Source organism: Pontibacter brevis, from assembly GCF_054779655.1.
Genome location: NZ_BAAGXV010000080.1, coordinates 1 through 57,671 on the forward strand (window position 1 = coordinate 1; position 57,671 = coordinate 57,671).

Sequence of the window (57,671 nt, forward strand, 5' to 3'; positions counted from 1 at the left end):
AAGAACCTTGGTCAGACAGGAAAAGAAGGCTGATAATTACCTGGCATTCCTGCTGCTCGCGTGCATGAAGATAATGCTTAGGTATTTTTGAGATAGCTTCTAGTCGGGCATGTGGCTTCAGTACGCGGTACATCTCAGACAAGGCCACCTCCAGCTCCTCTTCCTTGAATATATTGAAGAGGCAGTTCTGTGCGGCCACATCAACCGACTCATCTTCCAGGGGCAGGTGCAGGGCATCACCGTGGCGAAGTTCGATAAAGTCGCGCTGAAACCAGCTGTTTTCATGTGCCGCCTGGTTCAGGTTTTCGTCACAAACATCCAGCATTCTGTTTACGGGGTCTACTCCAATAACGGCTCCCGGCCTGCGGTTAAAGTAAGAGAACTGCAGCAGCTCCATACCACCACCGACGCCCACATATAGCACCGTAGGGTTGTGGCTCAGGTCCCGTGGGTTTACAGTGGAGCCGCAACCGTAATTCATCTCCAGCATTTTAGAAGGGACAGAAAGTTCCGGTAGCTGCCATACAGGTGTCGTGGTGCAGCAGAGTCCTTTTTGCGGGTTATTGGCTGCATCTTCATAGACCAGCTTTGCGGCCTCTAAATAATCACTCATAAAATATTAATCTAATATAGTCTCAAAGGGTAAGTACTTTGGCTTCAACAAGACTTAAATATGTAATATAATTCGTTAACAGCCAATACAGGGTACCGGAAATGATTGCTGCCAATGCCAAAGAAAGAACCAACTGAATCCTGGGTGGTAGATCCTGGCTGACTGCGCACAATTGCGGTAGTAACCAATAGACCCGTCACAAGGTTTACAGTAATGCCGTGGTTCATGCGGGGTGCACAGCTTACATGGAGCGGTGAGTTTTAGCCATCTCTTTCATACCATCAAAGTTGGCAATGGCGTACTCGTCCATTTTCTTCGGCTCAAGGAAATTCATTTTGATTGCATCTTCTCTTTCCCTGCCTCCTAAAATGACATTTATTTCTTCGTTCAGCAGGCCTTCTACAGAGACTCTCGCTACTTCCTCAGGCGTGTCCATTTCTCCTGTGTTTGCAGTCTTCATCATATCTGTGTCGGTAGAGGAAGGATAGACGGTCATGACGTGCAGCGGGTACTGGTGCAACTCCCTACGCATGGCATCGGAAAACTGCCCGACAGCTGCTTTTGTTGCAGCATACACGCTGTAAAAAGGCATGGCGATGTATCCAAAGCCCGAGGATATGTTCATGATGGCGCCACCCTGGCTTTTTTGAAGCAGCGGCAGTGCCTTTTTCGTTAACAGTACCAAGCCTGTAAAATTAATGTTGATTTGGTTGATGATATCTTCATCACTCTGATCGGTAAGCAATCCGGCGCTCACTACTCCCGCATTGTTGATGAGTATATCCAGTTCACCCCACGCTTCCGAGATGGTAGAAACAGCTTTGTTTAAATCCTCCAACTGAGCCACATTTCCCTGAATGGGGAGGAAATTGACAGATGCGAACTCCTCTGTCTGCGCCTCCAGCGGCTCTTTTCTTCTTCCCATTACCGCAATGTTCTGCACGCCACGGTCTGCGAGCTCTTTTATGATAGCTTTTCCTATACCGGCGCTTCCACCGGTTATAAACACTTTCTTATTTTTTAAGTCCATAACTTTCGTTTATCATTTGTTAGGATGAACGGCAACCTGAGGTAAGAGTTTTGCCTGCCTGGTGAGGAACAAGATTACTTTCCTTTGTACAGAGGCGGCATCTTGGAGCCTTAGCCTTACGGTTCTGCCACACTAAAACGGGAAGAAGAGGCCTGTTCAGGCCCATCAAGCATGGCCTTGATAAGTGCCGCGTCGAGCAGCATTTCCGGAATAAATTTGAGCCGGAAAGCAGCCAGGATTGCACGTACATCTACCATTTGCTTTTCATCCAGCCCTGCTTCTTTTAGCTGTTGAAGGGGCATGTGGCGGACAACGTTCTCTGATTGACGAATCAGGGTGTTCTTACGCTCCTCGTAATCAGAGGAGCCAACATTTGGCTGGAGACGGTTCCAGCTTTGCTCCAGGAAATCCGGCCAGTTGCCGAGGCCCCGGAAGTAAGAGGACACCAGTGGATGCCCATGGCGCTCCTTAATGGATTTGAAGAGGGCCTGTACCCGATCTGAGGCCTTATCCGGATCAACCATCTCCACTTTTATTGTTCCCTCTGCTGCGCCCAACGGTATTTTCTGGGAATCTTCTGATTCTTTATTCTCCTTGTCTTTCTCATTATCTGCGCCAAAAGTTGCTTTTTCGAAAGCGGTCGTGACGAGGAGGAGCTTGGGAAGGACGTAGTGGATGGTATCATTGAACCCCCGCAGTTTTTCCAGGTCATCCAGCTTCTCCAGGTTTATCCCCGACACATCCGAAGCCGGCTCCAGCAGGGCTTTCCTGCGCAGGCTGTCTGCGGCCTGCTCAAATGCTTTTGTGCGGAAGCCCGGGCTCAGCTGCTCCCAAAGTTTCACGAAGTAATCCGGGTAATTAGCCAGCGTCCGGAAGATCAGGTTGACGATCGGCACGCGCAGCGTTTGCTGGATATCCTTGTAAACAGGTTTTATCTGTTCATCCGCCTCGTCGGGCATTATGTCGGGGAGTTCGGCTGCCAAGCGCATTCCTCTTTCAATTTCGTTTTTGTCCTCTCTGTTGTTTTCCATTTTGTGGTTTATTCGGTTATGCTGTGTTTGGTTAAGCTGCACAGTCCTTTTGCGGGCCCCCGGGTGAAGGAGGGCATGTTCTGGGGGGTATGTGCTCCTGATCTATACGGTGCTAACTGGAAGAGAACTGGCCGCTTCCTTCACTGCTATTTTCATGCAGAACAAAATAACCTGCAGCGTTGTATCTTTTTTGGTATGAAGCTAAAAGCTGGCAGAACCGTTAGAAGAGCAACAGTTACTACAGGATATATGGGCAAAAGAGAAACAAATGCAGCGGATTTGGCCATGATTGGCGATCGCCGGACCTGCGCTTTATTGGACAAGCGCGGAAACATTGTCTGGTACTGCCCAAAACGCTTTGATGCTCCCTCTCTTTTTGCTTCTTTGCTGGATCCTGAAAAAGGTGGCGCCTGGATCCTGGAGGCAGAAGGCCTGGAGTTTGAAAAGCGGGCGTACCTGGAAGACAGTGGTTTGCTCCAGACGCATCTTAAAAGTGAAGCAGGCATTCTTTTGCTGGAGGACTGGATGCCGCTTACCGCCCGCTTCTACGGCATCTGCCGCAGGCTTTCAAAGTCACCGGTGCCTTACACCATGCACCTTGGCCCACGCCCCAACTATGCGCGGCAGCATCCGGTGCTGAAAAAGCAGGGGGAGAAACATGTCACGCTGGAGTTTGATTTTCATTTCTATGCTTCTCATTCGGTAGTGGTAGAGCGGGAGACCATTTCCTGCCAGGTGCCTGCCGGAGAAGAAGCCTGGTTCATTCTGGCAGAAAAAGCCTTGGGTGCACCGGAAGAAGTACTGGAGGAGGTCAGGGAAATAAGCCTTAAGAACTGGCGGGAGGTAGCCAGCCACATCACGTACAAGGGACCTTACGAGGAGGAGTTAAGGAAGTCGTTGCGCCTGTTGCGCATGCTGACGTATGCCGAGAACGGGGGCATTATTGCGGCCGCTACCACTTCGCTGCCTGAAGTAATAGGAGGGGAGCGAAATTATGATTACAGGTATGTTTGGCTGCGGGATGCTGCTATGATTGTGAGTGCTCTTTCCCGTGCGGGCAGCGATGGTGAAAAAGAACGTAAGTTCCTGAGCTTTATGTGTTCGGCCATGCATCGTATTCCAAAGCCTGTGGTGCCCATGCTGACCTTAGACACCCAACCTGCAGGAAGGGAGCAGGAGCTTGCTTTTAGCGGCTACAAAGACAGTAGACCCGTGCGCTATGGCAATGGGGCCAATGACCAGTTGCAGCTCGATGCCAATAGCAATGTGCTCATTGCCGCCAAGGTTATTTACAACCGCTACAATACCCGGGAACACTGGGAAACAATTCAGCGGCTCGCTGAATTTCTGGTAGAGCACTGGCAGAAGCCGGATCACGGTATATGGGAAGAAACTCCGCAACACCATTACACCTCGAGCAAGGTTATTTCATCCATTAGCCTGAAATACATAGCCGAGCATTCTGAAGATGCCGAAGAAAAGAAACGTTGGCTGGATACCTCAGAACAGATACGTGCATATGTAAATGAAAACTGCCTCACAACGGAAGGGGCCTATGCTGTGTATGCTGGTAGTGAGAAGGTCGATATAAGTGCCGTACTCTTTCCACTTTGGGGCTACACCGATGCCGACGCTGAGGCCATGGTGAAGACTGTAGAAGTGCTGGAGCGGGACTATTGCCAGGACAACCTCTACCGCCGCCACCTGGTGGAGTTCGATTCAGGCAAGGAGGGTGCCTTCCTGGCCGGAACACTCTGGATGGCGCAGTACTGGGTCATGCGCAAAGACTGGGATAAAGTTGAAACAACCTTAGGAGCTGCCCTTAACTTTATGAATGATGTAGGCATCATGCCCGAAGAAGGAGATCCCCGAACGGGAGAGTGGCTGGGGAACCTGCCTCAAACTTTCGTGCACGCCTCCCTGATAGGCGCCATCATTGACTACAAGCACGCCCGCTTTGGGGAGGAAGACGAGCACTTGCAGGATGTAAAAGAATAAAGATTTACTCTATCAACCTGCTTCTGACTTCTACTTCACTATACATCATTTTGTGTACGGGGCACTTGTTGCCTATTTCCAGCATCCTTTCCCGCTGCGCCTCGTCCAGGTTACCTGTCAGCCTTATTTCCCTTTCAAAAACATCTATTTTCGCTCCTTTGTCCTTCCGGTTTTGGCTGTCTTCTGCGTGGTCTTTCCGATAAGAGATATGCACTTCCACATCCTCTAAAGGCCAGTTCTTTCGCATGGCGTACATTTTGATTGTCATGGCGGTGCAGGCAGCCAGGCCGGAGGCTACCAGTTCGTATGGTGTCGGGCCGAAGTTATTGCCTTTTACAGAAACGGGTTCATCGGCAGTCAGGTAATGGTCACCAGCCTTGATGCTGGTCGTAAACACATCGTCTTGCTGGAGCAGGGCCACCACCTGGTGCTGGCTTGAAAGGTTGGGTGCTGCATGGTAGGGAAGGTAACGCTTGGCCCAGGTGGCAATCACATCACCGGCGTAGAGCGAATCCGTTTCCCGGCTTAGCAGATGATCGGCTCCGTTCAAAGAAATAAAGCTCTTGGGGTGGTGGGCAGCGGTATATAAATCGGCTGCATTTTCTATGCCTACGGTGGTATCCTGCGGGGAGTGCAGGATGAGGATGGACTTGCGCATGTCCTTCACCACGTTGAGCAGCGCCATTTCTGAAAGGTCATCCAGAAATTGCTTTTTAATGGTGAATGGCCGTCCACCTATATTGACCAGTGCCTTGCCTGATTGTTGTATCTCTTCGAGGTTGTTCTGGAACAGGTGCTGCACGTGCTGCGGATGAGAGGGAGAACCAATGGTAGCCACTGCCTGGACAGATTCCAGAAGCGAAGCGGCCAGTATGGCGGCCGCACCTCCCAATGAGTGCCCCACCAGCAGGCTCGGACTCTGGTAGTGCTCTTCCAGGAATTGTGCGGCAGCCAGAAGGTCTTCTACATTACCGGAGAAGTTGGTTTCTGAAAAATCACCCTTGCTATTTCCCAGACCAGTGAAGTCAAACTGTAGCACGCCAAAACCTTTAATGGTGAGCGCACGGCTTACGTTCCGTACAGCATTCAGATTTTTATTGCAGGTAAAACAATGGGCAAAAAGGGCAAAGTTGTGCGGCTTTTGGTCGGCAGGCAAGTCCAGCCGGCCACTCAGTAAGATGCCTTCTTTGTTTTTGAAGGTTAGGTTATTGGCTTGCATAGGACTGTTATCAAAGCTTGAATGGTGTTGTTAAAATATTGTATACGGAAAAAGGCGCGTTACTTTATTCTTGCAACCCCTCCGAACCCGTCGGACGCGCTGGGAAGGCATGAGCTTAACTCCTCCCCAAGTCTGCTTAATGTGGCGCCGGCATCCTGGGGCGATATGGCCGGGCATGTGTTCATAGCCGAGTGGGGTGACCTAGCACCACCCACCAACCCGCTGAGAGGCAAGGATCCGGCCGGCTTTCAGGTGGTGATGGTAGACCCTGCCACTGGTAACCTGACGCCTTTCATCCAGAACATGCTACCCGAGCCTGCTTCCGTTCAGGGAAACAAAGACGAGGGATTGGAGTGGCCTTTATCTGGAAGGTAAGTAAGAGGTAGTTGTTCATCATTTAAAAAGGCAGCCCCTTCAAGTTCCTGATACTTGAAGGGGCTGCCTTTTTTTAAGCTGTCTGCTAAGGCGCGTGTTTAACATGCGCTCCGTTCACTTTTAAAACATTTATAGGAGACACCTATCTTCATAGAATTTTCTTTGTGTGGTAAGTTTCAATCAACCCTGTTTCCCTACTTGCCGGGCTTTCATGTCCTTATCTGAAACACCACTCCCAAAGAAACGTATTAGATGGAGCTTGCAATTAAATTTAGATTGGTCTAAATTGGGGCCAATAAAATAGAAAATATTTTATGCGGTACATCTAATTATCTTTCATGAAGACAAACATACCTTTGCTTTTATCTTTCTGCATGCTTCTCCTTGCTGCGTTCACTGCATCTGCACAAACAGCTACTATAGCAGGAAGAATTACTTCAGCGGGAAATCCTGTGGCTTTTGCCAGTATAGGGCTATCCGGCACAACCAAGGGAGCCACCAGTGATGCCTCAGGCTTTTACCGCATCAGTCATTTGCCAGCAGGCACTTACACCATTCATGCATCTGCAGTCGGTTATGCTGCAGCCTCTATGCCTGTGACGGTGGCGGAGGGGCAAACAGCCATTGCAGACCTCCAGCTTTCACCGGCTGCAACAGAAGTCAGGGAAGTGGTGGTAACAGGCACCCTAAAGGAGGTAAGCCGGCTGGAGAGTCCTGTTCCTGTTGAGGTTTATACCCAGCATTTCTTTAAGAAGAATCCCACGCCTTCTCTCTTCGATGCATTGCAGAACGTGAACGGCGTGCGGCCTCAGCTGAATTGCAACGTGTGCAACACGGGAGACATCCACATCAATGGTCTGGAAGGCCCTTACACCATGATCCTGATTGATGGGATGCCCATCGTGAGTGGGCTCTCCTCCGTCTACGGGCTTTCGGGCATACCCAACGCCATGGTAGAGCGCATTGAGGTTGTCAAAGGCCCTGCTTCCTCCCTCTACGGCTCTGAGGCAGTTGGCGGGCTGATAAATGTGATAACGAAGAAGCCTTCCAGCGCACCCCTGTTCTATGCCGATGTGTTTGCCACCTCGTGGCAGGAGTACAATGCGGATCTGGCGTTTAAACTGAATGCAGGCCGGAAGGCGTCGGTGCTCACCGGGGTGAATTATTTCAACTACAGCAATCCGAAAGACAACAACGGCGACCGCTTCACGGACGTGACGCTGCAGGACCGGGTTTCTGTATTCCAGAAATGGAATTTCCAGAGAAAAGAGAACAGGTTGCTATCTCTGGCCGGACGCTACTACTATGAAGACCGCTGGGGCGGTGATACCCGCTGGAACAAGTCCTTTAGGGGAGACGACAGTATTTACGGCGAAAGTATTTACACAAACAGGTGGGAACTTATTGGTAATTACCAGCTGCCTGTAAAGGAGAAGATGCTCCTGATGTTCTCCGTCAACGACCACAATCAGAATTCCTACTACGGAGACATACCCTTTTTTGCCGACCAGAAAATTGCCTTCTCACAATTAACCTGGGACAAAAAGATAAGTAACCACGACTTGCTGCTGGGTGCCGCCCTCCGCTACACGTACTACGATGACAATACGCCGGCCACCGCTGGGCCTGATTCCCTAAACCCGGGGAATATGCCAGACAGAACCTGGCTTCCCGGCATCTTTGTGCAGGACGAGATTACCCTCACGGAACAACACAAGCTGCTGCTGGGTATGCGCTACGACTATAACTCCAGGCACGGCAACATCTTTACGCCCAGGTTGGCCTACAAGTGGGCGCTCAACGATAACAATACTCTGCGCCTGAATGCCGGGACGGGTTTTCGTGTGGTGAATCTTTTCACGGAAGAGCATGCCGCCCTTACCGGGTCCAGAATAGTGGACGTGCAGGAGGAACTCGACCCGGAGAAGAGCTACAATGTCAATGTAAACTACATAAAGAAAATGGTTGCCGGAAACGGCGCCTTCATAGGCTTTGATGCGACCGCCTGGTACACCTACTTCAACAACCGCATCCTGGCAGATTACGACACCGACCCTAACAGGATTATCTATGCCAACCTGCGGGGCCATGCAGTAACACAGGGCCTCACCCTGAACATGGATGTGGAGTTCCTGAATGGGCTGAAGGTGCTGGCGGGGGGTACTTACATGGATGTGTACTCGAAAGAAGCGGATGAGAGTGGTAGCATAGAAAAGCAGCGGCAGGTTCTCACCGAGAAGTGGACCGGTACATGGGCTGTTACTTATAAGGTAGAACAGCTGAACCTGGGAATAGACTACACAGGAAACCTATATAGCCCTATGCGCCTGCCTTTGCTGGGGGGACTAGACCCGAGACCGGAATATTCTCCCTGGTGGAGTATCCAGAACATACAACTCACCTGGGGCAGCCCCGGCGGCATACTGGAGATTTACGGTGGTATAAAGAACCTGCTCAATTTCACACCGGCAGCTTACAGCATTGCAAGGTCACACGATCCATTCGACAGGGAAGTTCAGTTTGATGGCAATGGACAAGCGGTGCCGACTCCAAATAACCCTTATGCTTTGACATTTGACCCTGCTTATGTGTACGCACCCAACCAGGGCATCAGGGGATTTCTGGGGGTAAGGGTAAAAATAAAATAATGAAGTCTATGCAAAAAGTACTGTTGATTTTTTTGCTTATCATGAAAGCAAACCTGCAGTCCCAGCCTGTCCTGGCCCAGCCAGATACGTTCCGGTTTGAGCAGTTGGACAGCCTGCAACAGGCAGAGAAAAGATCGGTTGTGGTTTTTATTTTCACCGACTGGTGCAGGTATTGCGGCAGGATGAAGCTGAGCACACTGCGGGATGAGCGCGTGGTGAAAGAACTGAACCAAAGCTTTTATTTTGTTTCCCTGAATGCGGAAGAGAAGAAGGACATCCACTTTCACGGCCATACCTTCAGGTACAGGCCAACAGGCAACGGTACAGGAGTGCACGAACTGGCTGAGCAGCTGGGCAGTGTGAACGGGCAATTGTCTTATCCGGCTGTCTGTATACTGAACGCTGATATGGAAATAGTCTATCAACAAGGAGGGTATCTCTCGGCCAAAGAGCTTGCAGGCATCTTGTCTTTGCTGATGAAAAGCGGGGAGACCTGAATTGTTTGATGCACCTAAAAGTCAGGGCAGAAGGGAAGGCAAACAGGTGAAACAGTTACTTGCCTGCTCTTTTTTAAAGGAAGGATCATTTGCTGGCAAACACGTATAAGCTGTAACAGTACTGATTGTGAGATCAGAATTTAGTTTATTTCTTTTCAAAATCTAAACATTGCTATGAAACCATTCTACGTCAACCGACGCCAGGTACTGCGTACAACGGCCCTGCTGGGAGCTGCCAGCCTACTCGATGTACAGCGTGTGCTGGCTACTGTTACCCGAACCCCACAAAGTGCTAAGACACCCCCGTTAAGTGCGCAGGAGATGGCAGCTATAGAGGCTGCGGTAGGCAAGAAAGGCAATTATAACGAAGAGCAGGCTACACTCAACATCTCGCTGCCGCGCAACGACCTGAAGGTAAAGATAAAAGGGGAGTCGGTGCCAACTTCCTTTGGGTTCGGGGGGTGGGTTGCGCTTAAGAAAACCTTGGACGGCAAGTCTGCTGTGCTGATGAGCGATACCGTACTTCTGCAGGAAGAAGTGAACCCCCTTATTTCGGCGGCCCATGCCAACGGGTTGGAGGTAAGCGCCATCCACAACCACTTCTTTTATGAGGAGCCGCGCACTTTCTACATGCACGTGCACGGGGTAGGGGAACCGGCAGATCTTGCCCGGAAATATGCCGCTACTATCAAAGACAGCAAGCTGTATCCTGCGAATCAACCGAAATCGGCAGGCAGTACAGAACAGCCGGCAACGGAGAAATTTGACATACCCGCGCTGGATGCCATTGTCAAGCACAAGGGCAGTGTAAATGGCCCCACCTATAAATACACGGTAGGGCGGGATGACCTGACTATAAAAGCAATGGGAGCAGAGCTGACAGCGGCCATCGGTTTGAATTCCTGGGCTTCCTTTGCCGGTACGAAAGACAAGGCACACATAGCCGGAGATATTGCCATGCTGGAGCATGAAGTAAACCCTGTCATAAAGACCCTGCGGCAGAACGGCCTGGAGGTAGTGGCCCTGCACAACCATATGCTGGGAGACGACCCGCGCATGTTCTTCCTGCACTATTATGGGCAGGGTCCGGCAACAGGCCTGGCCAAGGGCTTTCGGGCTGCACTGAACGTGCTGGGGAAGGAGCAAACAAAGACGATGCAGCACTAGTGAAGCGCACTTCACATGCAGCCGGCTACCCTGGCTGCGTATAGCTTTATAGCTGCCTTAGGCTTTCTGGTTAAAAGAATGTACTCCAGTGGCAGGAATAAGCAGGAAGAGTAACGTATTGGTGCAACAGGCAAAGGAGGGCTCGGAAATACAGTGTGGTGACTAAAATGCTGCCTTTTAGTTCTTTAACACCTATACCTAAGCCTGCAGCTTTAAGAGGCCAACATAATATTGTGCAGGAGCATGGGAGGGTGATTGCCGGTGCACCTGAACAAATTGATTTAAGCTGGGGCTTACACATTCTGATATCGCCAAACTTACGGCTACCTGCCGCCAGAGCGTGAGCACCCTTCTGAGTGCTTGGAAAAGCAGGGACTGATTAAGTACGACCGCAGGCGCATCTATATAAAAGATATCTCGCTGCTTTAGCCAATCAGAGCCATACGCATCAGGTATCTGGGTTAAGTGACTGAAGTTGAATTTGCCGCCTGATTGAAAGAAGCTTAAACGTATCTTTAGCAACCATAGCGGAAAAAACACAGAATCTCCGGTGTGAGGCCTGTCGTTTATCCTGTAGCGCCTTATGTCAGCTTTTCCAGGCGCTGGGTTATCTCGTCTATGATTTCCTCTGACCAGCGTTGCGCAACATCTGCCGTCTCGCTTTCGGTCCAGCCTTCAAAATACACCTTTTCCAGCCATACTGTATTCTTACCAGGGCCCACTTCATAAGTCGTGTGCCCCAGCTTAAAGAGCAGGTCTTTTGTTATGTCGAAGGGCGGTGCACCTGCCCTTTGGAACCCTTCCAGCCGAAGCCTTAAGCCCATAAACTGCACATTCCCGTTCTCGATGCTGATGGGCGTGTCAGTGCTTGCGTCCGGATCCTTTGTCCAAACATCCACTATTTTCTCCAGCCCGAAGTCATGGAACAGGGGCGTGATTTCTGTTAAGTTCTGATGAATTCGGGTTGCCAGTGCAGGCAATATTTTATCGTAGAGGTGTAGGATTGCGTCTTTGTCGCGTGCCATCTGTAATTCTCCTGTGTTAGATTAATGTAAAAGACCCGCCTGAAGCGGGTTTAATGAATCGCTCCGGCAGTTGTACTGTCTGCCTGATACGTAATTCCCCTTGCCTGGATGATCTGCTGGCCCAGAAGTAAAATCAGCAGGGACAGCAGGGCTGATGCAGCCATCACGGCAGCCATTGGTACGGCAGAATGATTGCTGAAAAGGCTCAGGAGAACAGTTGCCAGTGCGCCTATACCCATTTGTGTAGCACCCATCAGCGCGGATGCACTCCCGGCGTTTTTGGTGAATGGTGCCAGGGAAAGAGCAGAAGCATTCGGAAACGTAAAGCCAAGGCAGCATAAAAAGAGGAAGATACAGGCAATGGTAGAGAACAGCCCTAACCAGCCATACATGGTGCCCAACAGCAACACAGCGCCGATGACCAGCTGGCAAAGAAGCGCCGTAACTATAAGCTGCTCGCTGCGGTACCTGCGCAGGAGGATGCTGTTTACCTGGCTGGCCCCAATCAGCCCAGTAGAGAGAAAAGCGAATATCCAGCCGTACTCTTTCTCATTTACCTGGAAAATCTCCATAAACAGCAGGGGGGAACCAGAGACGTAAGCCAGCAAACCGGAGAACGAAACAGCACCTGCTAATGCGTAGGTATAAAAATGAGGCTCTTTCAGCACCAGGCGGAATTTAGATAAAATGGGCCTTGGCTTCAGTGAATAACTGGGGTCCGGTTTGCTGCTTTCGGGAAGGCCAAAATACACGGCAGCCAGAATAACAGCTGCCATGCCGGCCAGAATAAGGAATACGGCCTCCCAGCCGAAACCTGCTGTCACGTATCCTCCAACAGTAGGGGCAATCATAGGGGAGACACCCACCACCAGCATCAGCAGCGAAAATACTTTCGCATTGTCCTGCACCGGAAACAAATCGCGCACCATGGCGACGGAGGCCACTGCAGCGGCACAGCTACATACTGCTTGTGCAAATCGTAACACTATCAAGGCTTCGATAGAGGTGGCAAAAGCACAGGCAACGGAGGCCAACAGGTAACCGGCAAGCCCGAGGTAAAGCGGCCTCTTTCTGCCAAACCTGTCCATAAGGGGACCATATAACAACTGGCCAGCAGAAATGCCAATAAAGAAACTGGATAAAGTCAGTGAAACATCTGCTACCGTAGTATTCAGGCCTTCTGCAATGGCCGGAAAACCAGGTAGGTACATATCGATGGAAAAAGGCCCCAGCGCCGTAAGTGTACCAAGTATAATAATCAGTGTAAAATATCTCTTGCGTGTCATAAAAAGGAATTAGCCCGCAAAGGTACAGATAAAAGGGTTAGTGATATCACGTCTGTTCGTATCAAAGCAATTTGGAATGCCGCTGGTTCCATGCCTGCAGCAGCACTGTATTTAAAGTTCTTAATCCAGGCAGTAATCCACTGATGAAGGTTATCCAATCAGTGGAGCGAGAAAAATAACAGCTGCGAAAGCTTAGTTAAACTTATACAAAAGGTGACTCATGTTTTTTCCTCATAGGCAGCGCAGATAAAAGTTTAGCTATATCATGAGATACATTTCAGGAAACTATATATTTAAAGCAAGTTTCTATTGTAAGGCAGAGACTAGACTAGCTCTAACAGCTGGCAGAAGCATCCTTTGTCTTGATACAAAATCTATGAAAAGCTTTGACACAAAATCCCTTTCTACTATTGGGTTGCTGGTTATCCTGTCGCTCTTTGTATTGTTACACCTGTCCATTCTGATCGGCGTTATTCCGTACGAAATGGTGTGGGGCGGAAGGCTGAAGCATCATACACAGATGCTGTATTTTGAAGGAATGTCCATTGCTGTGAACCTCCTCATGCTGGTGACAGTGGGAGTATGTATATGGAGGTATCCTGAAGATTGCCGTGAACCGGAAAGTATTAAAAGTAGCTTTATGGGTCATGTTTGTGGTCTTCCTTTTAAACACGCTGGGGAACATGCTGTCTGTAAACGAATTTGAAAAAATAGTTTTTACACCTTTAACACTTCTGCTTTCCGTATGCAGTTTGCGTTTAGCACTGCATAAGGAGCCGAAGGAGGCTTTCTAAATTGCAGTATTTAGGATAGCAGGATACAAATCATCATACTTTATGGCAGGAGCGTCTTTCGAACATCAGGTAGCCATTGTCACTGGGGCAGGGCAGGGGATTGGCTTTAGAATATGCCAGGAACTGGCAAAGCAGGGAGCAGCCGTGCTGCTGAATGATATTGACGAACAACTAACAGCAAAAGCTGCCAAAAGTATACAGGAAGAGTATGGCACCTGCCTAGGGCTGGCCGGAAACGCAGCTGATCCGCAGTTTATCCAGCAGATGGTGAACACCGCCGTTTCGGAGTTCGGGAAGCTGACTATTGCCATTGCCAACGCGGGCATCACAGTGTTCGGTGAGTTCCTGACCTACGCACCCGAAGACCTGCAGAAAGTGACACAGATGAACCTTGGTGGAAGTTTCTTTCTGGCGCAGGCCGCAGCCAGGCAGATCATGAAGCAGCAATCGGGCGGAAGCATTTTGTTTATGTCTTCCGTTACGGGCCACCAGGCACATAAAAACCTGGCAGCCTATGGTATGACCAAAGCTGCCCTCGAGATGCTGGCCAAGCACCTGGTAATTGAACTGTCCCCTTATCGCATAAATGTGAACGCGCTGGCTCCCGGGGCAACACTCACAGAAAGAACTGCTGAAGACGGGGAGTATGAAAAAACCTGGTCTGCAATTACACCCATGGGGCGGCCTGCTTACCCCGCTGATATTGCACATGCGGCCCTGTTCCTGGTGTCGGAAAATGCCCGGCATATAACGGGACAGTCTTTGGTAATAGATGGTGGCTGGACTTCTATCAGCCCTTCCCCCTATAAGTAGAAGTTGTTTCCATACAGAAAAAACCAGTCAGGGCTGGTATATTGGTGTGTTTTCTAAACCTGTTCAATGGCATACCTTCGGTACCTTAATGAAATCAATTTCATAACATGCTGGAGCTGTTTCAATTGTGGCCTGTAAATGAAGCTTTATGATTTAGGTAAAAAGAAAAGGCGGCATCCATAGCACTAAGATGCATCAATTAATGTTTTACCAACAAAACTCAATATACCTTTATCTTTACCGATAGAATAACTTTATACACGAATGGTTCTGTTTGATAACAGTCTGATAAAATTAGATTATGAACCGGCTACTGACATTTTAGCCGTAGAGTACCCCGACCTGCACGATTTCCTGCTCTCCGAAATTAAGCGTAGCATAGATACCCTGATTGATACAATTAAACATTATGACGTGAAGCGTTTGCTGCTTGATTCCACCAGAACAGTTATTTCTGTCAGTGATGAGGAAAGCAGGGAAATAGCTCTTTACTTAACAGCCGGTTTGATGAGAACGCGGGTGCAGAAGGTGGCAAGGGTACAGTCTGCAAGCGCTGATGTGGAGGCAACGGCAGAAGGGAATATCAGGCACATCAGGCAGTCGTTTGCGCTTCCTTTTGAAGTACAAAACTTTACAGCCAAAGCAGATGCTGTTGCGTGGTTGAAGGATGAGAAATAAACAGAGCCACAACTCTTAGAAATACCATATGAGTAACACTATTTCTAACGAAGACAGGATGCACGGTTTGATTTTCGTCCTGCTGAAGCGCTTTGTTGAGAATGAATACGATTACAGTACGTGGGTAAAGTTGCTTGATGCGGCCGGCATCAGACACGAACCCTACCAGATGCACGAGATGTACCCGACAAGTGAGATCTTCACTATCGTGCAAACAGCTTCTGAAACTACCGGGATACCCTCGCACCAACTGATGGAGAAGTACGGTGTATTCCTGGTGCCGGACCTGCTCCTGGTGTATAAGAAGTACGTTAACCTTGAATGGCGCACCTACGACCTGCTTTTAAATACAGAGAGGGCAATGCACGGTGCAGTGAGAACAGAGGATAACCGGACCAGCCCCCCGATGCTGCTGGTGACAAAGAAGGGCAGCAGGCAATTGATTGTCGACTACTACTCAAAGCGCAGAATGGCAGCAGTTGCCGTGGGTATTATCAAAGGTATCGCCCGGTACTACGATGAAAGTGATAAGGTAGCGGTAACGCTCCTGACACCAATCGAAAAGGAGAGAGTACAGATAAGGGTAGACTTTCTCTCGTAACTGTTCACAGTAATAGACTGGCTGCTCTGTTGGTTTACCTTTGCTTAAACCTGTACACCTGTTGCGCTCGTATCTTACCTGCTTCCCTAATAAAATAATTTTCCTTTAAATCAGCGAAAGGGTTGTTACCTTTTGCCGCTTCATAAAACAAGCCGCTTCATAAGATAATATGAGACAGGAGTTAAAGAATGCCTTTGGCAGAGTGTACTTAACAATAGAAAGAGACACCAGAAACAAGTGGATGTATGTTAACTGGATGGGCTACCTGACAGCAGAAAATGTCAGGAGAGGAGCAGATGCTTACATAGAGGCTCTGCAATTGGCAGGTTATAGTTGTGTGCTGAATGATACCCGGTTGATTCTGGGTTCCTGGGATCATTCAATGGAATGGGTGCTGAACGATTGGGCTCCACGTGCCGCCAAATCGGGATTAAAACACTTCGCTATGATTTGCACACCAGAAACTTTCGGTGAATCATCCGCCTCTAAATTTCACCATGATCTAAAAGCCTTTAAGGCCATGGTATTCGATGATAGACTAAAAGCGGAGGAATGGCTGCGGCATTATTCTCTTCAAAGCACTTAACCGCGTAAAAAGAAACCGCTCTCATTCAAAAAGCAAAAGCGGCAGCAGAAACCTCTGCTGCCGCTTTTGCTTTTAAGTTATGTCCTTTCTCCTAAAGCTCCTTCCTTAGCTACACTCGCAGAACATGCTTTACCAGCAATTTCTACGGCAGCTTGTACAGCATTCATGTACTTCCACCTACTCTTGCGTTACCATACTTTGCAGAAACTCCCGCACTTCTTTTGTATCGTATTCCGCCATTCCTTCCTGTTTAGCCACAATCTGGCCCTCCGGCGAGATAATGAATGTGGTTGGTATGGCATCCGAGTGAAACTCCTGCGGGAATGTGCTGGCTGGCATGTATACCGGGAAGGTATAGCCTTTTTTGCGAATAAACTTTTTGACTTTCTCCTGGCCGCCCTCATCCACAGAAAGGAGCACAAAGGCAATTTTGTCTGAGCCCACTTTTTCGTACAGACGCTGAATATTTGGCATTTCAGCAATACAGGGCGGGCACCAGGTGGCCCAAATATTCAGAAAGACAACCTTACCCTTCAAACTTTCGAAGGGCACCGTTTTGCCATCTAACCCTGTCATTCTAAAGCCCGTGCCTGCCATACCTGTAATTCCTGCAGCAGTGCGCTCCGCTGCTTCGCTACTTTCACCTTCCGGATCAGGTATATCTGCCTTCCTGATGCCGGTTGCCAGCAGCAGTCGCTGCACCTGCCCAATGGCTTCTGTATGAAGTCCTGTGGCATACAGCACGCCAAAGACTGCCAGCATCATGGCCCAACCGGGAATATCTTTTAAGGAAAAATTACGCCTGTTCATGATGATACTGTTTTAGCCGCTAAAATATGCGACAGCTTTTCAACCTTCTTACACAAAGATAGGGTTAATCTATTCCCTTTTCCGCAATGGGTGCTACATCGATGTATCAGAAGAACAACTCTTTCCCGATGATGTACATACCCATCACAAGTACAAACCAACCAAAGGCCTTTCTTAGTTTGTCTGGCTGTATTTTCGTGGACAGGAAAGTGCCCAGGAAGATGCCTGCAATGGAAAGAGCTGAGAAAACGCTCAGGAAGCCCCAATCTATCTGGTAATTGTAGATGTCCCCAGCAAAGCCAACGAGCGATTTTGATGCGATGATAAGCAGGGAAGTACCCACTGCCAGCTTCATATCCAGCTTGCTGAAGAGTACCAGTGCCGGAATGATGAGAAAACCGCCTCCCGCACCTACTAAGCCAGTTATGGTACCCACTACAGCACCTTCCGCCAGAATGCCGCCATAGTTGAATGCCGGCTTTACCTGCTTGTTTGTATTTCCAGGCAAACCAGGAGTTGTGTTTGTAGAACTATTGCTGTTAGACCTGTTACTTTGCCTGATCATGCTGATGGAGGCTACTACCATCAGGCCTGCAAACAAGAGCATGAGCAGGATGTTTTTTGTTACCTCGAAGCCGCCAATCGTGAAGATGTTTTCCGGAATGGCCGGCACTATGTAGCGGCGGGTGGCATAAACCGACACGATGGATGGGAGACCAAAAACAAAGGCTGTCTTAAAACTGACCAGCCCCCTTTGGTAGAACTTATAGCTGCCAACGAGGCTGGTGAGGCCCACGATAAAGAGCGAATATGCCGTTGAAATGACAGGGGGCAGCCCCAGCAGGTACACAAGTGCCGGTACCGTTAAAACAGAACCACCCCCGCCAATAAGTCCTAAGGAAAGCCCGATAACCAGGCCGCAAAGTATCCGATTATTTCCATTTTTGCATTGTTCAAACTAACAATGCAAAGGTAGGGTAGCCCGTGAGCGGCTACAGTGACTATTGTCACACAGTGTTCCTGAATTACAAAAGCCTCCCCTAATGAGGAAGCTTATTTCTTAACATGCCATAAGTTAGTGTGCCCAGAATGGCGCTGAAAAGTACCACCAGAATCACACTGTAACCGTTTCCGATTAGCGTGTAAATAGGTCCTGGGCAGGCGCCTGTCATGGCCCAGCCCAGCCCGAAGATGGTGCCGCCAAAGAGGTAGCGCGGAATGCTCATGTTCTTGGGTTTAAATGTTATGGGAGTACCTGCCGTCGTTTTTATGTTAAACTTTTTGATGATGGCGACACTAATAACACCCAGTAGGACAGCCGAGCCGATGATGCCATACATGTGAAAGGCATCGAAGCGGAACATCTCGTAGATTCTGTACCAGGAGATGGCCTGGGATTTGGTCATGATAATCCCAAACAAGGTGCCGATAGTTAAATAAGTGAAGTATTTCATGTTGTCTCTGATTTTATAGTGCCAGGATTAAAGGGAGCAGGAGGTAGGTCATGATTAAGCCTCCGATAAAGAAGCCAATCACAGCAATCAGGGAGGGCAGCTGCAGGTTACTCAGGCCGCTGATGGCATGCCCTGATGTACAGCCTCCTGCATAGCGTGTCCCAAAACCTATCAGGAATCCCCCTATAACCAGCATCACAAACCCTCTCAACGTGAGGAGGCTCTCCCAGCTAAAGATTTCTTCCGGAAGGTAATTTTCCCCGGGGTTACTGATGCCTAGTTCCTGTAGCTTCACAATCGTATCCTGCCCAAGCGGGATCGGATCGGGTTGCTGTAGCCAGGTGGAAGAGATAAATCCACCGATGACAGCGCCCAGCACAAAGAGCAGGTTCCAGACTTCCTTTTTCCAGTCATAGTCAAAGAATTCACTTATTTTTCCTGCTCCTCCTATGGCGCAGGTAGTTCTTAAGGTGTCAGATACACCAAAGCTCTTCCCAACAAGCAGCAGTAGTACCATAGTGAAGGCTATCAAGGGGCCTGCTACATACCATGGCCACGGTTGGCTCACCCATTCGATGAATTGTTCCATGCGTTATTTATTTGCTAAAATTTAAATGTTGTCTCTTTTGCAGCCTGGCAATAAGGCTGCACCTGGAATACGGATGCAAAACTAAAAAATCTGTTTTGTAGCTAACGTGACATTTATCACACAGCAGGAGCGTAGTGAAGTTAAAAAGCTGTTCTGCCGGTGCCTTCTTTCCTGCATTCTTCTGGCTTTGCTGACCTAAAACAATAGCGAATCAATGCCGTTCAAAGTGAAAATGTTTAAGACCTATGGATAGTCCGTCGCGTACAGAGGCCTCCCGCTCCATGTGGACCGCCGTCATCATCGGTATTGGTTTAATGGCTGCAGTAGATGAAATCATTTTCCACCAGCTACTGGCCTGGCACCACTTTTACGACCGCTCCACACCTGCAATCGGCTTGCTGAGCGATGGCCTGCTGCATGCCTTTGAACTGCTCGCCATTATAGGCGGGTTCTTTCTGTTCGCTGACCTGCGCCGCCGTCATGCGCTGGCGCCTCAGTGGGCGTGGGCGGGCTTTTTTTTCGGAGCAGGTGGCTTTCAGCTTTTCGATGGCATTATTGACCACAAAGTGCTTCGGGTGCACCAGGTGCTGTATGGGGTGGATGATCTTCTAATTTATGATCTGGCGTGGAATCTTACAGGTGTCGTTCTGCTGCTTACAGGAGCCTGGTTAGCCAAACGTGCCCGTTCAACTGCGCCGCATCGTGCTGGCTCTGCGAGGAGAAACAACTAATCCTGCCGGATATGGAGATGAACGAACACGCCACAGCTTATGGTAATCCTTCGGTGTGGTTGCCCTTTGTAGTGCTGACCTGTGTTTTAGGTATTTACCTGACTGCTGTCTGGCAGGAGCAGAAATCTGCCCGGCCCTGGAGCAACTGGCGCACTGTCAGTTTTGCCTGCGGAGTTAGCTTGCTGGCTGTTGCCATGTGGCCACCGCTGGTCCGGTACGCCCACCATGATTTGCGCGGACACATGGTGCAGCACCTGCTGATTGGCATGCTGGCACCACTTGGCCTGGTGCTCGGGGCTCCGCTTACGGTGGCATTGCGTGCGCTTCCGGCTAAAAGAGCCAGGAAGGTTACAGCTTTTCTGGGCAGCCGCTCCTTTTATTTTTTGAGCCATCCGGTCACGGCGCTTTTTTTGAACATAGGCGGCATGTACCTGCTTTACCTGACACCCCTGTACGCAGCCATGCTGCATAACCCGTACCTGCACTACCTGGTGCACTTCCATTTTCTGGCTGCAGGGTATCTGTTTGTATGGGCTATTGCAGGACCGGATCCTGCCCCTCGCCGCCCCGGGATGCGCCTGCGCCTTATCGTGCTGTTTGCAGGAATCGCAAGCCATGCCTATCTCAGTAAGTTCATGTACGCCTACACCTTTCCACGAAATACACCACATGCCCTGGAAGAAATTCAGGACGCTGCAAAATTCATGTACTATGGAGGTGACCTGGCAGAACTGTTACTGGCAATTGCCTTCTTCTCTATCTGGTACAGGAAAAGAGAACGGCACATGCAGGTGCTTCATTCTTCGGCAGGTTAGGGAAGCAAAGCCCCCGGACAACACGTACATTTAACTCCTGCTGCCCGGAGAACTGCTGTTTTTCCTGCCTCATGCAGCTTTCTGTTTTTCCTTTAACTCTGTCACGGCTTCGCCCATGTCGAGTACTTCAACCGGAAGCAGGCTTTCCAGTACACTGCTGCCAACTGCCGACCGGTAGCCGCCGGCACAATGTACCACAACAGGTTTATCCCCGGGTATCTCATGGGCGCGCTCCCTTAGTTCTGGTAGAGGAATACTGAGGGCCTGGTCAAAGAATTTTCCAGCTCCTGTCTCACTGTTGTTCCGGATGTCCAGGATTGTGAAATCCTGCTGGTTGGCTGTAAATGCATCTTTGCTGAAAATGGAACTGGCTTCACCACCTTCCTTGTCGTACAAAAAGGCGCCTGCTACATTTAAATCATAACCTATTTTGGCAGCTTTTTCAAGAAGCTCATTTAATGCTTTTTCGGTTGCTGTCACTAGGTAGAATTTTTCATCCGGGCCCACTATACTACCCAGCCACGTCTCAAACTTGTTGCCGTTCTGAATGTTGATGGCGCCCCTTCTATGGCTTTTCTTGAACTGCTCCTGCGGCCGGCCGTCTACCACGACAGCACCTGTTTCCGGTTCAGCGTTTTTTTCCAGCCTTCTTACGCGTTTCAGCGACTCCTGGTAAGCGGGTGCGCCTTTCTTGTTCAGCGCCACATTATAACCGAAATACTTCGGCACAAACGGCTGGTCTTCTGTAATGAGTTTCACAAATGCTTCTTCGCTCATTGGCTGCAACGCATAGTTCGTCTTTTTTTCTGCGCCGATTGTGCTACTGCTGGCCTCGCTAAGGCCTTTGCCGCAGAGGGTACCTGCACCGTGTGCCGGGTATACGACTACCTCATCCTGCAGCTTCATGAGTTTTTCGCGGGTGCTGTGGTATATTTGGCGGGCCAGTTCTTCCCGTTTGGCTGTTACACTGCCAGCACTTTCCCGAAGGTCCGGGCGCCCCACATCGCCTATAAAAAGGGTGTCGCCAGTGAATACAGCCTCGTCTACTCCATTCTGCTCCAGCACGATACTGACGCCATCAGGGGAATGGCCCGGCGTATGCAGGGATTTGAGTTTCACTTCGCCAAGCTGCAGTTCAGCGCCTTCATCAAAGGCCTGGTGCGGGTAGTCAGCCTCCACCAGGCTATGTGCATAAACAGTAGCCCCTGTTTCCAGGTGTATTTCAAAGTGCGAACTGATAAAATCGGCGTGCGGGTGCGTTTCTATCACCCCTACAATGCGGGCGTCATTCGCCTTGGCATATTCATAGTAAGGCTGGGGATCGCGGGCCGGATCAATTAAAATTATCTCCTTCTTCTCTTCGCTTAGGATTGCGTAGGAGTAATGTGCCAATCCTTTGTCTTCAAACTGCTTTATTTTCATGTTTTCTTACTTCTTTTTTCCTGAACTTATGAAACAAAGGTAGATAGGGGGCTGCACAAAGTCTGTGACTGTTGTCACATTGCGGGCTTATGCAGGGGTAAGAACCAGCAGGGCTTTTTGGAGGCACATGCTATTGGAAGTAACGGTTGAAAAGCAGGTGCTAGCAGGAGGGTGACAAGAACACTGCCGTGGCTGCATCCGTGGTTAATTTAAACAGGCCTGCCAGAGTAGCATATATGCCGGCCTGGCTGAACTTTTTTGATGAAGAGAAACAGGATTGTGCACCATGCTATTGGTTCAAAACCAGCAACAGAGTTTACCTTGCAACGTCTTTTAAGAGGTTTTCTAAATCATCGCGCACATACACTTTGTTTCTTTCCAGTTCCACCAGTTTGCGCTTCTCCAGCTGTTTCAGGAGCCTCGAAATAACTTCCCTGGATGTTCCCAACTCACTGGCTATTTGCTGATGGGTCATTGAAAGCTCCAGCGTGTTTAGCTGCTTCGACTTGACGAGCAGGTACCTGAGCAAGCGTTCATCCATCTTTCTGAAAGCAACATCATCAATGGCTTTCAGCATTTCCTGAAAGCGCTTTTGGTATGTCATGGCCACAAAGTCTTTCCATTGGGAAAATTCATTTGTCCACTCTTCATGTTTCCGCACAGGAACGCCCAGCACTTTTGTTCTTTCCTCCGCCACTGCTTTGATGTCGCTGGGATGGGAGGTGCTGCAGCAGGTTAATGACACCGCACACGTTTCACCGCTTTCAATGTAGTACAGGAAAAGCTCATGCCCCTCTTCATCCGTACGCATCACTTTTACTGCCCCCTCCACAATAATAGGCACCATCTTAATATACTGCCCTGACTCAATAATGGTCTGTCCCGGCTCAAACACCAGTTTCTTACTGCTATTTTCAATTTCCCCGAGCAACTGGGGATCCGTGATTAGGGGAAGGTGAAGGGACATGTACAACAGGATAAAGTTTGATGAATGTGCTGCTTAAGACTCTCCGGTACGAAGGACTTTTTATGAGCTGGTTCCCGGGTATACTCAGAAAACCTTAGCAGGTAAGCTGCGTGCACGTATGCAGCAATCATTTCTTAAAGTTACGATTTCCAATCAAAACCGCTCTATTCCAGGACTTACAAAACCTTTTCTGATTTAGTTGAATACAAGCTGCTTTTTGCCAGCAAGACAAAGTCTTGAATAAGAGCGGAAACAGGAAGCGGGTAGTAACTGAGCAGGCTAGTTTAATTTCCTGAATAGCAGCTTGTGCTTTCGAATCAAGCACAGCTTTGTAATCTTCTACTCTTCGTATTCACCGCCAGTTGTTTGAATGATCACAGAGACAGGTTCCATTCCTTCTGCTGTTGCTGTCAGAGTGATAGAGCCGTTTTTGCCGGAGGGGCGTACAATGGCCATTGACCTGCCATGGTACGTTTTGCCAACCGGCTGCCTGAAGCTCTTCATATCGTGGGGGCTGGCATTGCCGGTGGCCGCTAATTCTCCATTGCCGGCCACCGAGAAGCGGACAGGAACTGCTGCGAACGGCACTATATTGCCGGCTTCATCTATCACCTCTACGGCCACATAGGCTAAATCATTACGGGAGGCACGGATTTGAGAACGGTCAGGTGTAAGGCGCAAGCCGGCAGGCAGTCCTGTTGTTCTGAGCACTTTGGTGGCAATTTCTTTTCCGTCCGTTATCGCGACTGCTTTCAGCTCCCCGGGCGCATACGGCACTTCAAAGGTAGCAGTCAACAGGCTTTCAGGTAAAATAGGTTTTTCACCGATAGGGCGGCCATTTAGCTCCAGCCTTACTTTTTGCGCATTAGCATAAACGGCTGCTGACAGCTGCTTTCCCTCTTCCCCTGGCCAGGTCCAGCTCTGGTGTTCATCAGGCCAGCCCCATTTGCTAATATACTCAACGCTTCCTGCTGGTATGGGGGCGTGTACGGCCATTTCTAAAGTACTCTGCCCCCACACCACATCCCGGTAATAGGACTGGGGCTTTTTATTTCCCAACAGGTCGATATCGCCACACCAGTTTACGTACCATGGCCAGGGCATCAGCCCACCCGCCTCTTTATTCAGTACCGCGTGCCCAATGCCCGATTCGCCCAGGTGGTCCATCCCCGTCCAGACGAAGCCGCCGATAACCCAGGAGTGCTGCTTTGCCTGCTGCCAATTAATGAAGGCTTCTCTTGGAAAGGTTTCAGTGCCGGCCATCACCCTGTCAGGGTACTTGAGATGATCAGCTTCATACTCCTTCCAGCTGTAGTTGTACCCATGCACGCCGAGGTAGCGGAAAGCGGGTGCTGTTTCATCCCAGGTGCGGCCGGGGTGGTCCCAGAAGCCGCTGATGCCTGCGGTCACAGGCCGTGTCGGGTCTATGCTGTGGCAGAGTTCCGCCAGTTCCTTTGCAATTCTCACACCGGATGAGTCTGCTCTTTCATAAATTTCGTTGCCTATGCTCCAGAAGATAACGGAGGGGTGGTTACGGTCTCGCAGCAGAATGGATTCCATGTCGCGCTTGCCCCACTCTTTGAAGTACAGGTGGTAATCCTGCGGGTTTTTCGGGTGCTCCCACATATCAAACACCTCATCCATCACCAGCACGCCCAGGCGATCGCAGGCATCCAGAAACTCAGCGGACGGCGGGTTATGGCTGGTTCGGATAGCATTGAAACCGTTGGCTTTCATGATGGCAACTTTACGTTCTTCCGCTCTGCCAATGGCTGCAGCCCCCAGCAGGCCGTTGTCGTGATGCATGTTGGCTCCTTTCAGAAGTACCTTTCTGCCATTCAGCAGAAATCCTTCGGTAGCACTAAAGGAAATGGAACGTACGCCGAAGTCCTGGACATACTGGTCTACCACATGGCCATTTTCCAGGATCGAAACGACAGCTTTGTAAAGATGCGGGTTTTCCAGTGACCACAGTACTGGAGAGGAAAGCTGCATAGTTTGCACCAGTTCTGACTGCCCGCCTTTCAAAATAGTATGAGCGCTGGTTTCGGCTTCGGCAATTACCTTATTGCCGGTATCCACTAAATGTGTAACTACAGCGAGTTGTTTGGCCGTTTCGCTTTCGTTCCGCAGCCTGATGTTAAGTCTGATAGTGGCGCTATCCGGGCTAACTTCCGGCGTCGTAATAGCTACTCCCCACGTGTCGATGTGTACCGGTGCTGTCGCGGTAAGCCAAACGTGGCGGTAAATACCTGATCCGCTGTACCAGCGGCTGTTCCTGCCGTTGTTCTTTACTCGTACAGCAAGCACATTTTCCTGCCCTGCAGGGTTCAGGTGAGGCGTGAGGTCATAATAGAAAGGAGTATAGCCGTTGGGGTGGTAGCCCAGGTGCTTGCCGTTCACCCACACATCCGACTCCATGTAAACCCCATCAAAATGAATCCTGATTATTTTATTATGGTCATCGGGTAAGAGCGTGAATTTTTTTCTGTACCAGCCTGTGCCACCCATCACATGACCTGTGGAGGGGCCACCCGGACTTTGCTTTGTAAATGGGCCTATCTGCTCTTCTGTATCTGGTCCCGGGAGATCTTCAATGCTGAAGTCGTGGGGTAAATCCACTGTCCGCCACTGGGTATCGTTAAAGTTGGGCACTTCTGCGCCGGCTACACTGTCCCGAAGAAACCTCCAGGAGACATCCATGTCCCGATGCCGGTTCAGGTTGGCGGGGGAGAAGGTTGCCTGAAGTGTGCTGACGCTCTTTGAGGAGCCGGTTCTTTGCGTGCACGACTGGCACAGGCATGTCAGCAGTAGTAAAGCCCAGCATAATGTCAGGTATGTTAGTCTATTGACTATCAATGCTCTAAAAGTTAACACTGTAATACCCTGTCATCAATGCATCAATGATTTTCGCTACTTCTGCCGGGTTCATCTTGCTGACCAAATAAGCCTGGTTACCTGGTTTCCCCGGAACCCATTTATTGCTACCATCCGCAGCTACGGCACAATGCCCCTCCTGATTTAAGGTCCAGTAGCCGTTTGTAGTGGAAACAGCATACAGCACAGACGCCTGATCCCAGCTTGGCCTTCCCTGAAAATTGTTGTACAGTTGGTATGCGCGCCAAACCGGGCTGTTGGTAGGGAGTGCCTTCTGCAGATACTCTCCGCCGGTAATAATTTTATTTCCAATTTCCCAGCCTGCAAACACGACTGGAACCGGCCATTTCTCAACACTTATTTTTGTGGAAGCCGGATCAGGCTGGAAAAAATTAGACTCTTTGCCTTCAGGGTAGGTGCCGCCCATACAGGACCACAGCTTTACTTTTCTCTTGATCAGTTCCAGCCCGGAAAGTTTGCTGTACTGATCCGGTCCGGATTCAATGAGGTTCCTGAGGCTGGTCAGGTGCCCGACCGTAATGATGACAACACTGTTGTCTGGCTGCGAGGATAACAGTTTGCGATATAACACTGTAGCGTCCTCTGCCTCCTCGTAAGAGGTAAGGCTGTGGGGAAATTCCTGGCTCAACTGCCGGGTGTATTTTGAGTTGTCCCGCAACGGAACACCTTTCAGCGCGCCAATAGGAATGTCGGGCCGCCCAAAGTAATGGTTGACAGCATCCGTACACATAGGGGCATATTTATCCTCGCTGGTCACAATCATGCCCAGTATCTCCACCGCATTGTGCCTGGCAAGGGTGTGCAGCATCGCCAGTGCACCTATATCATCCACATCGGAATCTATATCTGTATCAAATATTACCTTAACCGGCGACTGGGCATACAACCCCACACTTATCGCACTGAAAGCCACGGTCAATACAAACTGAATAAGGTTCTTCATTTGATTTCGGAAAGTATGATAGACTGATACATAAAGCTGGAAAAATGTTTAGCAGTATTTGCTGGTAAAAAAATACGGTTTGCACCCAAAAGAAAAGATAAGGGAACAGGTTCTTTCCGGTTCCGGATACCAGGTTTAAGATACAGGAAAAGCTTCTAAAAGACCAGAGGCAACAGCATTATTAATAGATGTTTATACAAGTCAGGTGCAGGGTTCGTATGCCCTTGGAAGTATAACGCAGTAAACATGCAGCGCTATCTGTCACATCTTTTCCTGCATTCATCACATTTAATTCAGAATAAAGCCATAGTTGCTTATCTCGCTTATCGATAGCCAGGGTAATCCCATAACCTTAAACTAAAACCAGGATGAGCACAGTTATTTCAAGAATCTTGCTTTTTGTAATATCTCTGCTGGAGATATGCCTCTTTGTAGGCTTATTTCTTTATGTAGTTTATGCTGTGGCCGACCAGACAGTGCAAGGGCTGTTGTACCTCCTGCTGTTTATTTAGGTGCTTCACAAATCAAAGGCTGAAACTCAGTAACAGTTCAACTGCTACGTTTGCTGTAGTTGCTGCAGCAACCCGGAGAAAGCGGCACATCTTGCGTCAGTTATCAGCTGTAACTACTAGGCAGCAGCAACGTTAAATTACGGGTGATGATAAAGCTTCCGCTGCGGTGCAGCTCTCTTTGCAGAAAGGCTGTAATAGCAGGTTGAAGCACCTTGTCCTTTATTTTAAAAAGTGCAATTCCCGTTTAAATGGCTGTATCTGAAAACACAATAGTTTTTGGAAAAACTATGTTAGAACCTACGCTTACGCCCTTTTCAATAAGAAATATATTTAACCAGTACATCATGGTTCCCCTTGGCATCATGCTGGTGTTGATGGATTTTGCATCCCCTGCGCATGCGCAGTTACTTCCGAACGACACTACCGGAGCACCCCAGGAAAACGCAAGGCCAGAATGGCCGGAAGACTCCCTGGGCAGACGCACGCCCCGGGGTACTGTGTATGGCTTTATCAGGGCGGTAGCAGACCAAGACTATACGCGTGCTGCTCATTACCTGGATATTGATACTACTTTACAGGACAATGTGGAGGGAGCCGGGCTGGCGCAGACTTTGCAACGCCTGCTGGACCAGCAAGGTGAAATAATTCCCTATTCCTGGATTAGCGATGATCCGCAGGGGCTTCTGAATGATAACCTGAGGCCGGAACTCGACAGAGTTGGATCTGCCACCGTCGACGGCGAACGGTTTGACATACTGGTAGAAAGAACCGAAGGGCCGGCAGGCGCACCTGTGTGGCTCTTTTCCTCCCAGACAGTCAGGCGAATACCCGCAAGTATCGGGGCCGCTGCTATTACTCCTCTTGATCGGGTATTGCCAGCTTATCTAAAGGAAAACAGGTGGAGTGGTGTGCCTGTAGGCCATTGGCTGGCAATGATTGTGCTGGCCATAGTGGCTTATCTTGTTGCCTGGATATTTACGGTAGTGGCCATTTTTGCCATCCGCCTGCTCTGGACCAAAACCAAAGATGAGGCAGTGCTGGAAATGCTGAAGGCTTTTGCCCAACCCCTCCGAATTTACCTGGCTGTGATAATGCTGGTGGCTGCAAGCCAAATGATAGGCGTCTCTATCATCGCGAGGCAAAGGTTCAGCGAACTAGCAGTTATCATCGGGTTGGTAGCGGTGCTCCTGCTGCTTTGGCGCCTTGTTGATGTGATAGCCGGTTTTTCGAAGAAGAGCCTGACCCGGCGCGGCAACCTTGGTGCTTTTTCGGCTGTGGTTTTTCTGCAGCGTGCTACAAAGATTGCTCTCATTATATTTGGTATCATCGCCATACTGGGCAGTCTGGGTTTCGATGTCACAACGGGACTTGCAGCGTTGGGTATAGGTGGTATTGCGCTGGCGCTTGGTGCCCAGAAAACAGTCGAGAATTTTGTAGGTAGCGTAACGCTTATTGCCGATCAGCCTGTACGTGTGGGAGACTTCTGTAAAATAGGCGATACAGTGGGTACAGTTGAGCGCATCGGCATGCGGTCTACCCGCATCCGCACCCTTGCCCGCACCATCGTGACTATACCCAATGGTGAGTTCTCTTCCCTCCGGATCGAAAACTATGCGCACAGAGACCGCTTCCTGTTTAACCATACGCTGGGAATGCGTTTCGAGACGACACCGGACCAGATGCGTTTTCTTCTGGTAGAGATCCGTGCCATGCTTTATGCACACCCTAAAGTTGACCCGGAGCCTGCCCGCCTGCGCTTCAGGGAGTTTGGAGCAGACTCCCTGAACCTGGAGGTTTTTGCTTATGTCCACGCAAGTAATTTCGAAGAATTCCTGGAGGTGCAGGAAGACCTTTTCTTACGCATTATGGACATAGTAGAGGCAAGCGGCACAGGGTTTGCCTTCCCGTCGCAGACGCTGTATATGGCCCGCGACAAAGGGGTGTCTGCCGAGAAAACCCAGGAAGCTGAAAGGGAAGTCCAGAAGTGGCGGGAGGCGGGGGAAATGCAGCTCCCCCGCTTTGATGAAGCACGCATCAACCGTCTCAGAAGCGAAATTACCTATCCGCCGGAAGGATCCAGCTGGCATACCAGCAAAAGGCTGTAAGCTTGTTGAGTCTCTGAAAGAAGAGACTTCTGCCTGGCCTTGATAAAAATTGTCTCTGCTTCGGGCTAGGAGGCGTAGCTACCTCAGATAGGAACAATGCTGGGCAAAGAAAACCTTCAGCAGCATCTGAGGGTAAAAACCTAGAGAAGCCTAAAGCAGGAGCCGATTGAAAAAGCCGGTTCAGTTCTTAAGCCTAAAGCACTCGAAATTGAAAGACGGCATTTGGATAAAAAGTTTAGCCAAAGCCCGGGTATGGTCTGTACCCGGTTTGTCCGTCCTTTGCTGCTGCACTATCTTCTGGTTAACGGGCTGCTCCCGCCAAATTACCGAAGTAAGTCTTCCCTACGAAACTCCCGAAAGTTTCTCCCTGCCCGGCGACGCAGAGGCTCCTGACAGATGGTGGTTAGCTTTCGACGATCCCCAACTTCATTTACTTGTAGACTCCGCCCTGCAGTCTAATCTGCCGTTGGGCATTTTCTGGTACCAGTTCCAGGAGGCCCGGGCACTGGTGAACATCGCCTCATCGGCACGGGTGCCTGATGTATTTCTACAGCTGCAGAGTGGCATCAGCCGTCCGGAACCTGACTTTGTAGGAGGAGAAAACACGCAGCTTTCCTTAAGGGCCAGCTATGAAGCAGACCTGTGGGGCCGGATCCGGTATAGCGTGCATGCGGAGGAATACAGGTTTAAAGCCACTTATTACGATTATAAAACTGCGGCCGTCACCCTGACGAGCGAGGTGGCACTGGCGTGGTTCAGGCTAAAGGCCACCAACATTCAGCTTCAGCTGATAGAGGAACAACTGGAATCCAACGAACAGGTACTGGCGCTCATCCGCAACAGGTTTGCCAGCGGACAGGTGAGGGGAGTCGATATACTAAGGCAGCAGCAGCTCATCGAAAACACTAGAGAGCAACAGGTAGCGCTTGAACTACAAAGAGAAATATTCGAGAACCAGCTGTCCGTACTGCTCGGGCAGCCCCCCGGGAACTTTCTGGAGGCCCCTGCTAAACTACCCAAACTACCGCCATTGCCCCTGACAGGTGTTCCGCTACAGCTTGTTAATAGAAGGCCCGACGTGCAGAGCTCGTTTTACAGGCTCCAGGCAGCCGACAGGGAAGTGGCTGCCGCCATCAGCAACCGATACCCGCGCTTGAACCTCTCGCTTAATGCTGCTTTGCGGTCTAACAACCTGATTGGCTTGTTTGAATCGCAGGCCATTTCGCTGGGCAGTGCTTTGCTGGCACCTGTTTTTTACGGAGGCAGACTCAAGGCACAGGTGAACCAGGCGGAGGCCATCCGGGCGCAGTTGCGCTATGATTACGGGCAAACGGTGCTCGAGGCCTTCCAGGAAATAGAGAATGCCCTGATTCAGGAAACAAAGCAACTCCAGCGCATCGACGTAATAGCAGAGCAGGTAGACCTGGCTGAAAAAGCCTATGGTCAGCTTCGGATAGAATACCTCAATGGGTCCTTAGCTTACCTCGATGTGCTGGTGACCCTGAACCAGCAGCAACAGCTTCGGAGAGAAATGATAAATGCACAACTGGAGCTGCTGGAAATAAGAATAGCCCTTTACCGGGCACTGGCAGGAGGTTTTGAAACCGAAAGAGAAGCCCAGCTAGAGGAAGACATACGCAATCAATAGCACAGGCTATGAACAAATAGAATACAGTCAATGACTAAAAAGAAAACATTCATCATCAGTGCCGCTATCCTGCTGGTAAGTGCTGCCATTACTGCCCTTGTGTTTATGACGGCACCGGAAGCGCAGCGGGAGGGTGCAAGCAAAAAAACAGCCATGCTGGTGGATGTGGTGGAGGTAAACAGAGGCAACTATACCCCAACCGTGATAGCGACAGGTACCGTGCAGGCAGCAAAGGATATTACCCTGAGTACCCAGGTAGGAGGAGAGGTGGTGCGTATTTCGCAGGATTTCACCCCCGGTTCTTTTGTTAGAAAAGGCGAAGCACTGCTTCAGATTAACCCTGCGGATTATAGAAACACCCTGCAACTCAGGCAAAGCGACTTACAACTGGCCAAAGCAGACCTGAGCATCGAGATGGGCAGGCAGGATGTGGCCCGGAAAGATTATGAATTAATAGGAGAAGAACTTTCCGGGGAGAACCAGGAACTCGTGCTCCGCAAGCCACAGCTGGAATCAGCCAGGGCTGCTGTTGCTGCGGCGGAGGCTTCTGTTCAGCAGGCCCTGCTCAACCTGCAGCGCACCACCATCCGGGCACCGTTTGATGCCCACATCATCAGCAGAAATGCCAACGTAGGCTCGCAGCTGGCACCCGGAGCAGAGCTAGGACGGCTGGTGGGCATGGACGAGTACTGGGTGGCGGCCAATGTTCCCGTGGCTAAAGTCAACTGGCTTACGTTTGCTGAAGACGAGGCCGGCTCCGGTTCGGCTGTGAAAATCATCAACGCCACCAGCTGGCCTGAAGGGCAGTACAGAAAGGGAAAGCTGTACCGTTTGGTTGGAGCCCTGGATGCCCAGACGCGGCAGGCAAGTGTACTGGTATCTGTTCCGGACCCGCTGGCACGCACATCAAAAAGCGACAGTATACCGCCCCTGATGATAGGCACTTTCGTGGAAGCCCACATACAGGCCAGGGAGCTTCCGGATGTGGTCCGGCTGAACCGCGATTACCTCCGGCAGGGCGAAACAGTCTGGGTGATGAAAGACGGCAAACTGAACATCAGGCAGGTGACCATCCTGTTTCAGGATGCGGAGTATGCCTATATCCGGGACGGGCTTTCAGATGGCGATATGGTGGTCACAACAGACCTGTCTACGGTGGTGGAAGGCTCTGATTTACGTACAGAGGGAGGAGCGTCTCCGCAGGATACCAGAGGAAGCGAACAGGTTCAGGAATAAAGGATGATGGACAATTCAAAAGAACCGGCAGAAAATACGCATAAAGGTGCCATTGCCTTCATGGCCCGCAACCGTATTATCACGAATCTCCTGATGTTCATTCTCATCGGGGGCGGCATCTGGACCATGTTCAATATCCAGAAAGAAGTTTTCCCGCAGTTCCAACTGGATTTTGTTGAAGTCAATGTGGTGTACCCGGGGGCAGCCCCTACCGAAGTAGAGCAGGGAATCCTGCTGCCGGTAGAAGAAATCATCCGGGGTGTGCAGGGCATTAAAGAAGTCACCTCGACAGCCTATGAAGGCTCGGGCAATGTAACGGTAGAGCTGGTGGCGGGCACCGACAGGATGAAAGCTTTCCAGGACATAGACCAGGCCGTCAGCCGTATCCAAACCTTTCCGGATGATATTGAGCAGCCACAGGTGACCCTGCGGGACCAGCAAATGGATGTGATGGAAATCGGGTTATTTGGCAATGTAGACGTCTGGACCCTTCGGATACTGGCGGAAAGGCTGCGCAACCGGCTGTTGAGCAGTGATGAGATTACGCAGGTAGAAATAGGCAATGTCCCTGATTTTGTGACGCACGTGGAGATACCGGAACACCGGCTGCGGGAATTTAACCTGACCCTCGGCCAGGTGGCCGCCATCATCCGGCAGTCGAGCCAGGACGTGCCTGCAGGTGCTATTGAAACGCAGGCCGGGGAAATACTACTGCGCATGGAGGAGCGAAAGCTATGGGCGGAAGAGTTTGGTAAAATAGACATTATTTCCTCTGAATCGGGTGCCACCGTGAAGCTGACGGATATTGCCACAATTACGGATGGCTTTGAAGAAACCGGCTTTCACGGCCAATTCAACCAGCAGAACACCGTGGACCTAGAAATATTCCGGATTGGAGACCAGTCGCCTTTGGAAATAGAAGACATTGTGAAAGAGATTATAGCCGACTTTGAGCCCTCCCTTCCGCCCGGTGTGCAGGTGCGCATCGACAGCAACAGGGCAGAGGATTTTAGGGAGCGCCTGTCTCTACTAACGGAAAACGGCTTGCTGGCTGTTGTCATCGTAATGGTTATCCTCGGGCTGTTCTTGGAGTACCGGTTGGCATTCTGGGTGATGATAGGAATGTGCATTTCCTTTATTGGGGCTATGATCTTCTTGCCTGTCATGGACATAAGCATCAACATGATTTCCATGTTTGGGTTTATGATTGTGCTGGGGATTGTGGTGGACGATGCCATTGTGGTTGGAGAAAACATCTACGAATACCGCCAAAAAGGATACAGCTTTATGGATGCCGCCATTCTGGGTGCCAAAGACATGGCCAAGCCGGTTGCATTCAGTATTCTGACTACCATCATGGCCTTTATGCCACTCCTTTTTATACCGGGGGAAACCGGTAAATACTGGTGGCCTTTACCGGTTGTAGTGATTGTGGTGCTTCTTGTTTCGCTGTTCGAGGCCCTGTATATCCTTCCGTCGCATGTGGCACATAAGCCAAAAGAGCATTCAAATAAAGTGGTGCGGAAGCTGGAGGGTTGGCAAAAATCCATTGCCGATGCATTCAGCCGGTTCAACAACCGCTTTTACAAGCCTTTCCTGGACCTCTCCCTGCGTAACCGCTACATCACCCTGAGTGCCGCACTGGCTTTGTTGCTGCTGGTGGGAGGGTACGGATACAGCGACCACATGGGCATGATCATGATGCCGGAAGTAGCGGCCGATGAAATTGAGTGCGCCGTACGTTTGCCGGTGGGTACCACCACCGAACAGGCCGCAAAAGTGGCCATGGAAATCACCAACTCCACCCAGCGTATGTTCGAAGAGCATAACCTGTATGAAGTAGCGGAAGGTGTGAAAACCAATGTGCGGGGAAATAATTTCGTAGATGTGGAAGTGGTGATGAAGCCGCCTGATCAACGAGACATGAGCGCCAAAGAGCTCATTGCTTTATGGCGTGAGGAGATAGGAGATATCGAGGGGGTAGACCAGATGACCTTCGAAGCGGAAAGAGGTCCCGGAGGGGCGCGGCAGGACATCAGTGTGGACCTGAGCCACCCTGACATTGATGTGCTGGAGCGGGCCAGCAAGGCATTTGTGGAGCGCGTGGAGTCTTTTGAGGAAACCCGCGACGTCAGCGACAACTACAACATGGGAAAGGTGCAGCTGGGCTTTGAGCTTCTGCCGGAAGGAAGGAGCCTTGGCTTTACGCCCTCTGATGTGGGGCAGCAGGTGCGCGATGCCTTTTTGGGAGCACTGGCCCTACGCCAGCTCCGGGGCACAAACGAAACAGAAATCCGGGTAAAGCTGCCGAGAGAAGAACGGAAGGACATGCATAACCTGGAAGAGTTCATCGTGCGGGCACCTGATGGCACAGCCATACCGCTTCTCAATGTCGTGAAAGTAGTGGAAGGGGAGACGTTTACCAACATCAACAGGCGGGACGGGCGCAGAGTGGTGAGTGTCGGCATGGATGTAGAGCCGGCCAATGCCCAGACCCGTGTTCTGAATTCACTGAACTCCGAAATTCTCCCACAGCTGCGGGCCGATTACCCCGGCATTACCTGGTCTTACGAAGGAAGCCAGGCCGAAATGCGGGAGTCGACCCAGGCGCTGTGGTCCGGCTTTATCATTGCCATGCTGCTGATTTTTGCTTTGCTGGCGGTAGCGCTCAACAGCTATATTCAGCCCCTGATCGTGATGCTGGCTATTCCTTTTGGTGTGGTAGGCGCTGTGATAGGGCATATCTTACTGGGCTACGACCTCTCCCTGGTGAGCCTGATGGGCATCATTGCCCTCTCAGGGGTGGTGGTGAACGACTCCCTGATCATGATCGACTACGCCAATAAACACAAGGGAGCGCTTTCTGCCTACAATGCCATCCATGAAGCGGGCATCAGGAGGTTCAGGCCTATTATCCTGACCACCCTCACCACCTTCGGCGGACTGACACCCATCATCCTCGAAACCTCCAGCCAGGCCTATCAGCTTATTCCAATGGCCATTTCGCTTGGCTTCGGCATTATCTTCGCCACTTCCATTATCTTAGTCATCGTACCTTGCCTGTACATGATCTTGCATGATGTCGTGAAGGTAGTGAAGAAGAGTTGAACTAACTTTCAGGTAGTTGTGCGGCTACATGAAGCTATGGCGCACGCAGTTCCCCTTTGGATATCCTTTCCTTTACAACCCGGGGCAAATTATTTACAGTTATGAACTGGCGCGGGAACGCAAGTTCAAACCCAATCTGTCTGCATTTCAGGTAGCGTATGAAAGGCGGGACGTACATGATACCCGCCCTGCTTTAAGAGATGTAGATAATTAACCTGTTTTGCCCAGGTGCTCGTTGGTTAAAGGAAGAGACAATGCTAGCAACACATGACACACCCTTTATCGGCTGCATCATATCCTTCCAGATAAACATGTAGCCTGTGCTCTGGCTGCTTGGCAGCGGCACCTATTTGTTCTTGCAAAGCTTCTGCCTTTGCCTTTCTGATTTCTGGTTGCTGATATTGGCGCGCCTTAAAAATGTAAGCGAACATGTCCATTTGTTCCATGTCTTTTCTGTTGTTTATTGAGATGTTCTACATGCTGGTGACGCAGCGGTACATGAAAAGACGCAGCTAAAAATAAAAAAATAACGTTTCTTGGTGTTCTACCGGAAGGGAGCAGCTAACCGATGCTTTAGTTGTAGAAGGGCTTTTACTGCTTTATGAATGTTGTCTAAATGATACTTCAGGATAGATAACTCTCCTCAAAAATCCGGTAGATAAGGTGCATAAACGGTCAGTTATTGGTTTAAATAAAAAATATCTGATAAAGTTTCAATTTTAAATTAAAATCCTCGTATAAAGGTTTACAAAGTTTGAAATTTTTGTCAACTAAATCAGAATGATTGTTACAACTGCTCCAACTCCACAAAAAAAGATAGATCTCATGCAAGGGCTAGGGAAAGTGTTACTCGTAGACGACGATGCAATACATAATTTTCTGAGCGCGCGGACGCTAAGCCAGGCAAATGCCGTAGAGCAGGTTTTTGAAGTGGAAAACGGACAGTTAGCACTGGATTTAGTAACTAAAGAAACTTTGGACCTTATCCTGCTGGATGTAAACATGCCCATCATGAATGGTTGTGAGTTTCTGGAGGCCCTTAAAAAGCTTGTTGAGGTAACCTGCTTCACGCCTCCTGTTATTGTGCTCATGACAACCACTGAGTGCTACTTTGACAGTGACAGTGTTACGCAGGATCCGATGGTGAAGGGTTTATTAACAAAGCCGCTCACCCATGACCACATTAACTTTCTCCTAAGTTTGATTCAGGTCGAAAAGTCAGCCCCCACACCAGATTCATTGCTTTATTAGTGCTAATGAAAGGTAAAAGAGCCAGGTAATGTACTTTACTACCTCCCATAAGGTACACTCAGTGTAGAACAGCGGATGATAAGCCTAAATGCATACCTGCTATATATTCAGTGCCTGCCCTCCTTTCCAGTTCCTCCATCAGCACCTGTGCACCCATAAAATTTCCCACCATATTGCAATAAACCTAAATCAGGCAGTTGGTAGCGTGCTGTTGCCGGTTCGTAATTGTAATGAATTTGCTAAGGGTTTCGACAGCCTTTGCATAAAGTTTTAGTGCCCGGTAACTTCAGTGTCATACAGGTGGGTGTAAGGGCAATAGCAGGTAAAATCAGATAAAATAAAAGTGTATCTTGTTTTTATGATAGCACTACGGAAATTAGGATGGGGACTCTTGCTATGCTGTATGGCGGGCATGCAGGCGGCATTCGCTCAAAGGGTGTACGTGCAGTACGACCCATTGACTCCGCAGGCAGTATATGCCTCCAAGGAGTTAAAGAAGGCTCTTTTGGCACAAAAGTATACAGTGCTTGAAGAGCAGAACGGACATGATTATTTAATCAGGATAGGGCTGGATACTGCCAGCCTGAAAAGCGAAGCGTTTGCCATTATACCGGAGCAGAACAGCATTACCATCCGTGGTGGCGACAACAGGGGGGTGATTTATGGCAGCCTCTCGCTTGCAGAAAGTCTACGGCATGGAACCAGGCTTCAGCAGGTACAAAAACGCAGTGAAAAACCACATTATCCTTTTCGTGCCATAAAGCATAATACCCCCTGGTATTCCTATCGGCCAAGTTCTGCCCTGGATCAGCACTACGAAACGGTAAGGGATGTGCGTTATTGGGAGGCTTTCCTGGACATGATGGCTGAAAACCGCTTCAATTCCCTTACCCTCTGGAATCTTCATCCCTTTGTGTACATGATAAGCCCGAAGAACTTTCCGGAAGCCAGCCCTTTTAGTGAGGCTGAAATGAAAGAGTGGCAACAGCTGCACCAGGAAATTTTCCGAATGGCGCACGAACGTGCGATTGATACCTACGTCATTCCCTTCAACATTTTTGTAAGTCCGGAGTTTGCGGAAGCTTACGGGGTGGCGCATAAAAATGTGTACCCCCACTATTATGTGTCGGGAGATACCTCTGACATTGTAAAACGCTACATGCGGGAGAGCATTACACAGCTGTTACAGGAGTATCCTACCCTTACCGGCTTGGGACTTACCCTTGGAGAGGGCATGGCTGGTATGACGCCACAACAGCGGGAGGATTGGATCTATGATACATATATTGAAGGAATGCGCCAGGTGGGCCGGCCACTTAAACTGGTTCATCGTATTCCTTTTTCCAGTACCACCGAATCGCTGGGGGCTACCAGTGTGGACCTGGAACGACTAACCCGGAAATCCATTGAAAGGGAAGCAGCGCTAGATTTTATCCAGGAGCCTATCTGGGCCGACTTAAAGTACAACTGGTCGCATGCACACTCTACGCCAAAACTGGTAAAGGTGCATGGCGGGGAGATGTTCGACACGTTTTATAACCCCTTGCCGGAAGGTTACAAAATCACCTACACTGCTCGCAACGAAGACTTCTTTGCCCTACGGTGGGGTGTTCCGGCTTTCATTCGTGCCCATGTTTCCCAGAATAGCCAGCCTTATGTAGGAGGTTACTTTATTGGGTCAGAGACCTACATACCGGCAAAGGATTATTTCACAGCCGTGGATGCACCGGTAGACTGGCAGTGGGCGTTTGAGCGGCAGTGGCTGTTTTATAAATTATGGGGAAGGCTGCTGTACAGTCCTGCTACACCGGATCAGGTATTCCGGAATGCCTTTACCTTGCGCTATGGTAAAAAGGGCAAAGACCTGCTAGAGGCATATTCCCTGGCCTCCTCCACCCAGTTGCATCTTGCCTCGCTCTACGATTCCCGGTGGGATTTCACCCTGTACGGCGAAGGCTTTATGGCACTCATAGGGGATAGCACCCAATACATATCCGTGGATGCGTTGATAAACCAGCCTACCCTGGACCCTGATTATGTGTCTGTGAAGGACTATGTGCAGAAACACCTGGAAGGCAAATCTTTTGACAAAGATAAAATTACGCCACCTGTGTTAATCCAGATACTGGAGCGCGACAGCAGGAAAACTCTTCGCCTGGTAGCAGGCATTGATACCAAATACAATGCTTCGCTGATGTATGAGGTGGCGGATGTAAAGGCCTGGGCAAACCTGGGCCTTCACCTTGCTGAAAAGCTAAAAGGTGCCGTTGCGCTTCAGACCTACCGGATAAAAGGCGGGAAAGAAAACCAGCTAAAGGCAGTGGCACACCTGCAAAAAGCACTGGGGTATTGGGATGAAGTAATTAAAATTACCCGTCCCATTTACAAAGATATGCCCCTGACGCATTACAACGGAAGCAGCCATAACCGTAACGACAACAACCTGTTCCACTGGGCACTCATCAGGCCGGAAGTAGCAAGGGACATCGATATTGCAAAAAGCGCAACAACTGATAATCCAGACAATTGAGGTGAAGGCATGGCTGAGATAATTGAAATGAAAAGGAGTTTAATAAAAGTCGGCCTATATGCCGCCATTGTGGTATCTCTACCCTGCATCATAATTGACCTCCCTCCGAAAAACCGAACCATTGTAAAGTAGAGGAAACGGGCAGTCTGTCGTACTAAAAAAATGAATTGCCATGAGAAAGACAAAGTTTACCGAGGCGCAGATCACCTTTGCAAGTAAGCAGTCAGAGACAGGTGTTTCTGTGGCAGAAGTGTGCTGCAAGATGGGTATATCGGAGGCCTCTTTCTACAGCTGAAAGAAAAATGATGGTGGTTTAGGAGTGTCGGAATCATATAAGCTGCGGTAGCTGAAGGATGAGTACTTTCAATCGAAGAAGCTGGTGGTTGAACTGGGTCTGCACGAACAGAAGCTGCAGGATAGTGAAGGAGCGCTGAAAGATTGGAGATGCTTTATTTACAGCTTGCAAAGACCACTATTTTCCCCTCCAGTTACGTAAGTTTGCGGCACGGACAGAATTATCGGCCTGGAAGCATGAACTGCTCCTTTTATCCTTCCTAGGATCATATAAATCAAATAGTAATGGAAGCAATATATATCACAAGAGCAACGAACAGAAGCCTTGAACAACTGCAAAAAATAGGCAGAGTGACCTTTTCCGAAACGTTTTCAGCGGGAAACACCGATGAAAACATGACCAAGTACTTAGAAGAAGGCTTTTCAACAGAAAAGCTGGCGACTGAACTTAGCAATGAAGGATCGGAATTCTATTTTGCAGTACTCGGCGATCAGGTAATCGGTTATATGAAGCTGAATGTAGGGCAGTCACAAACAGACATACAGGACGAGAAAGCACTTGAAATTGAGCGGATCTATGTGCTGAAGGAATACCATGGTAAGAAAGTCGGTCAATTGCTTTATGAGAAGGCCATACAGATTGCAGCACAGAAAGGAGTCGACTATGCTTGGTTAGGCGTGTGGGAAGAAAACCCGAGAGCCATTAGTTTCTACAAGAAAAACGGCTTTATGGAATTCGACAAGCATATTTTCAAACTAGGCGATGACGAGCAGACGGATATCATGATGAAGATACAATTGAAAGAAAAAGAATAAAGGACTGCCGATAACATCAGATTGAAAAATAGGTAATTTATAGTACTAAATTCAGCGTTGGTAACTCTGTTAAACATAACCTAGCATAGGCTATAAACAAGGAAGGCTCCTCACAATGAGGCGCCTTCCTTGTTGTATAATGGTAATTGAGTTAGTGAGGATTGCCGATAGAACAGGTTAATCTTGCCACCGCTGGGAAAAGAGAATAGGTGTTTGTTTTACTCCAACCCTGCTATTGAGGAAGCAGAAGAAACTATGCCGCGCTTTTTCAAATTTTATCCGTAGATTTACTTCAAAACCTGTTTTCTATAGCTGCCAAGAAGTAGGGGAGCTTCTTCTCCCTTTTGCCTTCCTGCATAGTTTCCTGCTGTAGGCTCATTTTCATGAGAAGCCCACACGAAGCGAAAGGCAGCGCGTAAGTAAGAATATGAAGCATAGCCATACCAAATGAATGCAGTAAAGAAGAACAATGTAAAGGTTATCGGGAAAGGGCATAAGCCCATGCTACTGGCACACGGTTATGGCTGCGACCAAAATATGTGGCGCTACATCACGCCAGCCTTCGAGGAAGACTACAAGCTCGTTCTTTTTGATCACATAGGGTTCGGCGGCTCCGACTCTACTGCCTATAGCAAAGAGCATTACTTCTCACTGCAGGCCTATGCGGCGGACGTTTTACAGATATGCCGGGAACTGGAGCTGCAGGACGTGGTTTTCGTGGGGCACTCCGTAAGCGCAATGATTGGGGTGCTGGCAGTAATCATGGAGCCTGAGCGCTTTTCCAAGCTGGTTATGGTTAGTCCTTCCCCATGCTTTATCAATGACGGGGATTACAGGGGCGGTTTCTCCAGGGAGGATATTGAGGAACTGCTTGCTTCCCTTGACAGTGACTACTTAGGCTGGTCCAACACCATCGCCCCGGTTATCATGGGAAACCCCGAAAGGCCCGAGCTGGGTCAGGAACTGGCAGGAAGCTTCTGCAAGAGCAACGCAGCAATCGCCACGGACTTTGCCCACATCACTTTTCTTTCTGACCACCGGAAAGATTTGCCGCTTGTCACAACTGACACCCTGATTCTCCAGTGTACCCACGACACAATTGCTCCCCTGTCCGTAGGGGAGTTTACACATCGCAGTATTGCTGGGAGCCGGCTGGTGGTTTTAAGGGCAACAGGCCACTGCCCCAATCTAAGCGCCCCGGAAGAGACCATTGCAGCTATGAAAAGCTTTTTATAGGATTTAGCATAAACTTCACAAAGTGCGTAGTAGGGGAGAGTCGGTTATCAAGGCAAACCCAGAGTGCAGGTTAATGACATACTGTTGGAGCAGAAAGAATATACAGAATACAAAGAGCTTAAAAAAGCTGAGGGATTTACCTTCTTTGAAGCGAGAAGAACACCTGAGAACTCGTTCATTTATGTTAACTGGATTGGCATACAGTCTTTGGAGACTGTCGTGATGGGAGGTAATCATGTGCATACCATGTTGCGGGAGAAGCCCTGCCAGGGGGTTATCAACAGCAACAGGGAGCTCATAGGCCCTTGGGAGGTAGCGGTTAGTTGGCTAACTTATAAGTGGGTGCCGCAGGCCAAAGCGTTGGGACTTCGATATTATGCTCACGTACTGTCCCCCGGTATCTATGGGAGGCGGTCTTTTGAAATGTTCTATCCTGCCTTAAAAAGCGCATTTGAGACAGAGTCCTTCCATGATGAGAAAAGTGCGGAGGAATGGCTGCAAGTAAAGCATTTATAATTTAGCCATCCATTTTGCATTAACAGGGCTGCATTGCGCAGTAATCTCATAGAACATAACCTGACTTATCGGCTACAAACAAGGAAGGCTCCTCATCAAGAGGAGCCTTCCTTGTTCTATAACGTCTTATATGTTAAACATAACACCTGAATGAGCGAAGCATGAAGGATGCTGTTGCTTATCATAAACAGCTGTTATAAGCAAAAGTGCCTTTTAGCAACTGGAGGACTGGAGTTTTGGTTCTTTCACGGGCTCTTGTATATCTTGTGAGCCAGCGTTAAATCACCTTAGTAGATAAAATATGCATGATAGCGATACAACGCAGATGAAGGGAAATCAATCTGAAGCTTCTATTCAGCCATTGCTCGATTATTTTGAGCGGCTCATTCCCTTAAACCAGGTGGAGAAAGGTCTAATCGCTGAAAAATTTCACCCGCGTCTCTATCGCAAACGGCAGTATGCGCTTCAGGAAGGTGACGTCTGTACGCAGTTCTATTTTGTTGTCCGCGGCTGCCTGCGCATGTATAAAGTAGATGACAAGGGTGTCACACACATCCTTCAGTTTGCGGCCGAAAACTATTGGATTAATGATTTGGGAAGCTTTCATAGTATAAAGCCTTCTGAACTGAACATTGATGCACTGGAAGACACCATGGTGCTGCAGATAAGCCATAATGATCTGATAGAACTCTATATGCAGGCTCCAAAATTTGACCGTATTTTTCGGGTTCTGGTAGAAAACAGTTTTATCAGACTCCAGAAACGGTTACTGCAAAGCATCAGCTCTACAGCAGAGGAACGGTATCAGTCCTTTTTTGAAGTTTACCCACACTTATCAAACCGCCTTCCGCAGGTACAAATCGCTGCGTTCCTGGGCATCACGCCGGAGTTCCTGAGCCGCTTGCGCAAGAGGCTCAGTAAAACACCCAGAACCAAATCTTAAACTAGATCAAGGCTATTTCTTAACCTAGGTCATTGGGGAACGCTGTCCCGAGATGGATATTTGTACCCACAAATTAACCTTTAACCATTTGGAAGAAATAGCTGTGTCACCGATAAATTCTAACAAATCGAAAGTTGCTGTTATCGGCCTTGGCAATATCGGCAATGCTATTGCCAAAAACCTGGTAAAAGGCAACCGCCCTGTTGTTGTTGCAGACAGAAAAATCGAGAGGGCATATAAGCTCTCCGAGAAGTTAGGTGGCTTGGCGCAGCCGATGGAAATCCCCGCTGCTATCAAAGAAGCAGACATTGTTGTGTTTGCCGTCTGGTTTGATGCCATAAGAGAGCTGCTAAAAAAACATGCGACAGAACTTCAGGGGAAAATCATTGTGGACCCCTCCAACCCCATTGCGCCGGATGATAAAGGCGGATTCAAAAAAATTATCGGTAAAGAGGAATCTGCAGGCGAAATCCTTTCTGCACTTCTTCCTAAAGATGCAAAATTAGCCAAAGCCTTAGGCTCATTAGGCGTTTCCTCACTTACTGGTGCGGCTTTCCAAAAGCCACAGCCTGCGGTACTTTTCTATGCTACAGATGACACCAGCATCAACGGTGAGATTGAGCAACTAATTCGTGACAGTGGTTTTGAGCCTGTAGGTGTCGGTGGTATTAATCAATCTATTCGTATCGAGGTTTTCGGCAACCTGCATGAATTTGGCGCCCTCGGCAAAACGGTTACTATACCGGAAGCAAAGGAGAAGGTATAAGCCCTGTTCAGGGGCATTCATAACAAAGCAATCAAGCTAATGAAAAGCATTAACCATACATCATGAACAAAAGCCAAACAATACAGCCCTTACTACTCTTGCTAACGGGAATTTTCTTGATAGTTTCCCATCTTGCTTTTGGACAGCGGTATGAACATACAGCCTCCATTCCCCAAGACGGTACGCTCTATTTAGACCCTGAATTGGGTAAAGATTCCAATGACGGCACCAAAGAAAGCCCGCTTAGCTCCCTTCTTGAAGCAGCCCGCCGGGTGAACGGAGCTAATGGGAAAGGAGCGCTTAGAATATATCTTGCCCCAGGTATCTATGGCCTGGATGCCACGGTTACCTTTCACCCCGTAAACTGGCATTTTACCAGAGAGAACCGGTTGACCATCCGTGCCGAGGTTTTACCCGATGATGCTGACTGGGACCCGGCCAAGATGCCCGTGATCGTTTCTACCATGCCACTCAATTTTAAGCCTTATGGGAATAAAGATCCCCTTAAAGGCACCTCTTACGGTATCCAGATTGAAACCAGCCATGTTACTATCCAAGGCATGCGGGTGCTGGGAACACCGGTACATGAGCAACCGGATTCGGGTGCTGTTCGCAGAAACTACCCCATTGCCCGGGAAGGAATCCATCTGGATGATTTAAGAGTCACACAGTGTCTGTTCATTGGTGACAGGCATGCCATCCCAAACCACGTGGCTGTACTTGCCAGCGGACATGGCGTGGTAGTGGATCATTGCGTGTTTTACAATGTAAAGGACGCCGTTGTTTTCTGGAATTCTGACCGGCCTGCAGAGAACTGCCAGATGCACCACAACCTGGTAGTAGGCAACTATGGTGCGGCAGTTTGGGCCTGGTCTCCTGCAGAAGACTTCAAGTACTATAACAACGTGGTCGCCAACGCCAACATATTTTGGGTGCTGGATGAGGAGGAGCAAAGAACGTACAAGTTATCCAATTCCGTGGTCTTAGGATACAATGGGCTGGTGCATAAAGGGGGCGGGCCAAAAGACTTCGGTGTAAAAGCCAACCCGAAGCGGTTGAAGCTTGGTGAGAATGTCATCATCAGAAAAGATGCCAGGGTGGAAGTGGTGGAAGACCAGACCAAACGCAACTACCTCCATCTGAAGCCAGGCACACCGGGTGCCAATCTTGGAGCAGGCCTTTTCACTAAATAAACTTTATCAACTTTCCACATCAAAAAACAAAAATGAATGCTAAAAATCTATTTGCAGCACTTTTTCTCTTTTTAGGTCTCAGCGTTTTTGCGCAGGCACAAACATCTGTTGAGGAAACAGTCAAAGAATGGGAAAGGGCCAAAGCCTACACCAAAGAGTATCTGGATGCCATGCCAGAGGCCGGCTATGCCTTAAAACCCACGCCTGAGATGCGCTCCTTTGCTGAGCAGATGCTGCATTTAACGGACGCCAACTATGGCTTTGCCGCTGCGGCAACAGGCGCAAAAAGCCCTGTAGGCCAGGGTGAATCAGAGAAGACAGCGGACAAGTCAAAGGCTAACGTTACCAGGCTGGTAATGGCGGGCTATGACTTTGTCATCAACAACGCGAAGGGAATGACGCCTGCCCAGCTGAATGAGAAGATTAAGCTGTTCAATCAGTTTGAGATGACGAAGGGAGCCGCCTTAGGCAAGCTCTTCGAGCATCAGACACACCACCGGGGGCAGACCACTGTTTACCTGCGCCTGGCAGGCGTGACCCCTCCGCAAGAGAAGCTGTTTTAATTCAGTAAAGTTTCAGGGAAAAGGGCAGCCTATGCTCCTCCTCCCTGAAACACCTGCATCCTTCCTGCAAGATCAGGCTATTTTCTAAACAGACGAATACTAATGAAACACATTTTATTTTTCCTATTAGTGTTTTCGCTTGCCTTTGTAGGTAGCCAGGCGCAAACCCCCAAGCGCCTGATACACTTTATGCAAAAGGCGCCTTCACCGGCTCATGCCATACCCTACGGCAACAATCCCAGGGCGGGGCATTACGTGAAAGCAGGGGACGCGAGAATTTATTATGAGGTGTATGGCAAAGGGCAGCCTATTGTTATTCTTCATGGGGGTATTTTCGGCTCTACCTATGAAATGCACCAGTTTATTGACAGCCTGAAACAAGACTTCCAGGTGATCGCTGTTTCCACACGCGGCCATGGCAAGTCTGAACTTGGAACCAAACCAATTACCTATGAGCAAAAGGCCAGTGATGTGATGTCGGTTATCAACGCGGTAACCAAAGACAGCGTGGTTGTCCTTGGTTTTAGCGATGGTGGCTATACTGGCCTGAAGCTGGCAAGTATGTATCCGGAAAGGGTAAAGAAACTGATTGCCATAGGTGCCAGTGAGTTGAACCCCGGTGTCCGGAACTTTGAGTTTGATGCCAAACAGGCAGTAGCACTCGACAGTGCATACTGGAAGCAGCAGTTTACGCTGATGCCCGAGCCGCAACGACTGCAGGAAATGTTCACCAAGCTGGGCAGCATGTATAATCGTCTCACGGTTGGAAAGGAACTGCTTGGCACCATTAAGAGCCCGGTGCTCGTGATGGCAGGAGACCGTGACCAGTCGAACCCGGTACAGCGGGTGGTGAACACCGCCCAGCTGATACCCAACAGCCAGTTAAGCATTATCCCCAACAGCACACACGCTGTTTTCTTAGAAAACTTTCCGGCCGTGTGGACAAGCATACTTCCCTTCCTGGAGCAGTAGTGCTATTCACAATCAACAGATTACTGTATCACCCCAATTTTAACCCAGATTATAATGCTAACCAGCGAAACAGTAACAAGAGACATATTAACACATCACCTCACTGCCTTTGGCCACAACGACCTTGATGGGATCATGAAAGATTATACAGCGGAGTCGGAAGTGCTAACACCAGAGGGCCCTTTGAAAGGGCTTGCCGCTATCCGTAAATTCTTCGAAGACTTTTTCATAGCGATTCCCACGGGCTCTGCCTTTGAAATGAAGCAACTGACAGTTACTGGCAATGTTGCCTATATAGCATGGGCAAGTGAATCGGCAGTTGCCAAAATACCTATGGGTACAGATACCTTTTTCCTGGAAGGCGATAAAATCAGGTTCCATACAGTGGCCGATTACAGGCTGGCAGAGTAAGGGTGAGAGGCTTTTATCTCATCAGCAAACACTGAAATGGGTAGGGAGTTGATGATTAACCAGAAACGAGAAAACAGATGAGCACGCAAACTGAAAGAGAAGCAGTTGAAAAACTGCTCGGCAGATACGCCCAGGTCCTGAACTCAGCCGATATAGCCTCTATTCCATCTTTTTATACAGCCGATGGGCAGTTTATGCCTGAGGGCTTGAGAACAACCACTTCAAGCGAGTTGAAGAGGAGGGGGGAAGGTTATTTCAGAGAAACAGGCTTTCAGATTGGTTACTCTATTCAAAACATGGTAGTTGACGGCAGGTACGCCTTCGTGCAGGCCTCCGCACAAACAGTGGCTACTGACCTGAAAGCCAACAAGGAGGCTTTGCATACCAGCCGGGACTTTTTTGTTCTCCGTAAAGAGCAGGAGGAGTGGAAAATCTTCCGCTACACCTTCAATAATGTGAAGGAACAATAGTCATACTTTGATACAAAATAATGACCAGCAATGACTACCTGGTATCGGGAGATGGGCTTAAAATCGGCTACACCAAATTTGGCAGTGGCCCGGCAGTGGTACTCGTACATGGGAGCTACACTGTGCAGAGCCATTGGTTCCGGTTCGCAAGCCTGTTGGTAGCAACTAACACCGTTTATGTCTACGACCGCAGAGGGCGAGGCCAAAGCCCTGATGACAAAAACCCGTTCTCCTTTCAACGAGAGGTTGATGACCTTGCCTCCATGGTAGATTTGGCGGGGCCTGGCGCATCAATCGTTGGTCATTCCTACGGTGGCGGTGTAGCGTTGGCCTACATCATCCAATCAGGTTTCAAAGGACGTGTCATCTTTTATGAGCCGATGAACAGCATCCATAGGAAAATAAGCCAGGGTTTCCTCCCACAATTATCGTCCTTAGTCGAGGACGGTAGAATGGACGAGGCCACGGTACTGACCCAAACAAGAATAGTTGGATTTGACCCTGCGGCTGTAGAGGCTTCCAAAGCAAGCCCTGTCTGGACTGAGCTCACAAAAATGACGAAGGTTTTCCTTCGTGAACTTGAGGCGCTGGATAACCTTACCCCAACGTCAACCGAAACCGATGCCATAAAAGCGGTGACGTATTTGTTGCTGGGGACGGAGACGCAACCAGGGATACGAACAGCGTCAGCTGCACTTGCGGCAAGGGTCCGCGGCATCACCATGTACCCTGTGAGAAACCAGGGACACCTTGCACATATATTCGACCCGGAGCAGCTAAAAGACCTTGTGGTCCATAGCCTTAACAAGGCATAATCTTACGTTTTGAGCAGGATGAGTGGAACATTTTCCGTAACCTCTACAACAATGCACGGAAGCGGTAGCCACCTTTATTCACCAAAAAAATACCTATGAAAGCAGCCGTTATACATAAGTCCGGTGGTCCCGAGAAATTTATCCTGGAGGACAGGCCCATACCCACTCCCGAGGCCGGCCAGGTACTGGTGAAGGTAAAAGCCTTCGGCCTGAACCGCTCAGAGCTTATGACGCGCAAAGGCCTTTCGCCAAAAGTCACCTTCCCAAGGGTGCTGGGTATAGAGTGCGTGGGTGAGGTGGAGCTTGACCCAACGGGAGAGTTTGAGCGAGGCCAGAAGGTAGCGGCCTTCATGGGAGGCATGGGCCGGGAATTCGACGGAAGCTACGCGGAGTATGCAATGCTTCCCCAGTCCTTGCTTTGTCCTTTTGAAAGCCATCTTGACAGGGAGGAGCTCAAGTTAAAGATTTTTTCAACTTTCAAATGGCCAACTTTCAGGGAAGTCTACAAGCCTACAGATAGACCGGCAATCGCAGGGAAATAAACAAGATAATGGCAGTCCAGAAGAATATGCCCAGTACCGCTTTGTCATCCTCAGGCGATTCTTCTGCTTTTCTATCAAGAGTATCATATTCTTTGCGGGTATAAGTAGTACCATGCCTTGGTGGAGTGGCTGCTGCCAACAGAAGAGCGAAAAGCAGACCAATGAACAACAAGGGGAAAAAGGCTACGCCCCAGTAAATAGGTCCGAATGGCCGCACCCAGACATACGCTAAGAAAACTCCCAAAAACAGCACGAGAAAAAAAGTTCAGAAGCTCCCCCAAGGGCCTCTGCTTTTGAATACGAAGTAGAACAGAGCGCCAATAACAAAGGCTATCAGAATGACTGCTATGAATCCTGCTCTAGAAATAAGGTTAATTTTAACGATACATACACATATAAGGGCAATGGCATATGTAGTACAGCAACTACTTACTTCATTGCAAACCATCCTATGGGTGAAAGTGCTAATAGTTATCAGGGCCCTCCAGAATGGAGGTCATACTTGCCGAGCTTGCAGAAGTATTTCCGATCCTCAGCGAAGGGTTGATATTTTCACCACCGCACGCACCGGTGGTTGAATAGGAGCATTTTTGTCATAAAAAAGCTTGATATCTGCTATGTAGTTGTCTGTGCCATAGCCTTTTGCTTTTTGTTTTGAAACGGTGGAGACTGTAAAATGTTAAGTGAGATCATAGGGGAGTAAAGGATGTACTCTATGATGGGTTCTTCCTGTATTTCTACCCCCTCTTTTAGCCTTCCAATCTCCTCCAGGAGATGTGTCTTCTTCACGACTAGGCCAAAACTGCTGTTGGGGATTTAAACATGCACCTCTGTCACTGCATGAAGCTTTCCGCTGTGTGTTTCAGCAAGTCCTCTACTTCCTCAGGTAATACCGGTACATCCAGCGCCTGCACCACATTCTTTCACGTGCTCAGCTACGGCGGCTTATTAGAGTGGATATTTTATAGTATTACCTACCTTCCTTTTTAATATACCTGACGTATAAATGTTATATTGGGCGTTCCCCCTTGGGGCGGACTATCCATTTGTACTGTGTTAGAAGAACCCTAACTAAACTGTAAGACAATGGAGAACCAGATAACCATAACCCTGACTCACAAAGAAGCGGCTATGATTGTAGGGACGCTGAATGGTACAGGCAGGAGGGACTGTGCACACTTAGCAGATAAGTTCCTGCTGCAATGTCTGAAGGAAATAGATAAAGAAGTAGCAAAGAATTGGGGAGGAATTGCCCTATGGCCTCGATCAAACCAGCATCCTTCCATGAGGAACAGGCAAAAGATAGAGTCTGGAACAGAAGTATAGATCTATACATACAAAACCACTCCCCCGTCTCTGGACGAAATTAAGCTATATAGAATGCTTATGCCATACAACAAAGAAGGAGAGGCTACCTTCTCTGTAAGCCTCTCCTTTTTTTAGATTGAAATTTCATACTCGTTTAAAGCAGGTTTACTCCATATTGATTTTATGCTTCGGCTTTTCCTGCTCTGCTCCTTTGGAACAGCAATGCGCAGCACCCCCTCCTCATAGCAGGCCTTGATGCCATCTTCTTTGACAGGATTTAACTTCTCATGTCTACTAACTACAGCAGCGGCGGAATAATAAGTGCCATTCTGTCGTTTATACTGTCATATTTTCCCTGCACTGGCAACTCAAAACTACTTTTAGCGAGTTGGCATTCTACTTGTTAGGCCAATTTTGAAATCACCAGTTTAATGAGCTTTGTTCGGATTAAATATTGGTTACGTTGCTAGAGCAGCGTAATGTGCAGTTTAGTTAAACCATTTAATTGAGTTGTTGATATTAAAATCTGGAAACGATGCGCATAGTGAGTACAAACTATTCCCTACCTTTAGCTTTGTTCTCTGATGAGTGTATGCTTTGTCTGCTTCCCTCAGGAAGCAGGAATTCACAGCAGAACTTCCAAGCCCCACCCTAGTTAGTGTCCTTTTTCTTTTTTTCGTGTGGTAAAGCGGCTTTACCTGCTGTTTTGCGTCTGATAGCAGTTTTGAAACAACAAGTGCTGATAGCCATTACTGCTATCAGCACTTGTCTGATCAAATACGGTCAAATTTTCTTCATCTAAAGAAGTGGTACCAAAACTGTTTTGAAAATCTAAACACAATTGGTTATGAAAATAGCGCAGATATCACCTTTGTATGAATCAGTACCGCCAAAGCTTTATGGTGGCACTGAGCGTGTTGTATCTTATTTAACAGAGGAGTTGGTGAAGCAAGGGCATGAGGTAACTCTTTTTGCCTCCGGCGACTCTAGCACATCGGCCAGGCTTGTAAGTCATATACATAATGCCTTGCGCCTCAACCAGCATGTGGAAGACCCCCTGGCACATCATGTTGTACAAATGCAGGATTTAGCTGAACGTGCTCATGAGTTTGATGTGCTTCACTTCCACACTGATTACCTCCACTTCCCACTTTCTGCACTGCTTAAGAAGCCTCATCTTACTACACTGCACGGCAGGCTGGATATACCTGATCTGCAGTATGTGTACCGCAAATTCAAAGACCAACCTGTAGTTTCTATTTCCGATGCGCAAAGAACTCCTTTGCCACAGGCGAACTGGTTAGGAACAGTCTATCATGGATTACCTTTAGACCTGTATCAGAAAGGTGATGGTGACGGAGGTTATGTCACCTTTATCGGTAGGATTTCCCGTGAGAAGAGACCAGACAGGGCTATAGAGATTGCCGGAAAAGCTGGGATGAGAATAAAGATAGCTGCCAAAATTGATAAGGCAGACGAAAGCTACTTTGAGCATCACATTAAACATCTGCTGGATCAACCGCACGTAGAATTTATCGGTGAGATCGGGGAAGACAGGAAAGGGGAATTTTTAGGAAAAGCCAAAGCGCTTCTCTTCCCGATTGACTGGCCGGAGCCTTTTGGTATGGTGGTGATTGAAGCCATGGCCTGTGGTACTCCTGTGATCGCCTATAACCATGGATCCATTCCTGAAATCATCAACAAAGGTGAGTCAGGGTTTGTAGTAGACAATACAGAGGACGCCGTCAGAGCACTGGATAATATCGATCTACTGGACCGGAATAAGGTAAGAGAGATATTTGAGAAACGGTTTAGTGTACGAGTCATGGCAGAACATTATGTGAGGCTGTATGAGAAGCTAACCGGAAACAAAAGAACTTCTTTTTCTCCGTTTCATTCTAAAGCCGACAACCTGATGCAAGCGGAGAAATGATTGCCTTAGCGTTTCTTTTCTGGCCAGCGGCTCAAACCTGGCTGCAAGACTGGTACTTGTTTTTTCTACTTAGATCAATTCAGACATGGCTATGAAAGATAATATCATACGTTTAGAGGATGACAAATACTACATTTCGGCAGACTCGTCTTACGCTGATGACCGGACGCAGGTACTAAACCACTGCGACACATTTGGCATATTCGACCGCTGGGGCGATATTTTGCCTATAGGCAAAGGAGCACAGGGAATCTATTACCGTGACACCCGCTTTATCAGCAGGCTGGAATTACGGATAAGTGAGCATCGCCCTATTCTGTTAAGCTCCAACATAAAAGAAGAAAATGAGATACTGTCGGTAGACCTGACCAACCCGGAGATAGTGCTGGATAACGGGAAGGTACTGCATCAAGGCACCATTCACCTGCGCAGAAGCCAGTTTCTGAAGGATAACCTATATCACGAGAAAATAGAGACAGAGAACTTTAACAATGAGTCTTACCCGCTCCATCTATCCCTAACCCTTGAAGGAGACTTTCGTGATATTTTTGAAATAAGAGGGCTGGAAAGAAGCAGAAGAGGTGAAATACTGGAGACACAAAGCCAGGATAACCGCACCCTGATCTTATCTTATCGTGGATTGGACGGCATTATCAGAAAGGCTAAAGTCTCTTTCCCGCTTCCCTTTGAACAATATACAGCAGATGGTACCATCCACTACTGGATGCTGCTCTCTCCCAAGCAGAAAGCCACACTGGAATATAGTGTATCCTTTGAACAGGGAGAAGAAGATGGTGCCAAAGAAATAGTAGGTTACTACGAAGCCCGGGAAAGCCTGGAGCCTGATCTGAAAAACACCAAGTCCTACTTTCCCGCCATCCAAACCGCTAATGAACAGTTCACCCACTGGATTAATCGTTCGCAGGCAGACCTGGTCTCTCTTATGGCTGACACGTCTCATGGCAAGTATCCCTATGCCGGCGTACCCTGGTACAACACTGCCTTTGGCCGTGATGGCATTCTGACCGCTTTCGAAACACTATGGATAGCGCCTGATCTGTCTAAAGACGTGCTCAGATTTCTGGCGGCCAACCAGTCTGATACCTTGAATGAAGCAGCAGACGCGGAGCCTGGCAAGATTCTGCATGAGACACGCGGCGGGGAGATGGTAGCTCTAAACGAAGTGCCCTTTAAGAAGTACTACGGTACTATTGATGCAACACCCCTGTTTGTGTTTCTGGCCGGAGAGTACTATGAGCGAACAGCCGATTTAGATACCATTCAATCCGTCTGGCCAAACATTAAGGCGGCCATGAACTGGATAGATGCGTATGGCGACCTGGATGGGGATGGCTTTGTGGAATACCAGCACAAGGCGGCAAACGGACTTACTAACCAGGGATGGAAGGACAGTTTTGATTCGGTTTTTGGAGCCAGTGGAGAACTTGCCGAGCCGCCTATAGCGCTGTGTGAGGTGCAGGGCTATGTATATGCCGCCAAAACACACGCTGCAAAACTGGCGATAACACTTGGTGAGCAGGAATTGGGTGATAAGTGGGAACGTGAGGCACAAGAGCTGAAGAAGAAGTTTAATGAAGTATTCTGGGATGCTGAATTAGACTGCTATGTGCTGGCGCTTGACGGGCAAAAGCGGCCTTGCCGGGTAAAGACCTCCAATGCAGGGCACCTGCTCTTTACAGGTATAGCCGACAGCGACAAAGCTGAAAAGCTTGTTACAACGCTCCTGAAACCTGACATGTTCAACGGCTGGGGCATCCGTACCCTGTCTAGCAATGAGCGCAGGTATAACCCTATGTCCTATCATAATGGCTCGGTATGGCCTCATGACGTAGCACTGATTGCCTACGGCATGTCCAAGTATGGTTTCAGAAATGAAACGGCTACAGTGGTAACAGGACTCTTTGATGCCTCCCTGTTTATACCTTTGCAAAGACTGCCTGAGCTGTTCTGTGGGTTTGAGAGAAGACAAGGGGAAGGGCCAACATCCTATCCTGTAGCCTGTTCTCCGCAGGCCTGGTCGGTTGCGGCGGTTTTTATGCTGTTACAGGCCCTCCTACAAATCAGGATCTCTCCTTTACAAAGAGAGGTTTCTTTTCATAAGCCTATTCTGCCAGCTTATTTAGAAAGGATCAGGATACAGAACCTTCAGGCAGGAAACTCCTTGATGAACCTTGAAATTACCCGGCACGACCATGATGATATGGTTAGTGTCAACTGGGAAAATTATCCGGTGGATTGGAAGTTAGTAGTTGTGAAATAAAACCAATGTTCTGATGGCTCGGCTAGGTTTATTTATTGAAACTTGTCAACAGCAGTTCTACACTGAAATTATTTCAGTTTCAGCAAGAAAATATGACAAAGAAAAGTGTCAAAATTTCTGTCAGGTAGATCTGGCAAATAACTTGCTTTAAGCTACTTAGCTTTAAAAGTTCATAGATTAATTCAAAAAGTCTTTCATTTAAAGGTTAAAGAAAGGAGGGATTAATTATGGGAACATTAGCGAAAAACAACAGAGGTTTACTTCCAACCATCCCATCCTTATTCGATGATAGTATCATGGGGGATTGGTTCAACTGGCCAATGAATAGCAATTCTGAAAGAGGGTCAGTTCCGGCTGTCAATGTCAGAGAGACCGGTGACGCCTATGAACTAGAGGTGGCTGCTCCTGGCATGACCAAGCAGGACTTCAAAGTTGAGTTGGATAACAACATGCTGGTCATCTCCGCTCAAAAAGAAGACAAGCATGAGGAAGAGAATGTAAAAGAAAACTACACCCGCAGAGAGTTCAATTATCAGTCTTTCGTGCGCACTTTCAGCTTGCCTGAAAGATTAGTGGAAGGCGATAAGATCTCTGCCAAGTATCATGATGGTATTCTTCATATCGCTGTTCCTAAAACAGAAGAAGCTAAAGTGAAGCCTGCTAAGCAAATTGAAATTAAATAATAAAAAGGCGGGTTATACCGCCTTTTTATTATGACTAAACAATGGTTTGGCTAGAAAAGGAGGTAGTTATGAAAACAAATTTGTTATATGACAAAGTATCAGATAAATGGGTACCTGCACCTATCGATAGTCTGTTGTTAGATAAACCTTACAGCGCCCTTTTGGGCAACAGCCTTTTCACATCCTTTGATAATAATATGCTGGAAACGGTTGATGGATATAAACTGGAGATTGCTGTTCCGGGAATGAAGAGAAAGCATTTGAAACTGGAGCTTTCTGATGGTGTGCTTACCGTGCAAGGACAAGAGCAACAGAAGGATGTGTTCGGTGGGGCTGGAAGAACTGCTGAATTCAGAGGCACTCAAATTTACAGAACGTTTACTTTGCCTAAGGATGCTGATACAGATGGTATCAAGGCAAAGTGCAGGGATGGCTTATTGAAAATCAGCATACCCAAAATCAAAAAGCATAGTACATATTCAAGTATCCCTGTAGAGGACACAGGAAAAATGAATTGGTGGCAGCAAGTTTCCAGACCATTTATCAAGCTAAAAACAAAAGTTAGCGATGTAATGGGAAGGCTGGCGTATGACTCCGGACGGCACTGGAACTTGTTCTCATGAAGCCTGTTGACTCTTTGTGGTGGTATGAATATCTCAGGTGTAAAAAGTGTTTACACCTGAGGTATCCGCTTTTCCATTCTCCGGCCTTTAATTTCAAAGTAATTACATCTGCGAAGTGTATGGAGAAAAAAACTAAGTTTTCGGTTACCTATTTTCTTGTAGTGCTGGGAACAATCTTCTTTCTGCAGTGGCTTTTCTTTTCTCCTACCACGGGTATTCAGGAAATCAGCTACAATACCTTTAAAGAGAAGCTAAAGGCGGGTGAAGTAAAAAAGCTTGTTATCCTACCGCAATGTATTGTCGGAGAGTACAATTCTCCGGAAAACACAGATACACTTTCTTCCATCGGCACTGTTCCTTCAACGCCCTGGCGATTAAGAATACAGTCTGTAGAAGAACAAAGGGAAAAGCAATTTATAGTTTCCCGCTTACCTAATATGGAGGATGAAAGCCTGTTAAGCCTTATAGAGGAAGCTGGGGTTGATTATAGCGGCAGGATTGAAGAAAACACATTTCGTGACTTTATCCTGAACTGGATTCTTCCGTTTGTGTTGCTCTTTCTTTTATGGAGATACATCCTTTTTAGTAGGATGAACACAGGAGGTATGCTTGACTTAGGTAAGAACAAGGCCAAGATACAGGCCGAAAAACCTGAAAAAGCCGTTTCCTTTAAAGATGTGGCTGGTGTGGATGAAGCAGTAGAGGAAGTAAAGGAAGTGGTGGATTTCCTGAAGACCCCACAAAAATATACCCGTTTAGGTGGCAAACTTCCAAAGGGACTTTTGCTGGTGGGACCACCTGGCACAGGTAAGACACTTTTAGCCAAAGCCGTTGCCGGTGAAGCAGGGGTTCCTTTTTTCAGCATCAGTGGTTCTGATTTTGTAGAGATGTTTGTAGGCGTAGGCGCTGCCAGAGTGAGAGACCTGTTTCAACAGGCCAAGAAAAATGCCCCCTGCATTATTTTTATAGATGAGATAGATGCCATAGGCAAGAGCAGAGCAGGCAATGTAGCCTTCGGAGGAGGGTATGATGAACGCGAAAACACTTTGAACCAACTGCTGGTAGAAATGGATGGCTTCGAACAGGGCGTAGGTGTCATCATCATAGGAGCTACCAACAGGCCTGAAGTGCTGGATCAGGCATTGCTGCGTCCAGGCCGGTTTGACCGGCAGGTTGTAGTAGAAAAGCCAGATGTGAGAGGCAGGGAAGCTATTTTCAGAGTCCATACGCGCCAGTTAAGACTGGATGCAGGGGTTGACCTGAAAAAATTAGCTGCACAGACACCTGGATTTGCAGGAGCAGAAATAGCCAATGTGTGTAATGAGGCAGCCATACTTGCAGTCAGAAACAGCCATCAGACTATCACGATGGCCGATTTTGAAGCTGCTATCGAGCGTGTTGTTGCAGGACTGGAGAAGAAGAATAAGCTGATCAATGAAAAAGAACGCAAAATTGTGGCTTACCATGAATCAGGCCATGCCATTGCAAGCTCTTTTACCCCGGGTGCAGACGAGGTGCATAAAGTTTCAATTGTACCACGAGGTATTGGGGCCTTAGGTTATACTTTACAGATGCCTCTAGAAGATCGGTATCTGATGTCTAAAAGTGAACTACTGGGCATAATAAAGGGGCTCCTGGGGGGAAGGGCTGCAGAAGAAATCACCTTTGGAGAAGTTTCCACCGGCGCATCAAATGACCTGGAACGGGTAGCACAGCTGGCCAGAAACATGATCACCGTTTATGGCATGAGTGAAAAGCTTCCGAACCTATCTTTGGTCAACAGGTCTAATCCTGGATTTCTGGGACAGTCAGCAGGGTTAGACAGACGTTCGGAGTACGTAGAGCGGTTAATAGATGAGGAGGTTACTGCTTTGATCAACGGATGTTATAAGGAGGTGAAACTCTTGCTGGTGGAGAAAAGGGACT

The 57,671-nt window shown here is 48.7% G+C and carries 55 protein-coding genes and 1 pseudogene (1 of these 56 running past the window's edge); 38 read left to right on the forward strand and 18 right to left on the reverse strand.

The window, feature by feature from the left end:
- The 3 genes from ACYVB1_RS16490 to ACYVB1_RS16500 all read right to left on the reverse strand — a co-directional run.
- The coding region (locus tag ACYVB1_RS16490; RefSeq protein ID WP_460924892.1) for a methyltransferase domain-containing protein at positions 1–613 on the reverse strand (613 nt) is incomplete at its 3' end.
- Between the two features lie 241 nt (positions 614–854).
- Positions 855–1,643, reverse strand: a complete 789-nt coding sequence (locus ACYVB1_RS16495; protein WP_460924893.1) for an SDR family NAD(P)-dependent oxidoreductase — start codon at positions 1,641–1,643, stop codon at positions 855–857.
- Positions 1,644–1,759: 116 nt separating this feature from the next.
- The gene (locus ACYVB1_RS16500) at positions 1,760–2,674 is read right to left on the reverse strand and encodes a halocarboxylic acid dehydrogenase DehI family protein (RefSeq protein ID WP_460924894.1); all 915 of its coding nucleotides are present in this window, start codon (positions 2,672–2,674) and stop codon (positions 1,760–1,762) included.
- Between the two features lie 195 nt (positions 2,675–2,869).
- Between ACYVB1_RS16500 and ACYVB1_RS16505 the strand changes: the two genes are divergently transcribed.
- A complete protein-coding gene (locus tag ACYVB1_RS16505; RefSeq protein ID WP_460924895.1) occupies positions 2,870–4,672 on the forward strand; it encodes a glycoside hydrolase family 15 protein in 1,803 nt (600 codons plus the stop codon).
- Between the two features lie 4 nt (positions 4,673–4,676).
- Here ACYVB1_RS16505 and ACYVB1_RS16510 read toward each other — a convergent pair whose 3' ends face one another.
- The gene (locus ACYVB1_RS16510) at positions 4,677–5,891 is read right to left on the reverse strand and encodes a bifunctional alpha/beta hydrolase/OsmC family protein (protein WP_460924896.1); all 1,215 of its coding nucleotides are present in this window, start codon (positions 5,889–5,891) and stop codon (positions 4,677–4,679) included.
- A gap of 21 nt (positions 5,892–5,912) precedes the next feature.
- Between ACYVB1_RS16510 and ACYVB1_RS16515 the strand changes: the two genes are divergently transcribed.
- The 4 genes from ACYVB1_RS16515 to ACYVB1_RS16530 all read left to right on the forward strand — a co-directional run bounded on the left by ACYVB1_RS16515 (position 5,913) and on the right by ACYVB1_RS16530 (position 10,578).
- On the forward strand, positions 5,913–6,266 hold the full coding sequence (locus tag ACYVB1_RS16515; RefSeq protein ID WP_460924897.1) for a hypothetical protein: 354 nt from the start codon (positions 5,913–5,915) through the stop codon (positions 6,264–6,266).
- A gap of 338 nt (positions 6,267–6,604) precedes the next feature.
- Positions 6,605–8,914 (forward strand): TonB-dependent receptor, encoded by a 2,310-nt coding sequence (locus ACYVB1_RS16520; protein ID WP_460924898.1) that lies wholly within the window; start codon positions 6,605–6,607, stop codon positions 8,912–8,914.
- Between the two features lie 8 nt (positions 8,915–8,922).
- The gene (locus ACYVB1_RS16525) at positions 8,923–9,411 is read left to right on the forward strand and encodes a thioredoxin family protein (protein ID WP_460924900.1); all 489 of its coding nucleotides are present in this window, start codon (positions 8,923–8,925) and stop codon (positions 9,409–9,411) included.
- 174 nt (positions 9,412–9,585) lie between these two features.
- The gene (locus tag ACYVB1_RS16530; protein ID WP_460924901.1) at positions 9,586–10,578 is read left to right on the forward strand and encodes a DUF1259 domain-containing protein; all 993 of its coding nucleotides are present in this window, start codon (positions 9,586–9,588) and stop codon (positions 10,576–10,578) included.
- Between the two features lie 581 nt (positions 10,579–11,159).
- On the opposite strand, the gene ACYVB1_RS16535 is transcribed toward ACYVB1_RS16530, so the two are convergent.
- Positions 11,160–11,603 (reverse strand): hypothetical protein, encoded by a 444-nt coding sequence (locus tag ACYVB1_RS16535; RefSeq protein WP_460924902.1) that lies wholly within the window; start codon positions 11,601–11,603, stop codon positions 11,160–11,162.
- A 50-nt stretch (positions 11,604–11,653) separates the two neighbouring features.
- On the reverse strand, positions 11,654–12,889 hold the full coding sequence (locus tag ACYVB1_RS16540; RefSeq protein WP_460924903.1) for a multidrug effflux MFS transporter: 1,236 nt from the start codon (positions 12,887–12,889) through the stop codon (positions 11,654–11,656).
- 376 nt (positions 12,890–13,265) lie between these two features.
- On the opposite strand from ACYVB1_RS16540, the gene ACYVB1_RS16545 reads away from it, so the two are divergent.
- The 5 genes from ACYVB1_RS16545 to ACYVB1_RS16565 all read left to right on the forward strand — a co-directional run bounded on the left by ACYVB1_RS16545 (position 13,266) and on the right by ACYVB1_RS16565 (position 16,361).
- Positions 13,266–13,595: a hypothetical protein gene (locus ACYVB1_RS16545; protein ID WP_460924904.1), complete on the forward strand. Its 330-nt coding sequence runs from the start codon at positions 13,266–13,268 to the stop codon at positions 13,593–13,595.
- A 130-nt stretch (positions 13,596–13,725) separates the two neighbouring features.
- Positions 13,726–14,496, forward strand: coding sequence for an SDR family NAD(P)-dependent oxidoreductase (locus tag ACYVB1_RS16550; RefSeq protein ID WP_460924905.1), 771 nt, complete (start codon positions 13,726–13,728; stop codon positions 14,494–14,496).
- 264 nt (positions 14,497–14,760) lie between these two features.
- Positions 14,761–15,174 (forward strand): hypothetical protein, encoded by a 414-nt coding sequence (locus tag ACYVB1_RS16555; RefSeq protein ID WP_460924906.1) that lies wholly within the window; start codon positions 14,761–14,763, stop codon positions 15,172–15,174.
- Between the two features lie 28 nt (positions 15,175–15,202).
- Positions 15,203–15,775 carry a heme NO-binding domain-containing protein gene (locus tag ACYVB1_RS16560; RefSeq protein ID WP_460924907.1) on the forward strand — a complete coding sequence of 191 codons (573 nt, stop codon included), beginning with the start codon at positions 15,203–15,205 and terminating at the stop codon, positions 15,773–15,775.
- A gap of 169 nt (positions 15,776–15,944) precedes the next feature.
- A complete protein-coding gene (locus tag ACYVB1_RS16565; RefSeq protein ID WP_460924908.1) occupies positions 15,945–16,361 on the forward strand; it encodes an STAS/SEC14 domain-containing protein in 417 nt (138 codons plus the stop codon).
- 177 nt (positions 16,362–16,538) lie between these two features.
- Here the strand turns inward: ACYVB1_RS16565 and ACYVB1_RS16570 are convergent, their stop codons facing one another.
- From ACYVB1_RS16570 to ACYVB1_RS16585, 4 genes are all read right to left on the reverse strand, one after another.
- Positions 16,539–17,171, reverse strand: coding sequence for a TlpA disulfide reductase family protein (locus tag ACYVB1_RS16570; protein ID WP_460924909.1), 633 nt, complete (start codon positions 17,169–17,171; stop codon positions 16,539–16,541).
- A gap of 106 nt (positions 17,172–17,277) precedes the next feature.
- On the reverse strand, positions 17,278–18,099 hold the full coding sequence (locus tag ACYVB1_RS16575) for a sulfite exporter TauE/SafE family protein (RefSeq protein ID WP_460924947.1): 822 nt from the start codon (positions 18,097–18,099) through the stop codon (positions 17,278–17,280).
- Between the two features lie 112 nt (positions 18,100–18,211).
- Positions 18,212–18,625 (reverse strand): DUF6691 family protein, encoded by a 414-nt coding sequence (locus ACYVB1_RS16580; protein WP_460924910.1) that lies wholly within the window; start codon positions 18,623–18,625, stop codon positions 18,212–18,214.
- A 13-nt stretch (positions 18,626–18,638) separates the two neighbouring features.
- Positions 18,639–19,214 (reverse strand): YeeE/YedE family protein, encoded by a 576-nt coding sequence (locus ACYVB1_RS16585; protein WP_460924911.1) that lies wholly within the window; start codon positions 19,212–19,214, stop codon positions 18,639–18,641.
- 245 nt (positions 19,215–19,459) lie between these two features.
- Between ACYVB1_RS16585 and ACYVB1_RS16590 the strand changes: the two genes are divergently transcribed.
- Together ACYVB1_RS16590 and ACYVB1_RS16595 are read left to right on the forward strand one after the other, a co-directional pair.
- On the forward strand, positions 19,460–19,945 hold the full coding sequence (locus ACYVB1_RS16590) for a DUF2243 domain-containing protein (protein ID WP_460924912.1): 486 nt from the start codon (positions 19,460–19,462) through the stop codon (positions 19,943–19,945).
- 11 nt (positions 19,946–19,956) lie between these two features.
- Positions 19,957–20,760, forward strand: a complete 804-nt coding sequence (locus ACYVB1_RS16595) for a cytochrome c oxidase assembly protein (RefSeq protein ID WP_460924913.1) — start codon at positions 19,957–19,959, stop codon at positions 20,758–20,760.
- Positions 20,761–20,829: 69 nt separating this feature from the next.
- Here the strand turns inward: ACYVB1_RS16595 and ACYVB1_RS16600 are convergent, their stop codons facing one another.
- From ACYVB1_RS16600 to ACYVB1_RS16615, 4 genes are all read right to left on the reverse strand, one after another.
- Entirely contained in the window at positions 20,830–22,182 is a 1,353-nt protein-coding gene (locus ACYVB1_RS16600) for an MBL fold metallo-hydrolase (RefSeq protein ID WP_460924914.1), read from the reverse strand.
- Between the two features lie 316 nt (positions 22,183–22,498).
- Entirely contained in the window at positions 22,499–23,149 is a 651-nt protein-coding gene (locus tag ACYVB1_RS16605) for a Crp/Fnr family transcriptional regulator (protein ID WP_460924915.1), read from the reverse strand.
- Positions 23,150–23,488: 339 nt separating this feature from the next.
- Positions 23,489–25,852 (reverse strand): glycoside hydrolase family 2 TIM barrel-domain containing protein, encoded by a 2,364-nt coding sequence (locus ACYVB1_RS16610; protein WP_460924916.1) that lies wholly within the window; start codon positions 25,850–25,852, stop codon positions 23,489–23,491.
- Between the two features lie 160 nt (positions 25,853–26,012).
- Positions 26,013–26,990, reverse strand: a complete 978-nt coding sequence (locus tag ACYVB1_RS16615) for a nucleoside hydrolase (RefSeq protein WP_460924917.1) — start codon at positions 26,988–26,990, stop codon at positions 26,013–26,015.
- Positions 26,991–27,789: 799 nt separating this feature from the next.
- Here ACYVB1_RS16615 and ACYVB1_RS16620 point away from each other — a divergent pair.
- The 5 genes from ACYVB1_RS16620 (at position 27,790) to ACYVB1_RS16640 (ending at position 35,813) form a co-directional block, all read left to right on the forward strand.
- On the forward strand, positions 27,790–29,607 hold the full coding sequence (locus ACYVB1_RS16620; protein ID WP_460924918.1) for a mechanosensitive ion channel family protein: 1,818 nt from the start codon (positions 27,790–27,792) through the stop codon (positions 29,605–29,607).
- 208 nt (positions 29,608–29,815) lie between these two features.
- Positions 29,816–31,255: an efflux transporter outer membrane subunit gene (locus ACYVB1_RS16625; protein ID WP_460924919.1), complete on the forward strand. Its 1,440-nt coding sequence runs from the start codon at positions 29,816–29,818 to the stop codon at positions 31,253–31,255.
- Positions 31,256–31,285: 30 nt separating this feature from the next.
- Complete coding sequence (locus ACYVB1_RS16630; RefSeq protein WP_460924920.1) at positions 31,286–32,491, forward strand: efflux RND transporter periplasmic adaptor subunit; 1,206 nt, start codon at positions 31,286–31,288, stop codon at positions 32,489–32,491.
- Between the two features lie 3 nt (positions 32,492–32,494).
- Positions 32,495–35,599 carry an efflux RND transporter permease subunit gene (locus ACYVB1_RS16635; RefSeq protein WP_460924921.1) on the forward strand — a complete coding sequence of 1,035 codons (3,105 nt, stop codon included), beginning with the start codon at positions 32,495–32,497 and terminating at the stop codon, positions 35,597–35,599.
- A gap of 28 nt (positions 35,600–35,627) precedes the next feature.
- On the forward strand, positions 35,628–35,813 hold the full coding sequence (locus tag ACYVB1_RS16640) for a hypothetical protein (protein ID WP_460924922.1): 186 nt from the start codon (positions 35,628–35,630) through the stop codon (positions 35,811–35,813).
- Positions 35,814–35,856: 43 nt separating this feature from the next.
- Here the strand turns inward: ACYVB1_RS16640 and ACYVB1_RS16645 are convergent, their stop codons facing one another.
- On the reverse strand, positions 35,857–36,045 hold the full coding sequence (locus ACYVB1_RS16645) for a hypothetical protein (RefSeq protein WP_460924923.1): 189 nt from the start codon (positions 36,043–36,045) through the stop codon (positions 35,857–35,859).
- A 379-nt stretch (positions 36,046–36,424) separates the two neighbouring features.
- Between ACYVB1_RS16645 and ACYVB1_RS16650 the strand changes: the two genes are divergently transcribed.
- From ACYVB1_RS16650 to ACYVB1_RS16720, 15 genes are all read left to right on the forward strand, one after another.
- On the forward strand, positions 36,425–36,850 hold the full coding sequence (locus ACYVB1_RS16650; RefSeq protein WP_460924924.1) for a response regulator: 426 nt from the start codon (positions 36,425–36,427) through the stop codon (positions 36,848–36,850).
- Positions 36,851–37,208: 358 nt separating this feature from the next.
- A complete protein-coding gene (locus ACYVB1_RS16655) occupies positions 37,209–39,380 on the forward strand; it encodes a glycoside hydrolase family 20 zincin-like fold domain-containing protein (RefSeq protein WP_460924925.1) in 2,172 nt (723 codons plus the stop codon).
- A 172-nt stretch (positions 39,381–39,552) separates the two neighbouring features.
- Positions 39,553–39,675: a transposase gene (locus ACYVB1_RS16660; RefSeq protein ID WP_460924926.1), complete on the forward strand. Its 123-nt coding sequence runs from the start codon at positions 39,553–39,555 to the stop codon at positions 39,673–39,675.
- Between the two features lie 395 nt (positions 39,676–40,070).
- Entirely contained in the window at positions 40,071–40,490 is a 420-nt protein-coding gene (locus ACYVB1_RS16665; RefSeq protein WP_460924927.1) for a GNAT family N-acetyltransferase, read from the forward strand.
- 447 nt (positions 40,491–40,937) lie between these two features.
- Positions 40,938–41,726 carry an alpha/beta fold hydrolase gene (locus ACYVB1_RS16670; RefSeq protein WP_460924928.1) on the forward strand — a complete coding sequence of 263 codons (789 nt, stop codon included), beginning with the start codon at positions 40,938–40,940 and terminating at the stop codon, positions 41,724–41,726.
- Positions 41,727–41,810: 84 nt separating this feature from the next.
- Positions 41,811–42,242, forward strand: coding sequence for a hypothetical protein (locus ACYVB1_RS16675; protein ID WP_460924929.1), 432 nt, complete (start codon positions 41,811–41,813; stop codon positions 42,240–42,242).
- 301 nt (positions 42,243–42,543) lie between these two features.
- Positions 42,544–43,185, forward strand: coding sequence for a Crp/Fnr family transcriptional regulator (locus ACYVB1_RS16680; RefSeq protein ID WP_460924930.1), 642 nt, complete (start codon positions 42,544–42,546; stop codon positions 43,183–43,185).
- Positions 43,186–43,273: 88 nt separating this feature from the next.
- Positions 43,274–43,951: an NADPH-dependent F420 reductase gene (locus ACYVB1_RS16685; RefSeq protein WP_460924931.1), complete on the forward strand. Its 678-nt coding sequence runs from the start codon at positions 43,274–43,276 to the stop codon at positions 43,949–43,951.
- A gap of 62 nt (positions 43,952–44,013) precedes the next feature.
- Positions 44,014–45,144, forward strand: a complete 1,131-nt coding sequence (locus ACYVB1_RS16690; RefSeq protein ID WP_460924932.1) for a hypothetical protein — start codon at positions 44,014–44,016, stop codon at positions 45,142–45,144.
- 32 nt (positions 45,145–45,176) lie between these two features.
- Positions 45,177–45,707, forward strand: a complete 531-nt coding sequence (locus tag ACYVB1_RS16695; RefSeq protein ID WP_460924933.1) for a DinB family protein — start codon at positions 45,177–45,179, stop codon at positions 45,705–45,707.
- Between the two features lie 102 nt (positions 45,708–45,809).
- A complete protein-coding gene (locus tag ACYVB1_RS16700) occupies positions 45,810–46,679 on the forward strand; it encodes an alpha/beta fold hydrolase (protein WP_460924934.1) in 870 nt (289 codons plus the stop codon).
- A gap of 54 nt (positions 46,680–46,733) precedes the next feature.
- Positions 46,734–47,090, forward strand: coding sequence for a nuclear transport factor 2 family protein (locus tag ACYVB1_RS16705; RefSeq protein ID WP_460924935.1), 357 nt, complete (start codon positions 46,734–46,736; stop codon positions 47,088–47,090).
- Positions 47,091–47,167: 77 nt separating this feature from the next.
- On the forward strand, positions 47,168–47,560 hold the full coding sequence (locus tag ACYVB1_RS16710) for a YybH family protein (RefSeq protein ID WP_460924936.1): 393 nt from the start codon (positions 47,168–47,170) through the stop codon (positions 47,558–47,560).
- Between the two features lie 20 nt (positions 47,561–47,580).
- On the forward strand, positions 47,581–48,375 hold the full coding sequence (locus ACYVB1_RS16715) for an alpha/beta fold hydrolase (protein WP_460924937.1): 795 nt from the start codon (positions 47,581–47,583) through the stop codon (positions 48,373–48,375).
- Between the two features lie 95 nt (positions 48,376–48,470).
- Positions 48,471–48,917, forward strand: coding sequence for an alcohol dehydrogenase catalytic domain-containing protein (locus tag ACYVB1_RS16720; protein WP_460924938.1), 447 nt, complete (start codon positions 48,471–48,473; stop codon positions 48,915–48,917).
- Here the strand turns inward: ACYVB1_RS16720 and ACYVB1_RS16725 are convergent.
- On the reverse strand, positions 48,886–49,161 hold the full coding sequence (locus ACYVB1_RS16725) for a hypothetical protein (protein ID WP_460924939.1): 276 nt from the start codon (positions 49,159–49,161) through the stop codon (positions 48,886–48,888). The genes ACYVB1_RS16720 and ACYVB1_RS16725 overlap by 32 nt on opposite strands.
- Positions 49,162–49,532: 371 nt before the next feature.
- Positions 49,533–49,706: a hypothetical protein gene (locus tag ACYVB1_RS16730; RefSeq protein ID WP_460924940.1), complete on the reverse strand. Its 174-nt coding sequence runs from the start codon at positions 49,704–49,706 to the stop codon at positions 49,533–49,535.
- A 297-nt stretch (positions 49,707–50,003) separates the two neighbouring features.
- Between ACYVB1_RS16730 and ACYVB1_RS16735 the strand changes: the two genes are divergently transcribed.
- Entirely contained in the window at positions 50,004–50,243 is a 240-nt protein-coding gene (locus tag ACYVB1_RS16735) for a hypothetical protein (RefSeq protein WP_460924941.1), read from the forward strand.
- Between the two features lie 113 nt (positions 50,244–50,356).
- Here ACYVB1_RS16735 and ACYVB1_RS16740 read toward each other — a convergent pair.
- Positions 50,357–50,506, reverse strand: a pseudogene (locus ACYVB1_RS16740) (Hsp20 family protein); the annotation flags it as partial.
- A gap of 566 nt (positions 50,507–51,072) precedes the next feature.
- On the opposite strand from ACYVB1_RS16740, the gene ACYVB1_RS16745 reads away from it, so the two are divergent.
- The 5 genes from ACYVB1_RS16745 to ftsH all read left to right on the forward strand — a co-directional run.
- Entirely contained in the window at positions 51,073–52,158 is a 1,086-nt protein-coding gene (locus tag ACYVB1_RS16745) for a glycosyltransferase family 4 protein (RefSeq protein ID WP_460924942.1), read from the forward strand.
- 91 nt (positions 52,159–52,249) lie between these two features.
- Positions 52,250–54,439, forward strand: coding sequence for an amylo-alpha-1,6-glucosidase (locus ACYVB1_RS16750; RefSeq protein ID WP_460924943.1), 2,190 nt, complete (start codon positions 52,250–52,252; stop codon positions 54,437–54,439).
- Between the two features lie 227 nt (positions 54,440–54,666).
- Complete coding sequence (locus ACYVB1_RS16755; RefSeq protein ID WP_460924944.1) at positions 54,667–55,122, forward strand: Hsp20/alpha crystallin family protein; 456 nt, start codon at positions 54,667–54,669, stop codon at positions 55,120–55,122.
- A 68-nt stretch (positions 55,123–55,190) separates the two neighbouring features.
- The gene (locus ACYVB1_RS16760; protein WP_460924945.1) at positions 55,191–55,745 is read left to right on the forward strand and encodes an Hsp20/alpha crystallin family protein; all 555 of its coding nucleotides are present in this window, start codon (positions 55,191–55,193) and stop codon (positions 55,743–55,745) included.
- A gap of 119 nt (positions 55,746–55,864) precedes the next feature.
- Positions 55,865–57,671 carry the 5' portion of an ATP-dependent zinc metalloprotease FtsH gene (gene ftsH / locus ACYVB1_RS16765; protein WP_460924946.1) on the forward strand. It continues 128 nt past the right edge of the window, so only the first 1,807 of its 1,935 coding nucleotides appear in the window; it begins with the start codon at positions 55,865–55,867; its stop codon lies off the right edge, out of view.

Coding starts and splice junctions, on each gene's coding strand:
- ACYVB1_RS16635 (WP_460924921.1), top strand. CDS start 32,495: ATGATGGACAATTCAAAAGAACCGGCAGAAAATACGCATAAAGGTGCC.
- ACYVB1_RS16520 (WP_460924898.1), top strand. CDS start 6,605: ATGAAGACAAACATACCTTTGCTTTTATCTTTCTGCATGCTTCTCCTT.
- ACYVB1_RS16650 (WP_460924924.1), top strand. CDS start 36,425: ATGCAAGGGCTAGGGAAAGTGTTACTCGTAGACGACGATGCAATACAT.
- ACYVB1_RS16565 (WP_460924908.1), top strand. CDS start 15,945: ATGAGACAGGAGTTAAAGAATGCCTTTGGCAGAGTGTACTTAACAATA.
- ACYVB1_RS16665 (WP_460924927.1), top strand. CDS start 40,071: ATGACCAAGTACTTAGAAGAAGGCTTTTCAACAGAAAAGCTGGCGACT.
- ACYVB1_RS16600 (WP_460924914.1), bottom strand. CDS start 22,182: ATGAAAATAAAGCAGTTTGAAGACAAAGGATTGGCACATTACTCCTAC.
- ACYVB1_RS16590 (WP_460924912.1), top strand. CDS start 19,460: ATGGATAGTCCGTCGCGTACAGAGGCCTCCCGCTCCATGTGGACCGCC.
- ACYVB1_RS16605 (WP_460924915.1), bottom strand. CDS start 23,149: ATGTCCCTTCACCTTCCCCTAATCACGGATCCCCAGTTGCTCGGGGAA.
- ACYVB1_RS16580 (WP_460924910.1), bottom strand. CDS start 18,625: ATGAAATACTTCACTTATTTAACTATCGGCACCTTGTTTGGGATTATC.
- ACYVB1_RS16585 (WP_460924911.1), bottom strand. CDS start 19,214: ATGGAACAATTCATCGAATGGGTGAGCCAACCGTGGCCATGGTATGTA.
- ACYVB1_RS16745 (WP_460924942.1), top strand. CDS start 51,073: ATGAAAATAGCGCAGATATCACCTTTGTATGAATCAGTACCGCCAAAG.
- ACYVB1_RS16720 (WP_460924938.1), top strand. CDS start 48,471: ATGAAAGCAGCCGTTATACATAAGTCCGGTGGTCCCGAGAAATTTATC.
- ACYVB1_RS16755 (WP_460924944.1), top strand. CDS start 54,667: ATGGGAACATTAGCGAAAAACAACAGAGGTTTACTTCCAACCATCCCA.
- ACYVB1_RS16680 (WP_460924930.1), top strand. CDS start 42,544: ATGCATGATAGCGATACAACGCAGATGAAGGGAAATCAATCTGAAGCT.
- ACYVB1_RS16710 (WP_460924936.1), top strand. CDS start 47,168: ATGAGCACGCAAACTGAAAGAGAAGCAGTTGAAAAACTGCTCGGCAGA.
- ACYVB1_RS16545 (WP_460924904.1), top strand. CDS start 13,266: ATGAAAAGCTTTGACACAAAATCCCTTTCTACTATTGGGTTGCTGGTT.
- ACYVB1_RS16640 (WP_460924922.1), top strand. CDS start 35,628: ATGAAGCTATGGCGCACGCAGTTCCCCTTTGGATATCCTTTCCTTTAC.
- ACYVB1_RS16555 (WP_460924906.1), top strand. CDS start 14,761: ATGGTTCTGTTTGATAACAGTCTGATAAAATTAGATTATGAACCGGCT.
- ACYVB1_RS16510 (WP_460924896.1), bottom strand. CDS start 5,891: ATGCAAGCCAATAACCTAACCTTCAAAAACAAAGAAGGCATCTTACTG.
- ACYVB1_RS16700 (WP_460924934.1), top strand. CDS start 45,810: ATGAAACACATTTTATTTTTCCTATTAGTGTTTTCGCTTGCCTTTGTA.
- ACYVB1_RS16540 (WP_460924903.1), bottom strand. CDS start 12,889: ATGACACGCAAGAGATATTTTACACTGATTATTATACTTGGTACACTT.
- ACYVB1_RS16550 (WP_460924905.1), top strand. CDS start 13,726: ATGGCAGGAGCGTCTTTCGAACATCAGGTAGCCATTGTCACTGGGGCA.
- ACYVB1_RS16690 (WP_460924932.1), top strand. CDS start 44,014: ATGAACAAAAGCCAAACAATACAGCCCTTACTACTCTTGCTAACGGGA.
- ACYVB1_RS16505 (WP_460924895.1), top strand. CDS start 2,870: ATGAAGCTAAAAGCTGGCAGAACCGTTAGAAGAGCAACAGTTACTACA.
- ACYVB1_RS16525 (WP_460924900.1), top strand. CDS start 8,923: ATGCAAAAAGTACTGTTGATTTTTTTGCTTATCATGAAAGCAAACCTG.
- ACYVB1_RS16715 (WP_460924937.1), top strand. CDS start 47,581: ATGACCAGCAATGACTACCTGGTATCGGGAGATGGGCTTAAAATCGGC.
- ACYVB1_RS16630 (WP_460924920.1), top strand. CDS start 31,286: ATGACTAAAAAGAAAACATTCATCATCAGTGCCGCTATCCTGCTGGTA.
- ACYVB1_RS16760 (WP_460924945.1), top strand. CDS start 55,191: ATGAAAACAAATTTGTTATATGACAAAGTATCAGATAAATGGGTACCT.
- ACYVB1_RS16705 (WP_460924935.1), top strand. CDS start 46,734: ATGCTAACCAGCGAAACAGTAACAAGAGACATATTAACACATCACCTC.
- ACYVB1_RS16570 (WP_460924909.1), bottom strand. CDS start 17,171: ATGAACAGGCGTAATTTTTCCTTAAAAGATATTCCCGGTTGGGCCATG.
- ACYVB1_RS16595 (WP_460924913.1), top strand. CDS start 19,957: ATGGAGATGAACGAACACGCCACAGCTTATGGTAATCCTTCGGTGTGG.
- ACYVB1_RS16645 (WP_460924923.1), bottom strand. CDS start 36,045: ATGGAACAAATGGACATGTTCGCTTACATTTTTAAGGCGCGCCAATAT.
- ACYVB1_RS16535 (WP_460924902.1), bottom strand. CDS start 11,603: ATGGCACGCGACAAAGACGCAATCCTACACCTCTACGATAAAATATTG.
- ACYVB1_RS16670 (WP_460924928.1), top strand. CDS start 40,938: ATGAATGCAGTAAAGAAGAACAATGTAAAGGTTATCGGGAAAGGGCAT.
- ACYVB1_RS16655 (WP_460924925.1), top strand. CDS start 37,209: ATGATAGCACTACGGAAATTAGGATGGGGACTCTTGCTATGCTGTATG.
- ACYVB1_RS16560 (WP_460924907.1), top strand. CDS start 15,203: ATGAGTAACACTATTTCTAACGAAGACAGGATGCACGGTTTGATTTTC.
- ACYVB1_RS16735 (WP_460924941.1), top strand. CDS start 50,004: ATGGAGAACCAGATAACCATAACCCTGACTCACAAAGAAGCGGCTATG.
- ACYVB1_RS16750 (WP_460924943.1), top strand. CDS start 52,250: ATGAAAGATAATATCATACGTTTAGAGGATGACAAATACTACATTTCG.
- ACYVB1_RS16610 (WP_460924916.1), bottom strand. CDS start 25,852: ATGGATGTCTCCTGGAGGTTTCTTCGGGACAGTGTAGCCGGCGCAGAA.
- ACYVB1_RS16500 (WP_460924894.1), bottom strand. CDS start 2,674: ATGGAAAACAACAGAGAGGACAAAAACGAAATTGAAAGAGGAATGCGC.
- ACYVB1_RS16660 (WP_460924926.1), top strand. CDS start 39,553: ATGAGAAAGACAAAGTTTACCGAGGCGCAGATCACCTTTGCAAGTAAG.
- ACYVB1_RS16695 (WP_460924933.1), top strand. CDS start 45,177: ATGAATGCTAAAAATCTATTTGCAGCACTTTTTCTCTTTTTAGGTCTC.
- ACYVB1_RS16495 (WP_460924893.1), bottom strand. CDS start 1,643: ATGGACTTAAAAAATAAGAAAGTGTTTATAACCGGTGGAAGCGCCGGT.
- ACYVB1_RS16530 (WP_460924901.1), top strand. CDS start 9,586: ATGAAACCATTCTACGTCAACCGACGCCAGGTACTGCGTACAACGGCC.
- ACYVB1_RS16515 (WP_460924897.1), top strand. CDS start 5,913: ATGGTGTTGTTAAAATATTGTATACGGAAAAAGGCGCGTTACTTTATT.
- ACYVB1_RS16615 (WP_460924917.1), bottom strand. CDS start 26,990: ATGAAGAACCTTATTCAGTTTGTATTGACCGTGGCTTTCAGTGCGATA.
- ACYVB1_RS16620 (WP_460924918.1), top strand. CDS start 27,790: ATGTTAGAACCTACGCTTACGCCCTTTTCAATAAGAAATATATTTAAC.